Origin of the sequence: Variovorax sp. DAIF25 (genome assembly GCF_050711835.1) — a bacterium.
In the GTDB taxonomy this organism is placed as follows: Bacteria; Pseudomonadota; Gammaproteobacteria; order Burkholderiales; family Burkholderiaceae_C; genus Variovorax.
Map to the genome: position 1 here is coordinate 4,272,472 of NZ_CP136636.1, position 56,607 is coordinate 4,329,078.

The 56,607-nt window shown below is 69.2% G+C and carries 47 protein-coding genes and 4 tRNA genes (2 of these 51 cut by a window edge); 25 read left to right on the plus strand and 26 right to left on the minus strand.

Going from position 1 to position 56,607, the window contains the following annotated elements; all coding sequences use genetic code 11:
- Positions 1-486, plus strand: the final stretch of a protein-coding gene (locus R0232_RS19830; RefSeq protein WP_093342388.1) for a LysR family transcriptional regulator. Its footprint begins 486 nt before the window's first position; the window shows 486 of its 972 coding nt (coding positions 487-972); the start codon falls outside the window, past its left edge; it ends in the stop codon at positions 484-486.
- Here the strand turns inward: R0232_RS19830 and R0232_RS19835 are convergent.
- Complete coding sequence (locus R0232_RS19835; RefSeq protein WP_093342389.1) at positions 434-1,390, minus strand: LysR family transcriptional regulator; 957 nt, start codon at positions 1,388-1,390, stop codon at positions 434-436. The two genes, R0232_RS19830 and R0232_RS19835, sit on opposite strands and share 53 nt — an antisense overlap.
- Positions 1,391-1,500: 110 nt before the next feature.
- On the opposite strand from R0232_RS19835, the gene ilvD reads away from it, so the two are divergent.
- On the plus strand, positions 1,501-3,195 hold the full coding sequence (gene ilvD, locus R0232_RS19840; RefSeq protein WP_093342391.1) for a dihydroxy-acid dehydratase: 1,695 nt from the start codon (positions 1,501-1,503) through the stop codon (positions 3,193-3,195).
- A 10-nt stretch (positions 3,196-3,205) separates the two neighbouring features.
- Here ilvD and R0232_RS19845 read toward each other — a convergent pair whose 3' ends face one another.
- Together R0232_RS19845 and R0232_RS19850 are read right to left on the minus strand one after the other, a co-directional pair.
- Entirely contained in the window at positions 3,206-4,900 is a 1,695-nt protein-coding gene (locus R0232_RS19845) for an SMI1/KNR4 family protein (RefSeq protein WP_431509157.1), read from the minus strand.
- A 91-nt stretch (positions 4,901-4,991) separates the two neighbouring features.
- On the minus strand, positions 4,992-5,246 hold the full coding sequence (locus R0232_RS19850; RefSeq protein WP_093342394.1) for a TIGR04438 family Trp-rich protein: 255 nt from the start codon (positions 5,244-5,246) through the stop codon (positions 4,992-4,994).
- Positions 5,247-5,370: 124 nt separating this feature from the next.
- Here R0232_RS19850 and R0232_RS19855 point away from each other — a divergent pair, with 124 nt between their 5' ends.
- Positions 5,371-5,676 (plus strand): c-type cytochrome, encoded by a 306-nt coding sequence (locus R0232_RS19855; RefSeq protein WP_057594543.1) that lies wholly within the window; start codon positions 5,371-5,373, stop codon positions 5,674-5,676.
- Positions 5,677-5,685: 9 nt separating this feature from the next.
- Here the strand turns inward: R0232_RS19855 and R0232_RS19860 are convergent, their stop codons facing one another.
- Positions 5,686-6,189 (minus strand): LapA family protein, encoded by a 504-nt coding sequence (locus tag R0232_RS19860; RefSeq protein WP_208513145.1) that lies wholly within the window; start codon positions 6,187-6,189, stop codon positions 5,686-5,688.
- Between the two features lie 150 nt (positions 6,190-6,339).
- Entirely contained in the window at positions 6,340-8,337 is a 1,998-nt protein-coding gene (gene acs / locus R0232_RS19865; RefSeq protein WP_431509158.1) for an acetate--CoA ligase, read from the minus strand.
- Between the two features lie 174 nt (positions 8,338-8,511).
- Here acs and R0232_RS19870 point away from each other — a divergent pair, with 174 nt between their 5' ends.
- The gene (locus R0232_RS19870; RefSeq protein ID WP_093344195.1) at positions 8,512-9,138 is read left to right on the plus strand and encodes a YqhA family protein; all 627 of its coding nucleotides are present in this window, start codon (positions 8,512-8,514) and stop codon (positions 9,136-9,138) included.
- A gap of 7 nt (positions 9,139-9,145) precedes the next feature.
- Here the strand turns inward: R0232_RS19870 and R0232_RS19875 are convergent, their stop codons facing one another.
- Positions 9,146-10,063 (minus strand): LysR family transcriptional regulator, encoded by a 918-nt coding sequence (locus tag R0232_RS19875; RefSeq protein ID WP_431509159.1) that lies wholly within the window; start codon positions 10,061-10,063, stop codon positions 9,146-9,148.
- Between the two features lie 113 nt (positions 10,064-10,176).
- On the opposite strand from R0232_RS19875, the gene R0232_RS19880 reads away from it, so the two are divergent.
- Entirely contained in the window at positions 10,177-10,794 is a 618-nt protein-coding gene (locus R0232_RS19880; protein ID WP_431509160.1) for an NAD(P)-dependent oxidoreductase, read from the plus strand.
- Between the two features lie 130 nt (positions 10,795-10,924).
- Here R0232_RS19880 and fumC read toward each other — a convergent pair whose 3' ends face one another.
- Positions 10,925-12,319 carry a class II fumarate hydratase gene (fumC, locus tag R0232_RS19885; protein ID WP_208510521.1) on the minus strand — a complete coding sequence of 465 codons (1,395 nt, stop codon included), beginning with the start codon at positions 12,317-12,319 and terminating at the stop codon, positions 10,925-10,927.
- 279 nt (positions 12,320-12,598) lie between these two features.
- Between fumC and R0232_RS19890 the strand changes: the two genes are divergently transcribed.
- From R0232_RS19890 to proX, 7 genes are all read left to right on the plus strand, one after another.
- The gene (locus R0232_RS19890) at positions 12,599-14,614 is read left to right on the plus strand and encodes a type VI secretion system Vgr family protein (protein ID WP_431509161.1); all 2,016 of its coding nucleotides are present in this window, start codon (positions 12,599-12,601) and stop codon (positions 14,612-14,614) included.
- Between the two features lie 3 nt (positions 14,615-14,617).
- Positions 14,618-15,064: a DcrB-related protein gene (locus R0232_RS19895; RefSeq protein ID WP_208510519.1), complete on the plus strand. Its 447-nt coding sequence runs from the start codon at positions 14,618-14,620 to the stop codon at positions 15,062-15,064.
- Positions 15,061-19,524, plus strand: a complete 4,464-nt coding sequence (locus R0232_RS19900; RefSeq protein ID WP_431509162.1) for an RHS repeat-associated core domain-containing protein — start codon at positions 15,061-15,063, stop codon at positions 19,522-19,524. The genes R0232_RS19895 and R0232_RS19900 overlap by 4 nt, the downstream gene beginning before the upstream one ends.
- A 51-nt stretch (positions 19,525-19,575) precedes the next feature.
- Entirely contained in the window at positions 19,576-19,917 is a 342-nt protein-coding gene (locus R0232_RS19905) for an Imm8 family immunity protein (protein ID WP_431512911.1), read from the plus strand.
- A gap of 473 nt (positions 19,918-20,390) precedes the next feature.
- Positions 20,391-21,653, plus strand: a complete 1,263-nt coding sequence (gene proV, locus R0232_RS19910) for a glycine betaine/L-proline ABC transporter ATP-binding protein ProV (RefSeq protein WP_208511360.1) — start codon at positions 20,391-20,393, stop codon at positions 21,651-21,653.
- A gap of 28 nt (positions 21,654-21,681) precedes the next feature.
- A complete protein-coding gene (gene proW / locus R0232_RS19915) occupies positions 21,682-22,863 on the plus strand; it encodes a glycine betaine/L-proline ABC transporter permease ProW (RefSeq protein ID WP_431509163.1) in 1,182 nt (393 codons plus the stop codon).
- 21 nt (positions 22,864-22,884) lie between these two features.
- Positions 22,885-23,910, plus strand: coding sequence for a glycine betaine/L-proline ABC transporter substrate-binding protein ProX (gene proX, locus R0232_RS19920; RefSeq protein ID WP_431509164.1), 1,026 nt, complete (start codon positions 22,885-22,887; stop codon positions 23,908-23,910).
- A gap of 21 nt (positions 23,911-23,931) precedes the next feature.
- Here the strand turns inward: proX and R0232_RS19925 are convergent, their stop codons facing one another.
- The 4 genes from R0232_RS19925 to R0232_RS19940 are packed head-to-tail and all read right to left on the minus strand — an operon-like array spanning position 23,932 to position 27,116.
- Positions 23,932-24,867 (minus strand): 3-keto-5-aminohexanoate cleavage protein, encoded by a 936-nt coding sequence (locus R0232_RS19925; protein WP_431509165.1) that lies wholly within the window; start codon positions 24,865-24,867, stop codon positions 23,932-23,934.
- Positions 24,864-25,361: a lipocalin-like domain-containing protein gene (locus tag R0232_RS19930; RefSeq protein WP_431509166.1), complete on the minus strand. Its 498-nt coding sequence runs from the start codon at positions 25,359-25,361 to the stop codon at positions 24,864-24,866. The genes R0232_RS19925 and R0232_RS19930 overlap by 4 nt, the downstream gene beginning before the upstream one ends.
- Entirely contained in the window at positions 25,358-26,125 is a 768-nt protein-coding gene (locus tag R0232_RS19935; protein ID WP_431509167.1) for a cyclase family protein, read from the minus strand. Before R0232_RS19935 ends, R0232_RS19930 begins: the two co-directional genes overlap by 4 nt.
- Before the next feature lie 13 nt (positions 26,126-26,138).
- Positions 26,139-27,116 (minus strand): Bug family tripartite tricarboxylate transporter substrate binding protein, encoded by a 978-nt coding sequence (locus R0232_RS19940; protein ID WP_431509168.1) that lies wholly within the window; start codon positions 27,114-27,116, stop codon positions 26,139-26,141.
- 135 nt (positions 27,117-27,251) lie between these two features.
- Between R0232_RS19940 and R0232_RS19945 the strand changes: the two genes are divergently transcribed.
- From R0232_RS19945 to R0232_RS19965, 5 genes are all read left to right on the plus strand, one after another.
- Positions 27,252-27,956, plus strand: coding sequence for a TetR/AcrR family transcriptional regulator (locus R0232_RS19945; RefSeq protein WP_431509169.1), 705 nt, complete (start codon positions 27,252-27,254; stop codon positions 27,954-27,956).
- A gap of 196 nt (positions 27,957-28,152) precedes the next feature.
- A complete protein-coding gene (locus R0232_RS19950) occupies positions 28,153-29,706 on the plus strand; it encodes a fumarate hydratase (protein WP_209545105.1) in 1,554 nt (517 codons plus the stop codon).
- Positions 29,703-30,566 (plus strand): glutamate racemase, encoded by an 864-nt coding sequence (gene murI, locus R0232_RS19955; RefSeq protein ID WP_431509170.1) that lies wholly within the window; start codon positions 29,703-29,705, stop codon positions 30,564-30,566. The genes R0232_RS19950 and murI overlap by 4 nt, the downstream gene beginning before the upstream one ends.
- A gap of 16 nt (positions 30,567-30,582) precedes the next feature.
- Positions 30,583-31,362 carry a hypothetical protein gene (locus R0232_RS19960; RefSeq protein WP_431509171.1) on the plus strand — a complete coding sequence of 260 codons (780 nt, stop codon included), beginning with the start codon at positions 30,583-30,585 and terminating at the stop codon, positions 31,360-31,362.
- Between the two features lie 96 nt (positions 31,363-31,458).
- Positions 31,459-33,651 carry an Ig-like domain-containing protein gene (locus R0232_RS19965; protein WP_431509172.1) on the plus strand — a complete coding sequence of 731 codons (2,193 nt, stop codon included), beginning with the start codon at positions 31,459-31,461 and terminating at the stop codon, positions 33,649-33,651.
- Between the two features lie 3 nt (positions 33,652-33,654).
- On the opposite strand, the gene R0232_RS19970 is transcribed toward R0232_RS19965, so the two are convergent.
- The 9 genes from R0232_RS19970 to tig form a co-directional block, all read right to left on the minus strand.
- Positions 33,655-34,974, minus strand: coding sequence for an MFS transporter (locus tag R0232_RS19970; RefSeq protein WP_431509173.1), 1,320 nt, complete (start codon positions 34,972-34,974; stop codon positions 33,655-33,657).
- Between the two features lie 41 nt (positions 34,975-35,015).
- Positions 35,016-35,654 carry a DUF6806 family protein gene (locus R0232_RS19975; protein WP_093344220.1) on the minus strand — a complete coding sequence of 213 codons (639 nt, stop codon included), beginning with the start codon at positions 35,652-35,654 and terminating at the stop codon, positions 35,016-35,018.
- Between the two features lie 21 nt (positions 35,655-35,675).
- Positions 35,676-35,767, minus strand: a tRNA-Leu gene (locus tag R0232_RS19980).
- A 97-nt stretch (positions 35,768-35,864) separates the two neighbouring features.
- Positions 35,865-35,938: transfer RNA gene (locus R0232_RS19985), tRNA-Cys, on the minus strand.
- 64 nt (positions 35,939-36,002) lie between these two features.
- Positions 36,003-36,078, minus strand: a tRNA-Gly gene (locus R0232_RS19990).
- A gap of 75 nt (positions 36,079-36,153) precedes the next feature.
- Complete coding sequence (gene lon / locus R0232_RS19995; protein WP_093344222.1) at positions 36,154-38,592, minus strand: endopeptidase La; 2,439 nt, start codon at positions 38,590-38,592, stop codon at positions 36,154-36,156.
- Between the two features lie 119 nt (positions 38,593-38,711).
- Positions 38,712-39,977 carry an ATP-dependent Clp protease ATP-binding subunit ClpX gene (gene clpX, locus R0232_RS20000; protein ID WP_093344223.1) on the minus strand — a complete coding sequence of 422 codons (1,266 nt, stop codon included), beginning with the start codon at positions 39,975-39,977 and terminating at the stop codon, positions 38,712-38,714.
- Positions 39,978-40,103: 126 nt separating this feature from the next.
- On the minus strand, positions 40,104-40,712 hold the full coding sequence (gene clpP, locus R0232_RS20005) for an ATP-dependent Clp endopeptidase proteolytic subunit ClpP (RefSeq protein ID WP_093344225.1): 609 nt from the start codon (positions 40,710-40,712) through the stop codon (positions 40,104-40,106).
- Between the two features lie 116 nt (positions 40,713-40,828).
- Positions 40,829-42,148 carry a trigger factor gene (gene tig / locus R0232_RS20010; RefSeq protein WP_093344226.1) on the minus strand — a complete coding sequence of 440 codons (1,320 nt, stop codon included), beginning with the start codon at positions 42,146-42,148 and terminating at the stop codon, positions 40,829-40,831.
- Between the two features lie 268 nt (positions 42,149-42,416).
- Here tig and R0232_RS20015 point away from each other — a divergent pair, with 268 nt between their 5' ends.
- Positions 42,417-43,424, plus strand: a complete 1,008-nt coding sequence (locus R0232_RS20015) for a tetratricopeptide repeat protein (RefSeq protein WP_431509174.1) — start codon at positions 42,417-42,419, stop codon at positions 43,422-43,424.
- Between the two features lie 77 nt (positions 43,425-43,501).
- On the opposite strand, the gene R0232_RS20020 is transcribed toward R0232_RS20015, so the two are convergent.
- The 4 genes from R0232_RS20020 to R0232_RS20035 form a co-directional block, all read right to left on the minus strand.
- Positions 43,502-43,588, minus strand: a tRNA-Leu gene (locus R0232_RS20020).
- Positions 43,589-43,690: 102 nt separating this feature from the next.
- On the minus strand, positions 43,691-46,891 hold the full coding sequence (locus R0232_RS20025) for an efflux RND transporter permease subunit (RefSeq protein ID WP_208508956.1): 3,201 nt from the start codon (positions 46,889-46,891) through the stop codon (positions 43,691-43,693).
- A complete protein-coding gene (locus tag R0232_RS20030) occupies positions 46,888-48,084 on the minus strand; it encodes an efflux RND transporter periplasmic adaptor subunit (protein ID WP_093344231.1) in 1,197 nt (398 codons plus the stop codon). Before R0232_RS20030 ends, R0232_RS20025 begins: the two co-directional genes overlap by 4 nt.
- Positions 48,085-48,201: 117 nt before the next feature.
- A complete protein-coding gene (locus tag R0232_RS20035; protein ID WP_431509175.1) occupies positions 48,202-50,115 on the minus strand; it encodes a potassium transporter Kup in 1,914 nt (637 codons plus the stop codon).
- 60 nt (positions 50,116-50,175) lie between these two features.
- Between R0232_RS20035 and hpnC the strand changes: the two genes are divergently transcribed.
- Genes hpnC through R0232_RS20055 form a run of 4 tightly spaced genes read left to right on the plus strand, consistent with a single transcriptional unit; the run spans position 50,176 to position 53,490 of the window.
- On the plus strand, positions 50,176-51,102 hold the full coding sequence (gene hpnC, locus R0232_RS20040) for a squalene synthase HpnC (RefSeq protein ID WP_431509176.1): 927 nt from the start codon (positions 50,176-50,178) through the stop codon (positions 51,100-51,102).
- Complete coding sequence (gene hpnD, locus R0232_RS20045; protein ID WP_093344234.1) at positions 51,099-51,938, plus strand: presqualene diphosphate synthase HpnD; 840 nt, start codon at positions 51,099-51,101, stop codon at positions 51,936-51,938. The genes hpnC and hpnD overlap by 4 nt, the downstream gene beginning before the upstream one ends.
- Entirely contained in the window at positions 51,935-53,188 is a 1,254-nt protein-coding gene (hpnE, locus tag R0232_RS20050; protein WP_431509177.1) for a hydroxysqualene dehydroxylase HpnE, read from the plus strand. Before hpnD ends, hpnE begins: the two co-directional genes overlap by 4 nt.
- The gene (locus R0232_RS20055; RefSeq protein ID WP_431509178.1) at positions 53,185-53,490 is read left to right on the plus strand and encodes a hypothetical protein; all 306 of its coding nucleotides are present in this window, start codon (positions 53,185-53,187) and stop codon (positions 53,488-53,490) included. The genes hpnE and R0232_RS20055 overlap by 4 nt, the downstream gene beginning before the upstream one ends.
- Here the strand turns inward: R0232_RS20055 and R0232_RS20060 are convergent.
- The gene (locus tag R0232_RS20060; RefSeq protein WP_093344238.1) at positions 53,487-54,131 is read right to left on the minus strand and encodes a LysE family translocator; all 645 of its coding nucleotides are present in this window, start codon (positions 54,129-54,131) and stop codon (positions 53,487-53,489) included. The two genes, R0232_RS20055 and R0232_RS20060, sit on opposite strands and share 4 nt — an antisense overlap.
- Before the next feature lie 123 nt (positions 54,132-54,254).
- On the opposite strand from R0232_RS20060, the gene R0232_RS20065 reads away from it, so the two are divergent.
- Positions 54,255-54,560, plus strand: coding sequence for an NIPSNAP family protein (locus tag R0232_RS20065; protein ID WP_209545126.1), 306 nt, complete (start codon positions 54,255-54,257; stop codon positions 54,558-54,560).
- A 3-nt stretch (positions 54,561-54,563) separates the two neighbouring features.
- On the opposite strand, the gene R0232_RS20070 is transcribed toward R0232_RS20065, so the two are convergent.
- Positions 54,564-55,295: an HAD family hydrolase gene (locus tag R0232_RS20070; protein ID WP_093344241.1), complete on the minus strand. Its 732-nt coding sequence runs from the start codon at positions 55,293-55,295 to the stop codon at positions 54,564-54,566.
- 15 nt (positions 55,296-55,310) lie between these two features.
- Between R0232_RS20070 and hemH the strand changes: the two genes are divergently transcribed.
- Together hemH and R0232_RS20080 are read left to right on the plus strand one after the other, a co-directional pair.
- Positions 55,311-56,333, plus strand: coding sequence for a ferrochelatase (gene hemH / locus R0232_RS20075; RefSeq protein ID WP_431509179.1), 1,023 nt, complete (start codon positions 55,311-55,313; stop codon positions 56,331-56,333).
- Positions 56,330-56,607 carry the start of a class I SAM-dependent methyltransferase gene (locus R0232_RS20080; protein WP_057594299.1) on the plus strand. It continues 571 nt past the right edge of the window, so only the first 278 of its 849 coding nucleotides appear in the window; it begins with the start codon at positions 56,330-56,332; its stop codon lies beyond the right edge, outside the window. The genes hemH and R0232_RS20080 overlap by 4 nt, the downstream gene beginning before the upstream one ends.

Below are 56,607 nucleotides of genomic sequence, written 5' to 3' on the forward strand. Positions count from 1 at the left end.
CTGGTCAACTGCGCGAGCCCGGCCTACCTGGCGCGGCACGGCACGCCGCGCACGCCGGCCGAGCTGCCGCAACACCTGGCGGTGAACTACGCCTCGCCGACCAGCGGCCGCGCGGCGCCCTGGGAATGGCAGCGCGACGGCGAGACCGCCTCGCTGCGCATGCGCAGCCAGGTGACGGCCAACAACGCCGAGACCTACATCGCCTGCGCGCTCGCGGGCCTGGGGCTGATCCAGATCCCGCTGTACGACGTGCGCACGCAGCTCGCGGCCGGCGAGCTGGTCGAGCTGATGCCCGACGCACGCGCCGAGCCGCTGCCGGTGCACCTGGTGTATCCGCACCGGCGCAACCTGTCGCGGCGCATGCAGGCCTTCGCGGGCTGGCTCGAGACGCTGCTGGCCTCGGCTCTCGACGGACCGCCGCCCGCTCCCGCCGCTATTTCGCGCCGCGCGCGGCCGCCGGCTGGCGCTCCTGCACGAACGCGATGAAGCGCTCGAGCGCCGGGTTGGCGGCCTCGGCCGGCCACACCAGGCTGGTTTCGCAGCGCGGCAGCACCGGCACGGCGCGGCGCCGGCCCGCGGGCGCGAACTCGTCGGCGCCGCGGTAGACCACGCCCGCGCGGCGGAACTGCGTGACGCTCTCGGGCACCCAGGCCACGCCGATGCCGCCCGAGACCAGGTTGACGATGGTCTGCATCTGGATCGCTTCCTGCGCCAGCTGCGGCGCGCGCCCGGCCGCGTGGTAGAGCGCGAAGACCGCATCGTGCAGCGAAGGCACGATGCGGCGCGGGAAGATCACCAGCGGCTCGGCCAGCACCTCGGCCAGCGGCAGCTTCTCGGCGCTCGCGAGCGCATGCCGCTGCGGCAGCGCCAGCACCAGCGGCTCCTGCGACACCGCCAGCCGCGCCAGCCCCGGCGGCGCGGCGCCCGGCGAATGCAGCATCAGGCCGGCATCGATCTCGCCGCGCGCGAAGGCCTCGAGCTGCACGTCGCCCGTGGCCTCGACCAGCTCGAGCGCCACCTCGGGACAGAGCACGCGGAACTCGCGCACCCAGTCGGGCAACTGCTCGAAGCCCACGGTCGAGACGAAGGCGATGCGCACCCGGCCCACCTGTCCGGCCGCGGCAGCGCGGGCGCGCGCCGGCAGGGCCTGGGCCCGCGCCAGCAGCTCGCGCACGTCGGGCAGCAGCGCCTCGCCGGCCGGCGTGAGCGCCACCCGGCGCCGCGTGCGGTCGAACAGCACCACGCCCAGGGTCTTCTCGAGCTGGGCGATGGCCTGCGTGACCGGCGGCTGGGTCATGTGCAGGCGCTGCGCGGCGCGGCCGAAATGCAGTTCCTCGGCCACGGCCACGAACTGGCGCCAGGCCCGCAGGTCGATCAGGCTTTCATTCATATGCCAAGCATATCAATCGGCCTCTCAAAATGGATTGGAAGCAATCAATCAGAAGTCCGATACTTGGCGCTCCCCGGTTTTCCCTCCCCACGATCGAAGAGACACCCACCATGGACACCAAGCCAATCCAGATCAATCGCCGCAGCGCCAACATCGTCGAAGGCAAGAGCCGCGCGCCCAACCGTTCGATGTTCTACGCGATGGGCTACGAGGAAGGCGACTTCAAGAAGCCGATGGTCGGCGTCGCCAACGGCCACAGCACCATCACGCCCTGCAACTCGGGCCTGCAGAAGCTGGCCGACGCGGCCATCGCGGGCATCGAGGAAGCCGGCGGCAACGCGCAGGTGTTCGGCACCCCCACCATCTCCGACGGCATGGCCATGGGCACCGAAGGCATGAAGTACTCGCTGGTGAGCCGCGAGGTCATCTCCGACTGCATCGAGACCTGCGTCGGCGGCCAGTGGATGGACGGCGTGCTGGTGGTCGGCGGCTGCGACAAGAACATGCCCGGCGGCCTGATGGGCATGCTGCGCGCCAACGTGCCCGCCATCTACGTCTACGGCGGCACCATCCTGCCGGGCCGCTACAAGGGCCAGGACCTCAACATCGTCAGCGTGTTCGAGGCCGTGGGCCAGAACGCCGCCGGCAACATGAGCGACGAGGACCTGCACGAGATCGAGAAGCGCGCCATCCCCGGCACCGGCTCCTGCGGCGGCATGTACACGGCCAACACCATGTCGAGCGCCTTCGAGGCCCTCGGCATCTCGCTGCCCTACTCGTCGACCATGGCGAACCCGCACGACGAGAAGGCCAACTCGGCCAAGGAATCGGCCAAGGTGCTGATCGAGGCGATCAAGAAGGACCTGAAGCCGCGCGACATCGTGACCAAGAAGGCGATCGAGAACGCGGTGGCCGTGATCATGGCCACGGGCGGCTCGACCAACGCGGTGCTGCACTTCCTCGCGATCGCGCACGCGGCCGAGGTCGAATGGACCATCGACGACTTCGAGCGCATGCGCAAGAAGGTGCCGGTGATCTGCGACCTGAAGCCCTCGGGCAAGTACCTCGCGGTCGACCTGCACCAGGCCGGCGGCATTCCGCAGGTCATGAAGGTGCTGCTCAACGCCGGCCTGCTGCATGGCGACTGCGTCACCATCAGCGGCCAGACCATCGCCGAAGTGCTCAAGGACGTGCCCGACGTGCCGCGCGCCGACCAGGACGTGATCCGCCCGATCGACAAGCCGATGTACGACGAAGGCCACCTGGCCATCCTCAAGGGCAACCTGTCACCCGAAGGCGCGGTCGCCAAGATCACCGGCCTCAAGAACCCGGTCATCACCGGCCCGGCGCGCGTGTTCGACGACGAGCAGTCGGCGCTCAAGGCCATCCTCGACGGCAAGATCGTGGCCGGCGACGTGATGGTGCTGCGCTACCTCGGTCCCAAGGGCGGCCCGGGCATGCCCGAGATGCTGGCGCCCACGGGCGCGCTGATCGGCGCGGGCCTCGGCGAGAGCGTGGGCCTGATCACCGATGGCCGCTTCTCGGGCGGCACCTGGGGCATGGTGGTGGGCCACGTGGCGCCCGAAGCGGCGGCCGGCGGCACCATCGCCTTCGTGAACGAGGGCGACTCGATCACCATCGACGCGCATGCGCTCAAGCTCGAGCTCAACGTGCCCGAGGCCGAGATCGCCAAGCGCCGCGAAGGCTGGAAGGCCCCGGCCCCGCGCTACACGCGCGGCGTGCAGGCCAAGTTCGCGTTCAATGCCTCGAGCGCGAGCTCGGGCGCGGTGCTCGACAAGTTCTGAAGCCCGGCGTTCAGGCCGTGGCGGCCGGCGGCTGCCACGGTTTCGCCACGTCCTCGTAGCCGATGGACTTCGGGCGCAGGCGCGGCAACAGGTCGTCGAAGCGCTCGAAACGCAGCACTTCGCGCGGCGGACCGCGGTCCAGGTCGTCCACGACCAGCACGGCCGGGGCCTGCGCGCCGCTGTCGCGATAGTCGAGCATGACCACCCTGCCGTGGTCGGCCTCGAGCACCACGAGGCGCTGCGGCGCGTCGAAGCCTTGCTTCCACGGCGTTTCTCCCGGCGGGAACACGATGCGGTCCGACAGCTCGGCCAGCGTCGCGAGGTATTCCATCGGCATCAGGTAGCGCAGGACCTCGCTGTACGGCTGGCCTTCGCCGTCGGCGATGTCGACCCAGCGGCACGAGACGCCGCCGCCATTCTTCACGCGCCACAGCGCCACGAGCGCGCCCGGCAGCCGCAGGCCCAGCCGCGCCTCGGTCTGCGCGACCAGCGCATCGTCGGCCGTCAGTTGCGGCTCGGAACCGTCCTTGCGCTGCGCCGCGTTGAGGTAGAAGAAATGAGGCTGCGCCTCGCCCCAGAACATCGAGGCACGCCATTGCTCGGGGGCCTCGCCCAGCGGCGGGCCGAGATCGCGCGCGACCGTTCGCGCCACGCCGCGCTCCGGGCGCACGCGCCGCAGCGCCGCGAGGAAATCGTCGAAGTTCTCGAAGGCGATGTCGACCGGCTCCACGCCGGGCTGCTTGCCGAAGTCCACGATCAGCACCCGCGCCTGCGGCCCGCGCGTGTAGTCGAGCAGGGTCATGTCGCCATAGCGGGCCTGCAGCACCACCAGCCTGTCGGCGCCGGCCGGCACGTCCTCGGGCTCGTGCGTGAAGTCCTCGTAGTGCTCGGCCACGGTGCGCAGCTTCTCCACGGCCACGAGGCTCGAATAGTCGATGGAGAAAGCGCCGCGCCAGTCGTCGTAGAACGGGCCGGCATCGCGCTTCAACGGCACGTAGAGCCAGCCCACGTAGCCGCCGTTCATCCGGCCATAGAGCTCGCGCAGCGTGTCAGGCAGGCGAAAACCCAGCCGCGCCTCGGCGGCCGCGAGCATGGCTTCGCTGGCCGCGAACGGCGGCTTCTCGACCGGTGTGCCGCGCTGCGCGAGCGCTTCGCGCGCGGCGTTCTTGCGCCAGTACCCGGGGGACTCGAAGAAGGTGTCGTGATTCAGCGGCGTCGGGTCGATGTCGAGTTCGGGCTCGGCTTCCGGTGCGGGCGATGGCGTGCCGACCATCGGCTCGGGCGCCGCGGGCGATGCCTTCGACTCGAGCCCGATGATCGCCGCGCTCACAGCGACCGCCACGACGAACAGCGCCGCGGCCCATTGAACGTCCGACGTCGAGAACGCAGCGATCGGCGCGGCCGGCGCCAGCAGCATGCTCAGCCCCAGCCCGAGCAGGTAGAACACGCCCGCGAGCACCGCCTGGATCGGCAGCGTCACCAACGCCGACAGCACGATCCGCTTCGCGCCGCCGAGCCGCCAGGCCAAGGTCCAGGCCTTCCACTTGCCGAGCGCATAGAGCACGGTGAACAGCGGCGTCGCCAGCAGCACGATCCATGGCGAGCGAAGCAGCCAGCCGGCCGCGCCCATGGCCAGCACGATCAACAAGCCCATGGCGATCCGCAGCACGGGTGCGAGCCCGCTCGACGACATGCGTGTGGTCATTTCGATCCTCCCCGGTGAAGCGCCGCGATGCATGCGGCGCGTCGGAAGAGTTTCACATGCGGACCACGGCGGGCCCGTCAGCGCAGAGGAGTCAGCGGCGTGGGCGCGATCCGCTGCCGGTCTTCAGGCCCATGTTGGTCTTCTGCCGGTCGATGCGCGCCTGGCGGCGCGCGTCCTCGCGCTCGACCACCTTGCGCTTGGTGTAGCCCGAGGCATCGGCCCAGGCCCACCAGGCCATGGCGAGCGCGAAGGGAATCAGCACGATCCACCAGCTCCAGGTGGCGACCGGGCCGACTTCGAAGTATTTGAGGGCCACGCCCAGGATGCCCAGCACCAGAAACCACATCGCGAATCCCTTCGGGTCGTGTCGCGCGATGCGGTCGCACGCCGGCGGTCGGTGCTCCCTACAATCATCGCGTTGAGCCGTCGAATGTAACTCAGCCCTTACATAAACAGAGAATCCGATCCCCATGAAAAGAGCCCTGCTGTTCGCGACCCTGGCCCTCGGCCTGGCAGCCCCCGCCTTCGCCGACCTGGCGCTGGCCACCTCGAAGAACTGCATGAGCTGTCATGCGGTCGAGCGCAAGGTGCTCGGCCCCTCGTTCAAGGACGTGGCGGCCAAATACAAGGACAACGCGGGCGCGGCCGACATGCTGGCCGGCAAGATCATCAAGGGCGGCTCGGGCGTGTGGGGCCCGGTGCCGATGCCGGCCAACAACCAGGTCAGCGAAGCCGACGCGAAGAAGCTCGCGGCCTGGATCCTGTCGACGAAGTAAGGCCGGTCCTCAGACCCGCGGATCGAGTTCCACGGGCAGCGAAGGCCGGCGCTCGATGCGGTCCTCGAGCTGGCCGATGTGCGCGGCCAGCGTGTTGTCGGACTGGTCCGAACGCAGCCGCACCGCGGCCTCGAGCTGGTCGATGCGCGCCAGCAGCGCCGTCTGGCGGTCGGCGTTCTGCGCCATGTGCTGGTTCTCTTGCGCCTGCAGGAAGTTGCGCAGCTCGGTGAAGCGCGATGCCTCGGCCTTATCGGCCAGGTCGCGCTGCACCTGCATCTCCTTGGTGTGGCGCTTGGTGTCGAGCAGCACCGAGCTGTGCAGGTACAGCACGTAGACCAGGAAGAAGGCCGCCAGCACCACGGTGAGCCCCAGCATGATCAGGCCCAGCGGCGCCGAGACGGTCATGAAGCCCAGCCACACGTCGGTGGGCGTGGACAGCGTGCCCCAGTTGAGCGCGGCCAGCGCCGCGATCAGCAGCACGATGACGAACAGGAAAGCGGATCTCACGCCCATGGGGGCCTCCTTCGGAAAGATCGAACACGTTGGGAACCCGCGCGCTTCGAGGCGCGCGGTGGTGCCAGCGGTTTTACCTCAGCGAAGGGGCCTGTCCGGCCCTCGGCCCGGCACAGACGCCCCTGTCCTACAGCAGGAATGCCGCGTCGCTCAGTTCGTCTGCGACAACTGATCGAGGATGGCCGGGTTCTCGAGCGTGGAGGTGTCCTGCGTGATCGCCTCGCCCTTGGCGATGCTGCGCAGCAGCCGCCGCATGATCTTGCCGCTGCGCGTCTTGGGCAGGTTGTCGCCGAAGCGGATGTCCTTGGGCTTGGCGATCGGCCCGATCTCCTTGGCCACCCAGTTGCGCAACTCGGTGGCGATCTGTTTCGCCTCCTCGCCGGTCGGTCGCGCGCGCTTGAGCACCACGAAGGCGCAGATCGCCTCGCCCGTCAGGTCGTCCGGACGCCCCACCACCGCGGCCTCGGCCACGAGATCGGTCTTGGACACCAGCGCCGATTCGATCTCCATCGTGCCCAGCCGGTGGCCCGAGACATTGAGCACGTCGTCGATGCGGCCCGTGATGCGGAAGTAGCCGCGGTCGGCACTGCGCACCGCACCGTCACCGGCCAGATAGATCGTGCCGCCCATCTCCTCGGGGAAGTAGCTCTTCTTGAAGCGCTCGGGGTCGTTCCAGATGGTGCGGATCATCGAGGGCCAGGGCCGCTTGATCACCAGCATGCCGCCCGCGCCGTTGGGCAGGTCCTTGCCGGTCTCGTCGACGATCGCGGCCATGATCCCCGGCAGCGGCAGGGTGCACGAGCCCGGCACCAGCGGCGTGGCGCCCGGCAGCGGCGTGATCACGTGGCCGCCGGTCTCGGTCTGCCAGAAGGTGTCGACGATCGGGCAGCGCTCGCCGCCGATATTGCGGTGGTACCACATCCAGGCCTCGGGATTGATCGGCTCGCCGACCGAGCCCAGGATGCGCAGGCTCGTGAGGTCCCAGTTCTTCGGATGCACCTTCTCGTCGCCCTCGGCCGCCTTGATCAGCGAGCGGATCGCGGTCGGCGCGGTATAGAACACGCTGACCTTGTGCTTCTCGATCATCTGCCAGAAGCGCCCCGCGTGCGGGAAGGTCGGGATGCCCTCGAACACCACCTGCGTGGCGCCGGCCGCGAGCGGGCCGTAGGCGACGTAGGTGTGGCCCGTGATCCAGCCGATGTCGGCGGTGCACCAGAACACGTCCTCGGGGCGGATGTCGAAGGTCCAGTCCATCGTCATCTTGGCCCACAGCAGGTAGCCGCCGGTGGCGTGCTGCACGCCCTTGGGCTTGCCGGTGGAGCCCGAGGTGTAGAGGATGAACAGCGGGTGCTCGGCATTCACCGGCTCGGGCGCGCACTCGGTGCTCTGGCCGGCCAGCGCCTCGGCGAAGGTCTTGTCGCGGCCCTCGACGCGGTGCCAGGCCGAGGGCGTGCGCTCGAACACGAACACGGTCTTGATCGACTCGCAGCCGCCGAGCGCGATGCCGTCGTCGACGATGGCCTTGAGCGGCAGCTCCTTGCCGCCGCGCAGCTGGAAGTTGGCGGTGATGACCGCGACCGCGCCGGCGTCGATGATGCGTTCCTGCAGCGCCTTGGCCGAGAAGCCGCCGAACACCACGCTGTGGGTGGCGCCGATGCGCGCGCAGGCCTGCATCGCGATCACGCCCTCGACCGTCATCGGCATGTAGACGATGACGCGGTCGCCCTTCTGGATGCCGGAGGCCTTGAGCGCATTGGCGAACTGGCTCACGCGCGCGAGCAGTTCCTTGTAGGTGACCTGGGTGACGGTACCGTCGTCGGCTTCGAAGACGATGGCGGTCTTGTTCTCGACCGGGGTGCCGATGTGGCGGTCGAGGCAGTTGGCGCTGGCGTTGAGTTCGCCGTCGCCGAACCATTGGTAGAACGGCGCGTTCGACTCGTCGAGGATCCTGCTGAAGGGCTTCGTCCACTGCAGGTGGCTCTTGGCCTGGCGGCTCCAGAAGCCTTCGAAGTCCTGTTCCGCTTCCTTGCACAGGGCCTCGTAGGCGGCCATGCCGGAAATGCGGGCGCCTTGCGTGGCGCGGGCATCGGGCGGGAACACGCGGTTCTCGACCAGGACGGATTCAATGTTCTTCGATGCGCTGCTCATGTCTCGTGTCTCCTGGATGAATTGCGGCCGTAATGTCGGCGCGACCACTTACGGGCCACTGACGCCGAACCGGCGTGCTGCTGACGGACCCCCGATGTTAGAGCGGGGGGTTATCACGAGTGCGTCACCGGGACACCCCTAGAATCCGCGCTCCCCGTCACACACGCCTCCCCGATGTCCTCCCCCGACCCCTTCGATCCCCGGAACATGCCCGTTCACGCCCGCACCTCTCCGTTGCGCCCGCTGCCACGGCTGATCTTCGCGAGCCGCTGGCTCCAGCTGCCGCTGTACCTGGGACTGATCGTGGCGCAGGCGGTCTACGTGGTGCATTTCCTCGTCGAGCTGCTGCACCTGGTCGAGGCCGCGTTCGGCAGCCAGACCGCGCTGCAGGCGCTGATCAACAGCATCGGCTACAAGACCACCGCGCCGGTGGCCGCGCTCAACGAGACGGTGATCATGCTGGTGGTGCTGGCGCTGATCGACGTGGTGATGATCTCGAACCTGCTGATCATGGTGATCGTGGGCGGCTACGAGACCTTCGTGAGCCGCATGGACCTCGAGGGCCACCGCGACCAGCCCGAGTGGCTGAGCCACGTGAACGCCTCGGTGCTCAAGGTCAAGCTGGCCACCGCCATCATCGGCATCAGCTCGATCCACCTGCTCAAGACCTTCATCAACGCCGACAACTACACCGACAAGGTGCTGATCGCGCAGACGGTGATCCACGTTGCCTTCCTGCTCTCGGCCATGGCCATCGCCTTCACCGACCGGCTGATGGCGCATCCCCCGGCCGACCACTGAGCTTCGTTCAGGCCGCCAGCGGCAGGTCCCAGGCCGGCACTTCGGTGAAGCGCTGCGCCAGGAAGTCGAGCATGGTGCGCAAGGTCGCCGGCATGTGCTTGCGCGAGGTGTAGACCGCGTACATGCCCACCACCTGCGGCTCGAAATCGGGGAACAGCGGCACCAGCTCCCCGCCGTGCACGAGCTGCGCCGTCAGGTAGGTCGGCAGCATCGCGATGCCCGCGCCCGCGCGCGCCAGGCACATCAGGCTGGCCGCATCGTTGGCCGACACGTTGCCGTCCACGGCCACCGACACCGGCGCGCCGTCGCTCTTGCGCGTGAAGCTCCAGAGGCTGTGGCCGAAGTAGGAATGCGTGAGGCAGTTGCGCTGCGCCAGTTCGTCCACGCGCTGCGGCGTGCCGTGCTCGGCCAGGTAGGCCGGCGAGGCGCAGACCACCGAGCGGCAGTCCGTGAGCCGGCGCGCGATCAGGTTGGGATCGATCTCGGCCGCGGTGCGGATCGCGAGGTCGATGCGCTCGTCGACCAGGTTCACGGTGCGGTCGAGCAGCACCAGGTCGACCATCACGCCCGGATAGAGCCGCACGTAGTCGGCGATCGCGTCGGCCAGTTGCGCCTGCGCGAACGAGGTGCCGGTGGTGATGCGCAACTGCCCGCGCGGCGCCTCGGCCGGATGGCGCACCGCGGCCTGCATGTCGCCCGCGAGCTCCAGCACCTGGCGGCAGCGCGGCAGCAGCTCCTCGCCCGCGGCCGTGAGGCTCAGGCGCCGGGTGGTGCGGTGCAACAGCCGCGCGCCGGTCCATTGCTCGAGCTCGGCGACGTAGCGCGTGACCACGGGGCGCGACATGTCGAGCTTGTCGGCGGCGGCCGAGAGGCTGCCCGCGTCGACCACGGTCACGAAGACGCGCATTGCGGTAAGACGATCCATTCGAACGATTTTAGGAATAAAGAAGCGCGAATTTCGAGGTATTTCTTTCGAAATGAGAAACCTAAGATGAGCCTCATCGCCCTCTTCCCATCGCTCGTTCCAAGGAGTCCTCCATGAGCCACATCGCCATCATCGGCGCCACCGGTCGCGCCGGCGGCCGCCTCCTCGAAGAAGCGCTGCGCCGCGGCCACACGGTCACGGCCATCGCGCGCCATGCCGGCGCCAAGCTTTCCGACCGCGCCAACGTCAAGGCCGTCGACCTCGACGTGCTCGACGGCGCCGCGCTCGAGAAGGCCCTGGCCGGCCACGACGCCGTGTTCAGCGCCGCCCATTTCGCGACCGTGCCGCCCGCGGCCATCATCGAACCCGCGAAGCGCGCGGGCGTGAAGCGCCTGCTGGTGGTCGGCGGCGCCGGCAGCCTGTTCGCGGCACCGGGCCTCAAGGTCATCGAGACGCCGAACTTCCCCGAGGCCTACAAGGCCGAGGCCTCGGCCGGCGGCGTGTTCCTCGAGGCGCTGCGCGCCGAGAAGGAACTCGACTGGACCTTCCTCTCGCCCTCGGCCGAATTCGTCGAAGGCGAACGCACCGGCAAGTTCCGCCTCGGCCAGAACGACCTGCTGGTCAGCGCCGAGGGCCGCAGCTGGATCACATTCGAGGACTACGCGATCGCCTTCATCGACGAGCTCGAGAAGCCGGCGCACTCGCGCCAGCGCTACACGATCGGGTACTGAGCGCGGGATCGGACAGCCGAACGCAGAAGGAAGACAAAAGCTACGCAGAAGTCGCAGAAAAGAAATTTCTGGATTTCTTCTGCGACTTCTGCGCGACCTTCGCGACTTCTGCGTTCGGCTGCCCGCCTTTTCAGCGGCCCGTCATGTTCTCCGGCACCACCCACTGGTCGAACTGCTCGGCCGTGAGGTGGCCCGAGGCGATCGCGGCCTCGCGCAGGCTGGTGCCTTCCTTGTGCGCCTTCTTGGCGATGTAGGCCGACTTGTCGTAGCCGATGTGCGTGTTGAGCGCGGTCACCAGCATCAGCGAGCGCTGCACCAGCTCGGTGATGCGCTCGCGGTTCGGCTCGATGCCCACGGCGCAGTGGTCGTTGAAGCTCACCATGCCGTCGGCCAGCAGGCGCACGCTCTGCAGGAAGTTGTGGGCCACCATCGGGCGGAACACGTTGAGCTCGAAGTTGCCCGAGGCGCCGCCGATGTTGATGGCCACGTCGTTGCCGAACACCTGCGCGGCCAGCATCGTGACGGCCTCGCTCTGGGTCGGGTTGACCTTGCCCGGCATGATCGACGAGCCCGGTTCGTTCTCGGGAATGCTGAGCTCGCCGATGCCGCTGCGCGGTCCGCTCGCGAGCCAGCGCACGTCGTTGGCGATCTTGTTCATGCTGGCGGCCAGGGTCTTGAGCGCGCCGTGGGCATGCACCAGCGCATCGACGCTGGCCATCGCCTCGAACTTGCTCGGCGCGGTCACGAACGGCAGGCCGGTGAGCTTCGCGAGCTCGGCCGCCACCTGCTCGGCATAGCCCTTGGGCGCGTTGAGGCCGGTGCCCACGGCCGTGCCGCCGAGCGCCAGTTCGCTCAGGTGCGGCAGCGCGGCGCGCACGTGCGCCTCGCCATGCGCGAGTTGCGCCACGTAGCCCGAGAACTCCTGGCCCAAGGTGAGCGGCGTGGCGTCCTGCAGGTGGGTGCGGCCGATCTTCACGATGTCGGCGAAGTCCTTCGACTTCTGCTCCAGCGTGCCGCGCAGCTTGGCGATGGCGGGCAGCAGCTTGTGCGTGATGGCCTCGACGGCCGCCACGTGCATCGCGGTCGGGAACACGTCGTTGCTCGACTGACTGCGGTTCACGTCGTCGTTGGGATGCACCAGGCGCCCTTCGCCACGCTCGCCGCCCAGCAGTTCGCTCGCGCGGTTGGCCAGCACCTCGTTGACGTTCATGTTGGTCTGCGTGCCCGAGCCGGTCTGCCAGACCACCAGCGGGAACTCGCCCGGGTGCTTGCCGGCGATGACCTCGTCGGCCGCGGCGACGATGGCGTGGGTCTTCTTCTCGTCCTGCAGGCCCAGCGCGTGGTTGACCACGGCCGATGCGCGCTTGACCTGGGCCAGGGCCTTGATGATCTCGCGCGGCTGCTGCTCGCCCGAGATGTCGAAGTTCTGCAGCGAGCGCTGGGTCTGCGCCCCCCAGAGCTTGTCGGCGGGAACGGCGATGGGGCCGAAGGTGTCGCGCTCGGTACGCGTGGCGGTGCTGGTCATGCGGATTCGGTGGATGGGCTGAAAAGCCGGCAGTATCTCCCAGTTGAGAGCCACTTTCATTTGGGTGGGCATGAGGGCCGCGGCGCGGCCCCTCCGCCCGGCCGGATGCGCCATTCAGGCAACACTAAAGAAAACATCATCAAAATCTTTGAATTCCAATGAACTACACGCAAAACATCTACTAACAGTCAATCCGTGGAAACCGCCATCCCCTGTGGCAAAGTGCGCGCCGAGCAACCCATGAGTTGCCGGATTCCGTGCAAAGCCAGGGAGGACCCGATGTCTCGCAGCTTCATCGCTCACGGTGCCGTGAGCGATCGCCTCCAGTTCCGTGCCATGACCGGACAGGAGCGCATCTCGCATCTCTTCGAATACCGCGTGCGCCTGGTCGGCGACATGGCCGGCGTGCCCGCGCGCACGCTGCTCGGGCAGGACCTGAGCGTGGAGGTGAACCTCGCCACCGAGCTCGGCGGCGGCGGCAGCCGCTTCATCAGCGGCCAGATCACGCGCTTCGCCTACGTGGGCAAGGACGACGGCGACATGCACGTCTACGAGGCCGTGCTGCGCCCCTGGCTCTGGTACGCCACGCGGCGCACCGACTTCAAGATCTTCCAGTTCCGTACCGTGCCCGAGATCCTGCAGGAGGTGCTGGGCGCCTACGGCTTCGAGATCGACGCGCGGCTCGGCGGCGGCTACCGCAGCTGGGAGTACTGCGTGCAGTACGGCGAGAGCGACTTCGCCTTCGCGAGCCGCCTGATGGAGCAGGAAGGCATCTACTACTTCTTCGCGCACGCCCAGGGCGCGCACACGCTGGTGCTGTGCGACGCGATGGACGCGCATGCCACCCTGCCCTACGGTACGGCGCGTATCGCCTACCACGCGGGCGTGCTGGCGGCGCAGATCCTCGAGCAGGATTTCATCGACAGCTGGAGCCACGGCGAGGACATCGCCTCGGGCCACTTCGCCGCCGACGACTACGACTTCACCAAGCCCAACGCCGAGATCGACACGCTGCGCCACCGCCCCGCCGGCCACAGCCACGACAGCCACGAGATCTACGACTGGCCCGGCGGCTACACCGAGATGGCCGACGGCGAGAACTACGCGCGGGTGCGCGTCGAGCAGCAGCACGCGCGGCGCGACACGGCCTCGGGCAGCGGGCGGTTGCGGCACATGGCGCCGGGCTACATGTTCGAGCTCACCCGCCATCCGTTGGGCGCGGAGAACCGGCGCCACCTGATCGAGGCCGTGAGCTGCGACTTCCAGGAGAACGCGCTGCGCCCTGACGGCGCGTCCGGCGGCGCCTATGCCGAGGCCACCGGCAACACCAGCTACCACCAGAGCTTCGAGGTGCTGCCCGACAGCGCGGTGTTCCGCGCGCCGCGCAGCACGCCCAAGCCCCGCACCACCGGCCCGCAGACGGCGGTGGTGACCGGGCCGCCGGGCGAGGAGATCCACACCGACCAGTACGGCCGCATCAAGGTGCAGTTCCACTGGGACCGCTACGGCCAGCGCGACGAGAACTCCTCGTGCTGGATCCGCGTCTCGCAGTCCTGGGCCGGCAGCAACTTCGGCAGCATGCAGTTGCCGCGCATCGGCCAGGAGGTGATCGTCGACTTCCTCAACGGCGACCCCGACCACCCGATCGTCACGGGCCGCGTCTACAACGCGCTGCAGATGCCGCCGTGGGACCTGCCCGCCAACAAGACCCAGAGCGGCACGCTCACGCGCTCCTCGCAGGGCGGCACGCCCGAGATGGCCAACGCGATCCGCTTCGAGGACAAGGCCGGCGCGGAGCAGCTGTGGCTGCACGCGCAGAAGGACCAGCTCACCGAGGTCGAGAACGACGAGACCAAGTGGGTCGGCAACGACCGCACCAAGACCGTCGACGGCCACGAGACCAGCACCATCCACAAGAGCCGCACCGAGAGCGTGGACCTCGGCGAGACCATCACCATCGGCGGCAGCCGCACGCGCACCGTGCGCGGCAGCGACACGGTGCTGGTCGGCGCAAGCAAGTCGGACTCGGCCACCACCACCTACACCATGGAGGCGGGCACGCAGATCCGGCTGGTCTGCGGCGAGAGCGTGATCGAGCTCAACGCGAGCGGCCAGGTCAACCTGAGCTGCAAGGTCTTCAACATCACGGCCAGCGAGAGCGGCCAGATCAACACGCTGGCGCAGATCCTCGACCTCAACATGCCGGGCGGCGGCCCGGGCACCGCGCCCGGCGGCGAGGGCCAACAGGGCGCGATCCGCGGCAAGGTCGACGCGCAGTTTCCGCCGGAGGGCTGAGCCATGGACTACCTCACGCAGGACTTCCGCCTCGCGCTGCCCGACACCGCGCACCAGGACATGTCGGTCAACATCCTCAAGTTCCCGGCGCTCTCGGCCACGCTCGTGGTGACGCGCGGCGCGCTCGAGGGCCAGACGCTCGAGCAGAACTTCGACCAGCAGATGAAGCGGCTGTCGCAGCAGGTGAAGAACTTCCACTTCCACGACCGCCGCGCGGTGACGGTGGGCGCCGCCTCCGACATCCCCGGCCTCGAGATCCGCAACCAGTTCGTGCGCGGGCCCGAGAAGGTGTTCCAGTACCAGCTCGCCTGCCAGTTGCCCGGCGTGCCGGTGATGCTCGCACTGAGCTACGTGAAGGCCGAGCCGCTGGGCGATGCCGACCTCGCGCACTGGGAGGCGATCAAGGCCAGCCTCGCGTTCACGGCGGCGGACGGCGCCCCGGGCGGATGAGCGACGCACTCTGGGCGGCGCGCGAAGGCGACCCGCTGCTGCACACCAGCTTCTGGGCCGACCTCGTCTCGGGGGCGCTCGAGTTCACGGCCTATGCCGCGGCCGGCGCGCTGGCCTGCGCGGTCACCGGCCTGACCTGCGGCGTGGGCGCCGTGGTGCTCGGCGCGGTGGTCGGCGCGGCGCTGTCGTACGGCGCGGGCGACAAGATCACGGCCGTCTGCGACGAGATAGGCAACGCCCTCTTCCCGCCCTCCGAGCAGGCGTGGATACGCACCGGCTCGGGCGACACCCACACCAACGCCAAGCCGGCCGCGCGCGCGGCCGGCATGATCGATCCGGGCGCGAGCGTGGAGTCCTCGCCCGCGCCCGAGCCGGGCTTCCTCGACAAGGTCGGCAACTTCTTCTCGCAGATGTGGCGGCCCACGGTCGCCGCGCCCGACCCGCGCGCCGTGCCCTGCGAGGACGACAAGATCGACTGCGAGAAGCATCCGCCGATGGAAGAGCAGTACCTCGCGGAGGGCTCGAGCAAGGTCTACATCAACAGCCAGCCCGCGGTGCGCAGCAAGGACCGCAGCACCTGCGAGGCCACGGTGAGCGACAACGCGGCCGGCCGGCGCGTGTCGCACAACGTGCGCATCGGCGGGCCGCCGGTGGTGGTGCGCGAGATCCGCAGCGGCAAGACGCCGGGCATCGCGCTCGCGATCACCGCGCTGATGCTGCTGCGCGGCAACCCGCGCAACCTGCTGCGCCAGCTGCCCTGCATGGCGCTCGGCATGGGCGCCTCGGTGGTCGCGGGCCAGGCGATGAACGCGGCCTTCGGTTCGCCGCGGCCGGTGCACGCGCCCACGGGCGCGAAGGTGCTGGGCGGGGAGGACGAGCTCGACTTCGCGCTGCCCGGCTTGCTGCCCATCGAATGGCAGCGCTTCTACAACAGCCGCGATGCGCGCACCGGCGGCCTGTTCGGCGCCGGCTGGAGCGTGCCCTTCGAGGTCGAGATCGTGCGCGACGCGCATCCCGACGGCGGCGAGCAGCTCGTCTACATCGACGAGCAGGGGCGCCGCCTCGGGCTCGGCCCGGTCGCCGCGCCCGATGCCTTCTTCAGCCCCGGCGAGGGCCTGGCCTTCCGCCGCGCCGAGGACGGACGCATGGTGGTCGAGAGCGCCGACGGCATCCACCGCCTGTTCGAGGACGATCCGCACGACGCGGCGCGGCTGCGCCTGGCGCGCATCGGCGACCGCAACGACAACGTGCTCGTGCTTCGATACGACGCGCTGGGGCGCCTGGCCGGCATCGAGGAACACGATGGACCCGCGCGCATCGCGCTCGTGCACTCGGCGGCGCATCCGCGGCGCCTGGAGCGCATCGAGACCGCGCCGCGCGACGGCGGCGAGCGCACCGTGCTGGCGCGCTACGGCTACGACGCCGCGGGCGACCTGGCGCAGGTGGCCGACGCCACCGGCCAGATCGTGCGCCGCTTCGCCTACGACGAGGGCCGCCGCATGACGATGCACGAGCTGCCCACCGGCCTGCGTTCGCACTACGAGTGGACCGAGCTCGAAGGCCCGCGCGGCAAGGAATGGCGCGTGGCGCGCTACCGCAGCGAGCTCGGCGACGAATACCGCTTCGACTACGACCTCGCCGCCGGCCTCACGGTCGCCACCGACGGCCTCGGCCGCCGCGTGGAGCGCGAATGGGATGCCGGCTACCGGATCGTGCGCCACACCGACGCGCTGGGCCACACCTGGCGCTTCGAGTGGAACGACGAGGGCCAGGTGCTGGGCGCGGTCGATCCGCTCGGCGGCCGCTGGCGCTGCAGCTACGACGCCTCGGGCAACCTCGCCGGCGAGACCGATCCGCTGGGCCGCACCGAGTCGGGCACCTGGCTCGAGTTCGCGTCGCTGCCGCTGACCGAGGTGGACGCCGCCGGCCGCGCCTGGCGCTACGTCTACGACCCGCGCGGCAACTGCGTGGCCGAGGTCGATCCGCTGGGCCAGCGCACCGTGTACGCGCACGGCCCGCGCGGCGAGGTCGTGCGCGTCACCGACGCGGCCGGCCGCCACACGCACCTGCGCTGGGACGAGCGCGGCCTGCTGAGCGAGCACATCGACTGCTCGGGCCGGCGCACGCGCTTCGCCTGGGATGCGATGGGCCACCTGCTGTCGACGACCGACGCCATCGGCGAGACCATCCGGTACCGGCACGACGCGCGCGGCCGCCTGCTGGAGGTGCAGTTGCCCGACGGCCGCGTCGAGCGCTACGAGCGCGACCGCGCCGGCCTGCTGACGGCCTTCGCCGATCCCGCGGGCCATGTCACCGCCTACGCCCGCGATGCCGCCGGCGAGGTGCGCGAGCGCCGCGACCCGATGGGCCGGCGCGTGCGCTTCGACCACGACGCCTACGGCCGGCTCGCCGCGCTTCACAACGAGAACGGCCAGGCCTGTCGCTTCGACTGGGACGCGGGCGACCGGCTGCGCGCCCAGCGCGACATCGACGGCGGCGAGCGCCGCTACGGCTACGACGCGCTGGGCCAGGTCACCGAGGTCGCGTGGGTGCCCGCGCCGCACGACACGCCGCCCGGTGCGTCGCGGGAAGCGGCGGCCTCGCTCGGCGCCGCCAACGAGGCCTCGATCGACGCCGACGACGATGCGCCGATCGTCCACCGCCTCGAGCGCGATGCCGTCGGCCGCCTCCTCGCCCGGCACACCGGCGACGCCACCCTGCGCTACCAGTGGGACGCCGTGGACCAGTTGCTCGCCATCGAGCGCACCGATGCGCAAGGCGCGCGGCAGCGCCTGGGCTTCGCCTACGACGCGCTGGGCCGGCTCGTCGAGGAAAGCAATGCGGGCGGCGCGCTGCGGCATGCCTACGACGAGCTGGGCAACCTGCTGAGCACCCGCCTGCCCGACGGGCGCAGCCTCAACCGGCTCTACTACGGCTCGGGCCACCTGCACCAGATCAACATCGACGGCGAGGTGGTCAGCGACTTCGAGCGCGACGGCCTGCACCGCGAGGTGCTGCGCAGCCAGGGCCGCATCGCCACCGCCACCGGCTACGACCGCGCGGGCCGCCTCGCGCACCGGCGCCAGCGGCTGGCCGGCGATCCGTCGGGCCGCGCGCCGGCCAGCGGCCTGCTCGACAAGAGCTACGGCTACGACGTCGCCGACAACCTGGTCGCGCGCACGCGCCGGCGCCACGGCGGCCACGACGGACTGGTCGACCTGCAGGGGCGTGGCATCGGCGCCGGCGGCAGCCTGCCGCCGGAGCGCCGCCAGTCGCTGCGCTACGACGCCACCGGCCGCATCCTGCAGGCGCGCTACCAGCAGGGCGATCCCGGCGTGCCGGCCGAGACCTTCCGCTACGACCAGGCCGCCAACCTGCTCGACGACGGCGGCCCGGGCGCCGGCGCGGGCAGCACGGGCCAGGTGCGCGACAACCGGCTGCGCGTCTACCAGGACCGGCGCTACGACTGGGACCGCTTCGGCCGCCTGCGCCGCAAGCGCATCGGCCACCACACGGAGCAGCGTTTCCGCTACGACGCCGAGCACCGGCTGGTGGCCGTCGACATCCAGGACCGGCAAGGCGCGCACAGCGTTCGCTTCGACTACGACCCGATCGGCCGGCGCATCGCCAAGACCCATGTGCGCGCCGACGGCCGCATCCTCGGCGCGACCGAGTTCCTCTGGGACGGCATGCGGCTCGCGGGCGAGCGCAGCGCGAGCCAGCAGAGCCTCTATCTCTACGCCGACGAAGGCAGCCACGAGGCGCTCGCGCGCGTGGACGGCGTCGGCGCGCATCAACAGGTGCTGCATTTCCATGCCGACGCCAACGGCGCGCCCGAGGAGATGACCGACGGCGAAGGCCGGCTGCTGTGGCAGGTGCGCTACCGGGTCTGGGGCAACACGCTGCGCGAGGAATACCATCCGACCCAGCTCGCGCCGCAGAACCTGCGCTTCCAGGGGCAGTACCTGGACCGCGAGACGGGGTTGCACTACAACACCTTCCGGTTCTTCGATCCGGACATCGGAAGGTTCACGACGACCGATCCGATCGGGCTGGCCGGTGGGTTCAACCTCTACCAGTACGCGCCGAACCCGATCGAGTGGATCGACCCGTGGGGCTGGTGCGGAACGTCCAGGCTCTCGAAGGCGCTGCGCAACAAGATGAAGCGCATCCTCAATCAGACCGCGGCGGGCGGCAACCGGGGCATCACCGGAAGCGTGTCGCCGAAGGATGCGATGAAGCTGGGCAAGGCCTTCGTCGGGCCCGAGCATCGCCTGATGTCGAACGGCAAGGGCTTCGTTTCTGCCGATGGCAAGCGGACTTTCCGCTTCCCGGCGGAGAAGAGGGGTTTCGACAGGGTCAACGGCCGGCCGTGGTCGAGAACGGGAAAGCAAGTGAACTTCGAAACGAAGAACGTGGATGGAGATGTGGTTGGCAACGTCCACCTGGACGTGCACTGACGGGGAACAGACATGCGAAAAGCCAACAAGCACCGACTCGTCCTGCGAGAAATGTCGTCGACGATGACCGACCCGCTCGACCAATGGCGCCCGCGCACGCTCGAGGACACCTACACCGCGGTCGACCTCGACATCGCCATGAGCGACGGCGAAGCGGGCAGCAATCTGTTCTACGTGAAGGTCGCGACACCCGAGGCGCTGCGTCGCCGGGCCAAGGGCTTCCTGATCGCCGGGCACCGCGTGCTGGTGATCGAGAAGTTCGACCACGAACAACTCCGGCTCGCGATCGAGGACATCCTCGAGAAATGCACGCGCGACACCTGGGAGGCGTCGAGCGCGGCGCTGCAACGCTATTTCGCCTGGGAGTACGAGGACTTCGCGCACGAAGGCTGACGAGCCCTCGTCCGACACCGCGACGGGCATTCCGGCTTGACCCGCTTCATACCGAAAAGTTATAATCGACGGCTTCCGACGCTTCGCCAGTCATGATGACCGGCTGAACGCCGAGGAAGAAAAACCACCCAGCACTACTCGCGGATCTCCGAATCCCGTCGCGGTGCCGGGTTCTTCGCCGGGCCCTGCCCGGCCAACCGGCCGGATCGTTCCGGCCCCACTGCCACGTCACGCTTTTCCAGGCGGCGCCCCTCGACCAGGCCCGTCGTCCTGCGCATGAAGCGTCCGGCGGGCACTGGTTCGTCGCATGTCGTCTTCAGTGCCTGCCGGCAGCCCTCGGGTTCGCCAGGCCGATGCACGCGCACTTCGCATGCGCTCCCGCCCAGCCAGCCCGCCGGCCGATGACGCGGCTCGCCGCCCTGCGCCTTCGCACGGCGGCGCCTGTCCAACCTTCGCACAAGGAGCCCCGGCATATGGCCAAAGGAATTCTCATCGACCACGTCTTCAAGGTCTTCGGCGACGCGCCCGAGGACGCGCTGGCGCTGGTGCGCCAAGGTCTGTCGAAGAAGGAGATCCTCGCGAAGACCGGCCAGTCGATCGGCGTGTTCGACGCCACCTTCGAGATCCAGGCCGGCGAGATCTTCGTGATCATGGGCCTGTCGGGCTCGGGCAAGTCGACGCTGGTGCGGCTGCTGAACCGGCTGATCGAGCCGACCGCGGGCCGCATCGTGATCGACGGCGCCGACATCAACGAACACTCCGACGCCAGGCTGCGCGCGCTGCGCCGCAAGGACATCAGCATGGTGTTCCAGTCCTTCGCGCTGATGCCGCACATGACGGTGCGCGAGAACACGGCCTTCGGGCTCGAGCTGTCGGGCACCGGCAAGAAGGAGCGCCTGGCGCAGGCCGACCTCGCGCTCGCGCAGGTGGGGCTGGCCGGCTGGGGCGACAGCTATCCCGACGAGCTCTCGGGCGGCATGCAGCAGCGCGTGGGCCTGGCGCGCGCGCTGGCCTCCGATCCCTCGATCCTGCTGATGGACGAGGCCTTCTCGGCGCTCGACCCGATCATCCGCACCGAGATGCAGTCCGAGCTGCTGAGGCTGCAACAGCAGCAGCGCCGCACCATCGTCTTCATCTCGCACGACCTCGACGAGGCGATGCGCATCGGCGACCGCATCGCGATCATGAAGGACGGCCAGGTGATCCAGGTCGGCACGCCCGACGAGATCCTGCGCTGCCCGGCCAACGACTACGTGCGCAGCTTCGTGCGCGGCGTGGACGCGGCGGCCGTGTTCAAGGCCGCCGACATCGCGCGCAAGCCGCTGACCGTGGTCTGCGAGCACCCCGAGCGCGGCGCCCGCGCGGCGCTCAAGCTGCTCGAGGACCAGGACCGCGACTTCGCCTACGTGACCAGCCCCGACCGGCGCTACCTCGGCACGGTCTCGGCCGACACGCTGCGCGCGGCGCTCGACGGCCATTCCGGACCGCTGGGCCTGCGCCATGCGTTCCTCGCCGACCTCGGCACGATCGAGGCCGACGCGCCCGTGGCCGGACTGATCGGCCAGGTGGGCCAGGCGCCCTGCGCGGTGCCGGTGGTGGCGGCCGACGGCCGCTTCTGCGGCGCGATCAGCAAGACCACGCTGCTGAAGTTCCTCGATCGCGACACGCCGCCGATCGATCCCGCGCTGCCGCCCGCGCCCGCCGCGAGCGCCGCCCCTGCCCATGTCCTGGCCTGAACCCGATTTCGAAGGAACCGCCGAGAAGATGAACGACACCACCCTGCCCTCCGACCTCGCCACCGCCAACGATGCCGCCGCCGCGCTGGCGCAACAGCCCGCGCCGGCGCCCGTCGCGCTCGACCCGTGGGAGGCCCTGTCGGCCGCGCCCGATCCCGCGGCCACCAGCGCCTGGCTCGACGCGCCCGTGCCGCAAGACGCCGCGCACCAGCTCGCCGGCCAGGCCGATGCCGCCGGCTTCCAGTTGCACCGCCTCTGGGACGGCTCGCTGCCGGTCGAGTCCTGGATCAACCAGGGCCTGGGCTGGGTGGTCGAGCACTTCCGCCCCTTCTTCCAGACCGTGCGGCTGCCGATCGACAGCACCCTGAACTCGGTGCAGAGCCTGCTGACCGGGTTGCCGACGCTCGCGATGATCGCGCTGATCGGCCTCCTGGCCTGGCAGTTCGCGGGCCGCGCGCTGGCCATCGGCAGCACCGTCGCGCTGCTGCTGGTCGCGATGCTGGGCATCTGGCCCGAGGCCATGGTCACGCTGTCGCTGGTGCTGACCTCGCTGGTCTTCTGCATGGTCATCGGCCTGCCGCTGGGCGTGCTGCTGGCCAGCAGCGACCGGGCCCAGCGCGTGATGCGCCCGGTGCTCGACGCGATGCAGACCACGCCGGCCTTCGTCTACCTGGTGCCGGTGGTGATGCTGTTCGGCATCGGCAACGTGCCGGGCGTGATCGTGACCATCGTGTTCGCGCTGGCGCCGCTGGTGCGCCTGACCAACCTGGGGCTGCGCCAGGTGCGTCCCGACCTGATCGAGGCCGCGCGCGCCTACGGCGCCTCGCCCTGGCAGATGCTGGTGAAGGTGAAGCTGCCGCTGGCCATGCCCTCGATCATGGCCGGCATCAACCAGGCGCTGATGCTGTCGCTGTCGATGGTGGTGATCGCCTCGATGATCGCCGTGGGCGGCCTGGGCCAGATGGTGCTGCGCGGCATCGGCCGGCTCGACATGGGCCTGGCCACCGTCGGCGGCCTGGGCATCGTGCTGCTCGCGATCTCGCTCGACCGGCTGACGCAGGCCATGGGCCGGCCGCGCCGCGGCGGCCAGCGCTGGTGGCATGGCGGACCCGTGGGCCTGGCGCTGCGCACGCTGCAGCGCGCGGTGGCGCCGTCCGCATCGCGCGGCACGGAAGAAGCCGTGCCGGCCCTTTCGACCCAGACCCGCTGAAGCACCGGAGGAACACGACGCATGAAGACATCGATGCATCCATTCGCGCGCGGCCTCGGGCTGCTGGCCCTGGCCTTCGCGGCCGCGACGACCTTCACCCTGCCGGCGCACGCCGCCACCGACCTGCCCGGCCAGGGCATCGTCGTCAAGCCGCTCAAGAGTTCGCTGGCCGAAGAGGCCTTCCAGACCCTGCTCGTGATGCGCGCGCTCGAGAAGCTCGGCTACACGGTCGAGCCGATGAAGGACCTGGAGCCCGCGACCGAGCACCTGGCGATCGCCAACGGCGACGCCACCTTCATGGCCAACCACTGGAGCCTGCTGCACGCCGACTTCTACAAGAACAGCGGCGGCGACGCGAAGCTGTGGCGCCAGGGCGTGTACGCCGACGGCGCGGTGCAGGGCTACCTGATCGACCGCAAGACCGCCGAGCAGTACCACATCACCAACATCGCGCAGCTCAAGGAGCCGGCGATCGCGAAGCTGTTCGACACCGACGGCGACGGCAAGGCCGACCTCACGGGCTGCAACCCCGGCTGGGGCTGCGAGCTCGCGATCGAGAACCACCTGGGCGCCTACGGCCTGCGCGACACCGTCACGCACCGCCAGGGCAGCTATGCCGCGCTGATGGCCGACACCATCGCGCGCTTCAAGCAGGACAAGCCGATCCTCTACTACACCTGGACGCCCTACTGGGTCAGCGCCGTGCTGCGCCCGGGCGCCGACGTGGTGTGGCTGCAGGTGCCGTTCTCGGCCTCGCAGGGTGGCGAGAACGTGGACACGGGCCAGCCCAACGGCAAGAACTACGGCTTCCTCGCCAACCAGGAACGCATCGTCGCCAACCGCGAGTTCGCCGAGAAGAACCCAGCCGCGGCGAAGCTGTTCGAGGTCATGAACGTGCCGATCGGCGACATCAACGCGCAGAACCTGCGCATGAGCGAAGGCGCGAACAGCCAGCAGGACGTGGAGCGGCATGCCGACGGCTGGATTCGCGCGCACCAATCGCTGTTCGACGGCTGGATCGCGCAGGCGCGCGCCGCGGCGCAGTAGCCGTCGGCCGCGCGGCCGGGATCAGAAGGCGACCCGGTCGGCGCCCTTGAGCGCCAGCATGGCGCGCGCCTCGTCGGGCGTGGCGATCTCGTGGCCCAGTTCCTCCAGCAGGCGGCGCACCTTCGCCACCTGCTGCGCGTTCGACGTCGCCAGCTCGCCGCGCGCGATCTGCAGCGAATCCTCCAGGCCCACCCGCACATGGCCGCCCAGCGTCGCGGCGGCCACGGCCAGCTGCATCTGGCTCGCGCCCGCGCCCAGCACCGACCATTGATAGCCGGTGCCGAAGAGCTTGTCGGCGGTGCGCTTCATGAAGACCAGGTTCTCGAGGTCCGCGCCGATGCCGCCGAGGATGCCGAGCACGAACTGGATGAAGACCGGGGCCTCGAACAGGCCGCTGTCCATGCAGAACTTCAGGTTGTAGAGCTGGCCCACGTCGTAGCACTCGTGCTCGAACTTGATGCCGTGCGTTTCCAGCGCACGGGCCGCCATGCCGATGTCGCGGAAGGTGTTGCGGAAGATGTAGCCGTCGGACTCGCGCAGGTAGGACTCCTCCCAGTCGAACTTCCATTGCTTGTAGCGCTGCGCGAGCGGATGCATGGAGAAGTTCATGCTCCCCATGTTGAGCGAACACATCTCCGGCGAGAAGCGCAGCGCCGGCGCGATGCGTTCGGCCACCGTGTGGTTGAGGCTGCCGCCGGTCGACAGGTTGACCACCGCGCCGGTGGCTGCACGGATGGCGGGCAGGAAGGCCTGGAAGCGTTCCGGCTCGATCGAGACCGCGCCCGTCTCCGGATGCCGCGCATGCAGGTGCAGCACCGCGGCGCCGGCCTCGGCCGCCTCGATGGCCTGGCGGGCGATGTCCTCGGGTCGGTAGGGCAGCGCGTCCGACATGGTCGGCGTGTGGATGGCGCCGGTCACGGCGCAGGTGATGATGACTTTTCGGGAAGGCTTGGTCATGGCGTGGCCGATGGGGTGGGTGTTCGAAGGGGTTCGGGCATGGCATCCAGCCCCACGGGGGCGCGCTGCCAGACCAGCTTCAGGACGGTCTCGACACCCGCCTGCGGCTGCGGCGCGGTGCGCAGCTCGACCGTGTCGCCGGCCAGCCGCACCTCGCGGCGCAGGCGGGTCCCGACCCAGTTCGGATAGGTCGAGATATCGACGTGGTGCACGATCCAGTCGCCCTCGCGGACGTAGCGCCCGGCATAGCCGATCGACGAGCGGTACGCCGCTGCGCTCTCGGCGTCGGTGGCATCCTGCCGGTCCGAGCCCGAAAGACGCGCGCGGCCATCGTGCGTGATGAGCGCCGTCATCCGGCCATCGGCGCCGTAGTGGATGACGCCCGAGGGCCGGGCGCCATAGACGTCGAAAAGACGTTCGCCCCTCGGGTCCACGGCGTAGGCCTCGCGCAGATACCAGGTCCCGAGCAAGGCGTGGTCCGGTACGCCGCTCATGGCAGCACCGCCACGGCCCGCACCCAGCCGGCCGAGGCCTTGTGGATCTTCACGGGGAAGCAGATGACATGGAAGCCGCTGGCGGGCAGGAGGTCGAGGTTGGTCAGTTTTTCCATCTGGTAGTAGCCCGTGGTGCGGCCGGCCTTGTGCCCCTCCCAGATCAGGGAGGCGTCTCCGGTGGCGGCGTAGCGCCGGGCGGTGTGCGAGAAAGGGGCGTCCCAGGACCAGGCGTCGGTGCCCACCACGCGCACGCCCTGCTGCGTCAGCCAGAGCGTGGCCTCGCGGCCCAGGCCGCAGCCGCTGTCGAGGTAGTCGGCTTGGCCGTAGCGCGCGGCGGCGGCCGTGTTCACCAGCACGATGTCCAGCGGCTGCAGCACGTGGCCGATGCGCTGCAGTTCCGTGGCCAGGTCCTCGGCCGTGGCGACGTGGCCGTGCGGCAGGTGGCGCAGGTCCAGCTTCACGCCGGGGCGATGGCACCAGTCCAGCGGCACCTCGTCGATGGTGGCGGCGGGCCGGCCGCCGTCCATGGTCGAGGCGTAGTGCCACGGCGCGTCCATGTGGGTGCCGTTGTGGGTGGACAGGTCGATGCGCTCCACCGCCCAGGCCTCGCCATCGGGCAGGTCCTCGGGCCGCAGGCCGGCGAAGGGCCCGGCCAGGGCCGCGAAGGTCTCGCGGTGGTGCTGGTAGCGGATGCGCGGCCCGTTGCCCGGGCGGTCCACCGGCAGGTCGTTCTCGATGGCGACGGACAGGTCGATCAACTGCATGGATGCCCCCGCCTCACTGCTGCGCCAGGCCGATGGACTTCACCAGTCCGGGCCAGCGCTGCGTTTCGGTCCTCAGGTGAGCGGCGGCCGCCTGCACCGTGCCGCCCACGGGCTCGTTGGCGAACTCGCGGAACTTCGCGGCCACCTCGGGCTGCGCGAGGATCGCGTTCGCCTCGCGATTGAGGCGCGCCACCACGTCGGCGGGCGTGCCGGCCGGCGCCACCAGCATGAACCACAGGGAGAAGTCGATGCCCGGCAGGCCGGCCTCGGCGAAGGTGGGCACCTCGGGCAGCAGGCTGGTGCGGGCGCGGGTGGAGACGGCCAGCGGCCGCACCTTGCGCGACTCGATGAAGGGCCGGATGGTGCCCACGTTGTCGCACAGCGCCTGCACGCTGCCGCCCAGCAGGTCGGTGATGGCAGGGGCGGCGCCCTTGTACGGCACATGGGTCACGCTGGCGCCGGCCTCGCGGGCGAACAGCCCGGCGCAGATGTGGTGCGGCGAGCCCTCGCCGGCGTTGGCCAGGGTCAGTTGGCCCGGATGCTGGCGCGCGAAGGCGATCAGCTGGCGCAGGTCGCCCGCGGGGGCTCCCGGGCCCGCCACCAGCACCAGCGGCGCCGACGAGACCTGCACGACGGGCGCGAACGCGCGTGCCGGGTCGTAGGGCATGCGTGCGTACAGCCCCGGGTTCACGGCCAGCGGGCCCAGGCCCGCGAGCAGCAGCGTGTAGCCGTCGGGCCGCGCCTTGGCCACCGCGTCGGCGCCGATGTTGCCGTTGGCGCCGCCCCGGTTGTCGACCACGAAGGGCTGGCCCAGACGCTGCGAGAGCTTGTCCGCGAGCAGACGGGCGATGTTGTCGGTGCCCCCGCCCGCGGGGTAAGGCACGACCAGGCGAACGCTGCGCTCGGGGTACTGGGACCAGGCCGGCGCGGCGGCGAGCACGGCCAGGGACACGGCGGCGGCGGCGCCGCGCAAGAGGGTGAACAGGGTCATCGGGTCTCCACCGGCGGCTCATCCGCCAGTCTTATTAGTTAGTCGATCGACTAATAATAACTGCGGAATCGAGCCCTCGGCAAGGCCAGTTACCATCGATCCCCTTCCCCGCAGCCCGCGCGATCGCGATCCCCGATGCCCGCCACTCCCAAAGCCTCCACGGCCGAAGCGCCCGCGCCCAAGGCCCCGTCGACGCCGCGCGCGCCGCGCAAGACCGATGGCCGCGAAGCCATCCTGCGCGCGGCCGAGCGGCTGTTCGCGGAGCACGGATTCGAGGGCTGCTCGCTGCGCGCGGTGGCCGACCTGGCCAAGGTCAACCAGGGGATGATTCATTACTTCTTCAAGTCGAAGGACGCCCTCTTCCTCGAGACCTACATGCGCGGCGGCCAGCCGCTGGTGGACGAGCGCATGCGGCTGCTCGATGCCGAAGAGGCGCTGCAGGACGGCGGTCCCATCGGGCTCGAGCGCCTGATCGAGATCTTCCTGACGCCGGCCGTGGCGCTCGCGCTCAGCGGTGCGCGGGGACGCAACTTCCTGCGCATGCAGGCCCATCTGCAGCTCGACGGCACGCGCTTCGGCAGCAAGCTGCGCAGCTCGCTCTACGACGACTCCTCGCGGCGCTTCGTGCGCGCCTTCGCGCGCAGCCTGCCCGGGCTCTCGCAGGAGCAGGTCGCCTGGCGCTTCATCTTCGTGCTGGGCACCTACCAGTACGTGCTGGCCGACACCGGCCGGCTCGAAGTGATCTCCGACGGCGCGAGCAACGGCCGCGAATTCGACAAGGCGCTGCGCGAGATGATCCCGTTCCTGGCGGCGGGCATGCGCGCGGCGGGGCCGGCCTGACAAGGTGTGAATAAACCTACTGCGCGCCCCGATCTCGCACCTGCGGTCCTCACCGTACAAAGTACGGCTCCGGTCCTCGGCGCGACCTCGGAGCGCTCGCTACGGTTTCTTCACACCTTGTGAGCGCCCCAGCCGGCGAAACCCGGCGCTGAGATAATCGGGGGGCGTTTCCACACCCTAAGAAAAGCCCCCCACCATGACGACCACGATCCAGCAGGCCGACCTGATCGAATCGATCAGCGCCGCGCTGCAGTACATCAGCTACTACCACCCCGCCGACTACATCGCCCACCTGGCCAAGGCCTACGAGCGCGAGCAGAGTCCCGCCGCCAAGGACGCGATGGCGCAGATCCTCACCAACAGCAAGATGAGCGCGACCGGCCAGCGCCCGATCTGCCAGGACACCGGCATCGTCAACGTGTTCCTCAAGGTGGGCATGGACGTGCGCTGGGGCGGTTTCACCGGCAGCCTCGACGACGCCATCAACGAAGGCGTGCGCCGCGGCTACAACCACCCCGACAACACGCTGCGCGCCTCGGTCGTGGCCGATCCGCAGTTCGATCGCAAGAACACCAAGGACAACACGCCCGCGGTGATCTTCACCGAGATCGTGCCCGGCGACAAAGTCGAGGTGACGGTGGCCGCCAAGGGCGGCGGCAGCGAGAACAAGAGCAAGCTGGTGATGCTGAACCCCGGCGACAGCGTGGTCGACTGGGTGCTCAAGACCGTGCCGACCATGGGCGCCGGCTGGTGCCCGCCGGGCATGCTGGGCATCGGCATCGGCGGCACGGCCGAGAAGGCCGCGCTGCTGGCCAAGGAAAGCCTGATGGACGACCTCGACATGCACGAGCTGCAGGCCAAGGCCGCGCGAAAAGAAGAGCTGACCAAGGTCGAAGCCCTGCGCCTCGAGCTGTTCGAGAAGGTCAACGCCCTGGGCATCGGCGCGCAGGGCCTGGGCGGCCTCGCGACCGTGCTCGACGTCAAGATCAAGATGTACCCGACCCACGCGGCCAGCAAGCCGGTGGCGATGATCCCGAACTGCGCGGCCACGCGCCATGCGCACTTCGTGATGGACGGCAGCGGCCCGGTCTACCTCGAGGCGCCCTCGCTCGACCTGTGGCCCAAGATCGACTGGGCACCCGACGAGAAGAAGAGCAAGCGCGTCGACCTCGACAAGCTCACGCCCGCCGAAGTGGCGAGCTGGAAACCCGGCGACACGCTGCTGCTCAACGGCAAGATGCTCACCGGCCGCGACGCCGCGCACAAGCGCATCCAGGACATGCTGGCCAAGGGCGAGAAGCTGCCGGTGGACTTCACCAACCGCGTCATCTACTACGTGGGCCCGGTCGATCCGGTGAAGGGCGAGGCCGTGGGCCCGGCCGGCCCGACCACCGCCACGCGCATGGACGGCTTCACCGAGATGATGCTGGCCCAGACCGGCCTGATCGCGATGATCGGCAAGGCCGAGCGCGGCCCGGTCGCGATCGAGGCGATCAAGAAGCACAAGAGCGCCTACCTCATGGCCGTGGGCGGCGCCGCCTACCTCGTGAGCAAGGCGATCAAGACCGCCAAGGTGGTGGGCTTCGAGGACCTGGGCATGGAAGCCATCTACGAGTTCGACGTGGTCGACATGCCGGTGACGGTGGCGGTCGACGCCGGCGGCACCAGCGCGCACATCACCGGCCCGGCCGAGTGGCAGAAACGCATCGCCAGCGGCGAGTTCAAGACCATCACGCTGGAACCCGCTTGAGCCTCGCCGCGCGTCCGCAGCCGTCCGCTTCCGCTTCGCCCGTCGGCGTGTTCGACAGCGGCGTGGGCGGGCTGAGCGTGCTGGGCGCGCTGCGCGCGGAGCTGCCGCGCGAGCGCTTCGTCTACTTCGCCGACACCGCGCATGCGCCCTACGGCGAGCGCGGCGACGCCTACGTGACCGAGCATTCGCGGCGCGTGGTCCAGACGCTGGTGCGCGAGCACGGCATCAAGGCGCTGGTGGTGGCCTGCAACACCGCCACCACGGCCGCGATCCACGTGCTGCGCGCCGAGAACCCCGAGCTGCCGATCGTCGGCCTCGAGCCCGCGATCAAGCCCGCGGTGGCGGGCAGCGCCACCGGCCACGTCTCGGTGCTGGCCACGCGCGGCACGCTGGCGAGCGCCAAGTACGCGGCGCTGCGCCATACCTTTGTCCATCCCGAGCGCATCCGCTCGGTGCCCTGCGACGGGCTGGTGGCGGCGATCGAGCGGCTCGACGAGCTCGCCATCGACCAGCTCTGCGCCCACTACATGGCGCTGGCCGGCCCCTTCGGCGGCGACGCCGGCGAGACCGACACCGTGGTGCTCGGCTGCACCCACTATCCGCTGCTGCAGGACCGCCTGCGGCGGCTGGCACCCTCCGCCGTGCGCTTCCTCGATTCCGGCGTGCCGGTGGCGCTGCAGACGCGGCGGCTGCTCGGTGCGGCGGGGCTGCTGCGCGAAGATGCCGCGGCCCACGACGAAGGCTGGGTGGCGCTGCGCAGCAGCGGCGATGCCGCGGTGCTCCAGGCCGCGGCCGCGCGCTGGCTGGGACTGCGGCCTGCCGACCTGCTCCCCGACCGCCCGCAGGCGACCACCGCCTGAACGGCCGCCCCGTTCCATGCGCCCGCTGCGCCACCTCGCCCTCCTGCTCGCCGGCCTGCTCGCGGCCGGCGCGGGCCATGCGGCCTGCGAGAGCGGCCTGGCCGAGCGCATGCACGCCAAGCTGCATCCGCACCGTCCGCTCGACGAACGGCTGGCCGCCTGCAAGCCCTGGCCCGCCTATCCGGGCCGCAGCATCGTCGTGCTGCCGATGCCGCGCGAGACCAGCGACAACGGCGCCAAGGTCTACGACCTCGAGGTGCTGCTGATCCAGCGCCCCGACAACGGCAACACCGAGCGCGACACCGTCATCGGCCGGCTCTTCCAGGCCGAGGCGCTCGACGAGGACCGCCACAACCTGATCCAGGACGTGCGCATCGACACCTCGCGCTACGTGCTCGCGAGCGACACCCGCGCCTTCGGCCTGCGCGTGCGCTACCGCGACGTCGGCGCCGCCAGCGCCGCGAGCGAGACGCTGCGCCTCTACGTGCAGCAGGGCTCGAAGCTGCGCCAGGTGCTGCAGGAGATCGAGCTCGACCGCGAGAGCGGCGAATGGGATGCCTCGGCCTGCGCCGGGCATTTCGAGAAGCTGCGCACCATGCTGTCGGTGGGCAAGGCCGCGAGCAACGGCTATGCCGACCTGATGCTGTCGCGCACCGTCGTGCAGAGCCGCGCGCAGGCATCCGAGGACCAGGGCTGCATCGAGAAGGCGCTGCCCGCGCGTTTCAATTCGGTGACGCTGCGCTACGACGGCGAACGCTACAAGGTACCGAAGTCGCTGCGGCAGTCTTCGTTCTGACACACCGTCTTTACCGTCGAGCACCGCGGTGTTTCACGGAAATGTCATTCCAAAGTACCAGCATGCGCGGTTTGTTCAGAACAACCAACGCGCACCATGACAACGCCCACACCGCTTCGCTCGACCCGCATTCCCTTCAAGCCCATGCTGCTCGCCAGCGCCCTCTCGCTGATGCTGGCCGCCTGCGGTGGCGGCGGTAGCGACGGCGGTTTCATCGGCTTCCTGCCGCCCCCGCCGCCCGCCACGGCGCCGCCGCCGCCTGCACCCCCGCCGGCGCCGCAGCTCGTGTCGAGCGCGACCTTCACGGCCTACCCTGGCGCCACCGAAGGTTCGTCGGACGCCTCCACCGCCTTCGCGCTGCCCGACGGCTTCATGATCGTGGCCGACGACGAGGCCAACGTGCTGCGCGTGTATCCGCGCGCCGGCGGCGCCGCGGTCAAGGAATGGAGCTACGAGACCGATGGACCGAAGCTCGGCAAGGAACTCGACCTCGAAGCCGGCGTGCGGATCGGCGACACGCTCTATCTCACGGGCTCCAACAGCAACAAGAAGGACGGCGGCGATGCGCCGGACCGCTCGCACCTGTTCGCGGTGAAGGTCTCGGGCACGGGCGCCGCCACCACCTTCACCTATGTCAACCAGTTCTCGGCCCTCGAAGCCCAGCTCGTCGCCTGGGACGTCTCCAACGGCCACGGCCTCGGTGCCAACCACTTCGGCTTCGCCGTCTCGGCGGGTGCCGGCGTCGTGCCCGAGCGGGTCGACGGCTTCTCGGTTGAAGGCATGACCAGCGCACCGAACGACAGCGCGCTGTGGCTGGGCTTCCGCGCGCCGCAGACCGGCGGCTCGACGCGCGCCAAGGCGCTGATCGTGCCGGTGCAGAACTACGCCGCGCTGGTCGGAGGGACGGCCACGCAAGCCACCTTCGGCGCACCGATCGAACTCGAACTGGGCGGCCGCGGCATCCGCTCGATCGACAAGGGCACCGACGGCAACTACCTGATCGTGGCCGGCCCCGCGGGCGCCGCCAGTCCCGACGTGGACCGCAACTTCGCGCTGTTCGCATGGAACGGCAATCCGTCGAGCGCGCCGGTCGAGCTCTCGAACGACCTCGAGGCATTGCGCAAGGCCACCGGCGGCAGCTTCGAATCGACGGTCGAAGTACCGGGGCCGGTGAAGGCGGGCACGCAGGTCCAGCTGCTGCTGGACAACGGCGACACCGTGTGGCCCGGCCAGACCAAAGCCTCGAAGGACCTCGACCCGGCCGACCAGAAGTTCGACGGCTTCGTCGTGCGCCTCGGCGAACCCTGGGTCGACACCACCGGACCTCAACTCAAGGTCGCCGCACCGGCCGCCGGCCGTGTCGGCGTGAACCTCGACACCTCGATCTCGCTCTCGTTCAACGAAGCCATCCGCCTCGGCGCCGGCAACATCGTGCTGCACAAGGCCGACGGAAGCGTGGTCGAGACCTTCAACGCCAAGAGTGCCGCCGCGCGCGTGCAACTGGCGTTCAACGTGCTGACGCTGGTGCCGAGCGCCAAGCTCGCCGGCGACAGCGGCTACTACCTGACGGTGGATGCCAACGCGATCACCGATCCGGTCGGCAATGCCTACGCGGGCATCAGCAGCGCGACCGAACTGAGCTTCGTCACGGCCGGCGCGCCGACGCAGCTGGTGGCCGGCGACCTGCTGTTCATGGCGGGCAATGCAGAAGCACCCGATGCCTACGCCTTCGTGCTGCTCAAGGCCGTGAACGGCGGCACCCAGGTGACCTTCACCGACCGCGACCGCAAGGCCGGCGCGCTCGAATTCACCGACATCACGAACGAGACGGCCTTCGTCTGGACCGCCGACCGCAACCTGCCCGCAGGCACGATCGTGACCATCCAGACCGACGTGACGGGCAACCCGATCGCCGACAAGGGCACCACGCTCGGCTCGCCCGGCGGCATCGGCAAGTCCGAGACGGTCTATGCCTTCCAGGGCGGCACCATCGATGGACTGGGCGTGGGCACCGCGGGCAAGATCACCGCGGTCGGCAACTACCTCGCGAGCCTGACGCTCGGCGGCGCGGCCGGCACCATCCCCGACGCGCTCACGACGGCGGGCACCGCCTTCTCGTTCACGGTCAGCCCGGCGAACCAGACCAACGCGATCTACACCGGATCGCTCGACCGCTCGGACCTGCCCGCCTTCGCAGCGCGCGTGAAGAACCCGGCGAACTGGACCATCCGCTACGCGCCGGCCGTGGGTTGGCCGATCACCAACAACAGCCTGTTCAACGGCTCCTGAGAATTACCCCTGCCCTCGCAGCGCGGCCTCGCGGCCGCGCCGCACGTCGATCGGCCACAGCAGCAACAGGCCGGCGACGAACAGTACCGCGGTCGACAGGATCGCGATGCGCTGGTTGCCGGCCGTGAGCCAGGTGACCGCGCCGTAGGCCAGCGGGCCGACGATGCTCGCGAGCCGCGTGGCGAAGGACCAGAGGCCGAAGAACTCGGCCATCTGGGCCGGCGGCGCGAAGTAGCCGGTCATCGCGCGGCCGGCCGACTGGCTCGAACCCATCGCGAGGCCCGCGATGGCCGCGGCCCACCAGAAGCCGCCCTTGGTCGTGACCACCGCAGCGATCACGCAGACCGCGATCCAGGCCACCAGCGTGACGGCCAGCGAGGTCTTGTGGCCGATGCGGTCCTGCACGTAGCCGAAGCCGAAGGCACCGAGCGCCGCCGCGATGTTGAGCACGAAGATCAGCACCATGGTCTCGCTCGCGACGAAGCCGATCACCTGCTCGGCATAGATCGCGGCCAGCGTGATGGCCACCGCCACGCCACCCTGGTAGCAGACGGTGCAGGCCAGCAGGGTCATGAAGTCGCGGTAGGCGCGCGCCTGGCGGAAGGTCGAACGCAGCTGCTGCCAGGCACCCGGCGCCTTGGCGTCGCCAAGGGCCCGCGCGCTCGGCTTGGCGCGCTCGGGCAGCAGCGCGAAGGTGGCACAGGCGGCCGTGCCGTAGATCGCGGCGGTGATCAGCATCGTCACCGGCACGAAGTGCGAGGCCGGCAGGCCGCGGGCCTGCGACCACAGCACGTAGGCCAGGCACAGGCCCAGCGCCAGCATGCCGCCGACATAGCCGAAAGCCCAGCCCCAGCCGCTGACCTTGCCCATGCCCTCGGGCGTCGCGAGCTCGGGCAGGAAGGCGCCGGTCAGCGACTCGCCGTAGGAGTAGAAGGTGTTCGACACCACGATCAGCAGCATCGCGACCGCCACGCCCGTGGCGCCCGAAAAGCGCGGCGAGAGCGCCAGCGCCGCGGTGCCGATCACGCAACCCACGGTGGTGATCGCCAGCAGCCGCTTCTTGGCCGCGCGCAGGTCGGCCCAGGCGCCGATGGCCGGCATCGTGAACATCACGATCGCGTAGGAGATGCTGAGCGCCACGGTCCAGGCGAACGGGCCCCAGGCCGCGCCCTTGGCGATGCCGCCCACGAAATAGGCGGCGAACACGGCCGTGATGACCACGGTCGTGTAGCCCGAGTTGGCGAAGTCGTACATGGCCCAGCCGAACACCTCGCGCTTGCGCACGCCGGCGTTGAGGGCGGAAGAAGGAAAGAGCGCTGCCATGCGGCGGATGGTGGTGGCGCCGCGTGGCAGGCGTGTGGCGCTCAGTGCAGGTGGCGCGGGCGGCGTCCGCCGCCATGGCCGCTGCTGCCGCCGCCACCGGTACCGCCGGTGCCGCGCGGGCGCTTGCCGATCTCGAGCGAATTCACCAGGGCATCGAAGCGGTCGCTGAACAGGCGGTCGATCTCGGCCACCACGCCGCCGAGTTCGGAGCCGTCGAAGTGGCGCTCCATCAGGTTCACCACGTCCTCGACCAGCAGGTCGCGCTGCACCTGCATGATCGCGGCCGGATTCGGGCCCACGAACAGCATCACGAAGTCGTCGCGCGACTCCTCGTCGGGGTCGCCCTCTTCCTCGTCGAAGTCGGTGTCGTAGAAGGTGACCTCGATCGCCGCGCCGCGCTCGGACAGTTCGTTCAGAGCCATGCACATCTCGTCGAGCGCCTGGCGGAAGTCCTCGTCGCCGGCCACGGTCCAGCACATCTGGAGCATGTGGTCCTTGGGCTCGAAGCGGATGCCGGGTTCTTCCTCGTAGGAGCTCGCGGCGCCGTCGGCGAGCGACTTGGCGCCCGCGTATTTCCACAATGGCTTCAGCGCTTCCTGGATCTGGTCGAAACCGACGTCCGAACGCAGGGCCACGTCGCCATGCACATGAATTTCGAATGGAGCGTTGTAGCGAGGCATTGAATGCTCCCTTGTTAGATGTGGTGCCCGGAACGGGGGTCGAACCCGTATGCCCCGATTAAGGAAGCGGCGGATTTTAAGTCCGATGTGTCTACCAATTTCACCATCCGGGCCCCGGGTTGAATGACGACGATACCCCAAATGAAAACAGCCCCGTCAACGTCGGTTGGCGGGGCCTGGGATCATCGAAGCTGTTCAACGGGAGAAGTGTGGAGGCGCGATCCGGAGTCGAACCGGACTAGACGGATTTGCAATCCGTTGCATAACCGCTTTGCTATCGCGCCACGCAGAAAAAACGAAATCGAACTAGCGAAAAAAAGGGAAGCTGTTGCTTCCCTTTTTCAAAACTGGAGCGGGAAAAGAGTCTCGAACTCTCGACCTCAACCTTGGCAAGGTTGCGCTCTACCAACTGAGCTATTCCCGCGTTTCGAGCCTTGAATTATAGACCAGATTTTCGGGGTTTCGCAAGGCGAGCCCCCGAATTTCATGATCGTGTCGTTCAGTGCTTGACCGAGCCTTCCGAAGCCTGCGACTCGCGCTGCTTCGCGATCTCGGCCACGGCCGCCGCCGAGGCCGCGACCTCTTCGTCGGACAGCGGCGTGGGTAGCTTCTCGAGCGCGATCTCGAGCACCTTGTCGATCCACTTGACCGGCACGATCTCGAGGCCGTTCTTCACGTTCTCGGGAATGTCCTGCAGGTCCTTGGCGTTCTCCTCGGGGATCAGCACCGTCTTGATGCCGCCGCGCAGGGCGGCCAGCAGCTTTTCCTTCAGGCCGCCGATCGCCGTGACCTCGCCGCGCAGCGTGATCTCGCCGGTCATCGCCACATCGGCGCGCACCGGGATGCCCGTGAGCGCCGACACGAAGGCCGTGGTCATCGCCGCGCCCGCGCTCGGGCCGTCCTTGGGCGTGGCGCCGTCGGGCACGTGGATGTGGATGTCGCGCTTCTCGAACACCTCGTCCTTGATGCCCAGGCGGCGCGAGCGGCTGCGCACCACCGTGCGCGCGGCCTCGACCGATTCCTTCATCACGTCGCCCAGCGAACCGGTGCGGCTGATCACGCCCTTGCCGGGCATGGTCACGGCCTCGATCGTCAGCAGGTCGCCGCCGACCTCGGTCCAGGCGAGGCCGACCACCTGGCCGACCTGGTTCTGCTTCTCGGCCAGGCCGAAGGTGAACTTGCGCACGCCGAGGAAGTCGTTGAGGTTCTCGCCGGTGACCGTGACCTTGGGCGTCATCTGCTTGAGCAGCAGGCCCTTGACCACCTTGCGGCAGATCTTCGAGAGCTCGCGCTCGAGCGAACGCACGCCGGCTTCACGCGTGTAGTAACGCACGATGTCGCGCACGGCCTCCTCGGTGACGAGCAGTTCCTCTTCCTTCACGCCGTTGTTCTTCAGCTGCTTGGGCAGCAGGTACTTGATCGCGATGTTGGTCTTCTCGTCCTCGGTGTAGCCCGAGAGGCGGATGACTTCCATGCGGTCCAGCAGCGCCGGCGGAATGTTCATCGAGTTCGAGGTGGCGACGAACATGACGTCGCTCAGGTCGAAGTCGACTTCCACGTAGTGGTCGCCGAAGGTGTGGTTCTGCTCGGGATCGAGCACCTCGAGCAGCGCGCTCGACGGGTCGCCGCGGAAGTCGGTGCCCAGCTTGTCGATCTCGTCGAGCAGGAACAGCGGGTTGCGCGTGCCGATCTTGCTGAGCCCCTGCAGCACCTTGCCCGGCAGCGCGCCGATGTAGGTGCGGCGGTGGCCGCGGATCTCGGCTTCGTCGCGCATGCCGCCGAGCGCCATGCGGGTGTACTTGCGGCCGGTCGCCTTGGCGATCGACTGCCCGAGCGAGGTCTTGCCCACGCCCGGCGGGCCCACGAGGCACAGGATCGGCGCCTTGACCTTGTCGACACGCTGCTGCACCGCGAGGTACTCGAGGATGCGGTCCTTGACCTTCTCGAGGCCGTAGTGGTCGGCGTTGAGCACCGCCTCGGCATTCGCGAGGTCGTGCTTGATCTTGGTCCGCTTGGCCCAGGGCAGACCCACCAGCACGTCGATGTAGTTGCGCACCACGGTGGCTTCGGCCGACATCGGCGACATCAACTTGAGCTTCTTGAGCTCGCCCTCGGCCTTCTTGAGCGCGTCCTTGGGCATCTTGGCGAGCTTGATCTTCTTCTCGATCTCCTCGATGTCCGCGCCCTCCTCGCCTTCGCCGAGCTCCTTCTGGATCGCCTTGACCTGCTCGTTGAGGTAGAAGTCGCGCTGGTTCTTCTCCATCTGGCGCTTCACGCGGCCACGGATCTTCTTGTCGACGTTGAGGATGTCGACCTCGCGCTCGAGCTGGCCGAACAGGTTCTCCAGCCGTGCCTTGGTGTCGTCGAGGTCGAGCACCGCCTGCTTGTTGTCGAGCTTGAGCGGCAGGTGCGCGGCGATCGTGTCGGCCAGGCGGCCCGGATCGTCGATGCTCGAGATCGAGGTCAGGATCTCGGGCGGAATCTTCTTGTTGAGCTTCACGTACTGGTCGAACTGCTGCATCACCGCGCGGCGCAGCGCCTCGACCTCGGTGCCCTTCTCGCCGCCCTCGGGCGCCGCCACCGGCGTCACGTTGGCCGAGAAGTGGGTCTCGCCGTCATCGATGCGGTTCACGCGGGCGCGCTGCTGGCCTTCGACCAGCACCTTCACCGTGCCGTCCGGCAGCTTGAGCATCTGCAGGATGGTCGAGACGCAGCCGACCTCGAACATGTCCTCGACCGAGGGCTCGTCCTTGGCGGCGGCCTTCTGGGCCACCAGCATGATGCGGCGCTCGGCCTCCATGGCCAGCTCGAGCGCCTTGATGCTCTTGGGGCGCCCCACGAACAGCGGGATCACCATATGGGGGAACACGACGACATCGCGCAGCGGCAGCAGCGGCAGATCGATGGCGTCGGCGGGCAGAGGGGTATGACCGGACATGGATATCCTTTGATTGATCAAGCAAAGATGGTCGGCGACACGGGCATTTCAAGCCCGCAGCCGCAGTCTTTGTCGAAGACGCCGGGCATCTCGGGGGGAAGAGCCGGCGGGGGAGTCACTCAGGCCTTCTTGGCTGCCTCGCGGTACACGAGCAGCGGGGGCTTGTTCTCGTCGATTGTCGATTCCTCGACCACGACCTTGTCGACGTTGGTGGCATTGGGCAGCTCGAACATCGTGTCGATCAGCGACTGCTCGAGGATCGAGCGCAGGCCGCGCGCGCCGGTCTTGCGGGCCAGGGCCTTGCGCGCGATCGCCTTGAGGGCGGCGGGGCGGATCTCGAGGTCCACGCCCTCCATCTGCAGCAGCTTGGTGAACTGCTTGACCACGGCGTTCTTGGGCTCGGTGAGGATGCGCACCAGCGCGTCCTCGCTGAGCTCGGCCAGCGAGGCCACCACGGGCATGCGGCCCACGAGTTCGGGGATCAGGCCGAACTTGATCAGATCCTCGGGCTCGACCTCGCGGAACACCTCGGTGAGGCTGCGCTGGGCCTTGCTCTTGACGCTGGCGCCGAAACCGATGCCCGAGGCCTCGGTGCGGTTCTCGATCACCTTCTCGAGGCCCGCGAAGGCACCGCCGCAGATGAACAGGATGTTGGTCGTGTCGATCTGCAGGAAGTCCTGGTTCGGGTGCTTGCGCCCGCCCTGGGGCGGCACGCTGGCCATGGTGCCTTCGATCAGCTTGAGCAGCGCCTGCTGCACGCCCTCGCCCGACACGTCGCGCGTGATCGAGGGGTTGTCGGACTTGCGCGAGATCTTGTCGATCTCGTCGATGTAGACGATGCCGCGCTGCGCGCGCTCGACCTCGTAGTTGCAACTCTGCAGCAGCTTCTGGATGATGTTCTCGACGTCCTCGCCGACGTAGCCGGCCTCGGTCAGCGTGGTGGCGTCGGCCATCACGAAGGGCACGTCGAGCTGGCGCGCCAGCGTCTGCGCCAGGAGCGTCTTGCCCGAGCCCGTGGGGCCGATCAGCAGGATGTTGCTCTTGCTGAGCTCCACGTCCTCGCCCTTGGCCTTTTCCTTGTGGCGCAGGCGCTTGTAGTGGTTGTAGACGGCCACCGACAGCATGCGCTTGGCCGGCTCCTGGCCGATCACGTAGTTGTCGAGGTTGGTCTTGATCTCGAGCGGCGTCGGCAGGTCGTTGCGCGCCTCGCGCGCTTCCTCGCCGGCCGGCAGTTCGTCGCGGATGATCTCGTTGCAGAGGTCGATGCACTCGTCGCAGATGAAGACCGAAGGACCCGCGATCAGCTTCTTCACCTCGTGCTGGCTTTTGCCGCAGAACGAGCAGTAGAGCGTTTTTTCGCTGGAAGTGCCTTTTTTCTCGGCCATGGACAGGTGCCTCGTAACGGGTTTGGACAATGATAACGAAACAAAAACGGCGTTTCCCGTGTGGAAAACGCCGTTGTTGCCTTTTTGGCGCCTCCGGCATCGCGACGCCGGCGCGCCGAACCCCGCTCAGGGGCGCTTGGCGATGACCTGGTCGACCAGGCCGTAGTCCTTGGCCTCGTCGGCCGTCAGGAAGTAATCGCGCTCGGTATCGGACTTGACCTTGTCCAGCGGCTGGCCGGTGCGCTCGGCCAGGATGCGGTTCATCTGGTCCTTGGTGCGCAGGATGTCGCGCGCATGGATCTCGATGTCGGTGGCCTGGCCGCGGGCGCCGCCGAGCACCTGGTGGATCATGATCTTCGAGTTGGGCAGCGAGAAGCGCTTGCCCTTGGCACCGGCCGCGAGCAGGAACGCGCCCATGCTGGCCGCGAAGCCCACGCACAGGGTCGAGACCTCGGGCTTGATGAACTGCATGGTGTCGTAGATCGCCATGCCGGCCGTGACGCTGCCGCCCGGGGAGTTGATGTAGAACGAGATGTCCTTGTCGGGGTTCTCGCTCTCGAGGAACAGCAGCTGGGCCACCACGAGGTTGGCGGTCTGGTCGTTGACCTCGCCCACCAGGAAGATGATGCGTTCCTTGAGGAGCCGCGAGTAGATGTCGTAGGACCGTTCGCCACGGCCCGATTGCTCGATGACCATCGGGACCATGCCGAGGCCTTGGATTTCCTGTGCGCTCATGAATTTGCTCCGGAGAAGGGTTCGTTCGCTGTCGTCAATCTGAACTGTACGCCTGAGTGAAATGGGGCTCGTGCCGCAAAGCACAAGCCCCATGGCGTCCCGGGCCGAGGCGGCGATCAGGCCTGTTGCTGCTGCGCCATCAGTTCGTCGAACGACACCGACTTCTCGGCGACCTTGGCCTTGCCGAGCACGAAATCGGTCACGTTGTTCTCGATCACCACGGCCTCGACTTCGGCCAGGCGGTTGTTGTCGCTGAAGTACCAGCGCACCACGTCGGCCGGCTTCTCGTAGCTCGAGGCGAGCTCGTCGATGTGGGCCTTGATCTGCTCGGGCTTGGCCTGCAGGTTGTTGGCGCGCACCAGCTCGGCGACCACCAGGCCCAGGCGCACGCGGCGCTCGGCCTGGGGACGGAACACTTCCTCGGGGATCGGGGCCTTGTCGGCGTCCTTGATGCCGCGCTGCTTGAGCTCGGCGCGCGCGCCTTCGATCATGCGGTTGACTTCGGACTGCACGCTGGCGTTGGGCAGGTCGAGCTCGGCGTTGGCCACCAGCGCGTCCATCACGGCGTTCTTGTTGCGCGCCAGCAGGCGGAACTTGACCTCGCGCTCGAGGTTCTTCTTGATGTCGGCGCGCAGACCGTCGACCGTGGCGTCGGCGATGCCGAGCGACTTGGCGAGCTGCTCGTTGACTTCGGGCAGGTGCGAGGCTTCGATCTTCTTCAGCGTGACGAGGAAGTCGGCCTGCTTGCCGGCCACGTCCTGGCCGTGATAGTCGGCCGGGAACGACAGCGGGAAGGTGCGGCTGTCGCCGGCCTTCATGCCGCGCACGGCGTCTTCGAATTCCTTGAGCATCTGGCCTTCGCCGACCACGAACTGGAAGTCCTCGGCCTTGCCGCCCTGGAAGGGCTCGCCGTCGATCTTGCCTTCGAAGTCGACGGTCACGCGGTCGTCGTCCTGGGCCACGGCGTCCTGCGCGCGCTGCGCGAAGGTGCGGCGCTGCTTGCGCAGGATGTCCAGCGTCTTGTCGATCGCGTCGTCGCCCACTTCGGCCGACAGTTTCTCGACTTCGGCGCCCGACAGGTCGTTGATCTTGACTTCGGGGAACACCTCGAACACGGCGTCGAAGGACAGCTCGCCTTCGGGCGCGCCTTCCTTCTCGGTGATGCGGGGCTGGCCGGCCACGCGCAGCTTGGCTTCGTTGGCGGCCTGCGAGAAGGCCTCGCCGACCTTGTCGTTCATGACCTCGAACTGCACCGAGTAGCCATAGCGCTGGGCCACGACGTTCATCGGCACCTTGCCGGGACGGAAGCCGTCCATCTTGACGGTGCGCGCGAGCTTCTTGAGGCGCGAATCGACTTCGGACTGGATGATGCCGACCGGCAGGGTCAGCGTGATCTTGCGTTCGAGCTTCTCGAGGGTTTCAACGGTCACGGTCATGATGTCTTCCTTGTGAGGGGGCTGCCACGCGGGGCCTGCATCGTTTTTATCAATACAGATCAAGGACTTACACGCGCTGGCGGGATTGATGCGGAGGCACGCGCATGCAGCGCGTAAAACCGGGCAACCCAAGATTCTAATCGGCCGGAACAGGCTCCCTTGGGCATGCCCCGAAGTCGATGCGCGGAGGCCGCGGACGGCAGGCCGGATGGCCCCCGGTTTCGCGCTTACAGTGGCGGCCGGTTCGCCATTGCCCACAGGAAACCCGATGCTCCAGCGATTGCTCGCCGCCTTCAGCCTGGCCCTTGCCGCCGCCCTCGTGTTCGCCCTTCCGCTGGCGGCCCAGGCGAAGACCGGCGACGCGCAGGCGGCGAAGGTGCCAACCATCCAGCAGATCTACGAAGCGGCGAGCAAGGGCCGGATGGACGCCGCCAACACCATGATCGAGAAGGTGCTGAAGAGCCATCCCCGCAGTGCGAAGGCCCATTTCGTCCACTCGGAGCTGCTGGCGATGCAGGACCGGCTCGACGACGCACGGGAGGCGCTGGCGCGGGCCAGGAAGCTGTCGCCAGGCCTCGAGTTCGCGAAGGCCGAATCGGTCGCCAAGCTCGAACGCAAGCTGGAGACGCCGGTCGAGATCCAGCCCGAGCCCGAGCCCGTGCCCGTGCCCGCCACATTGCCCGCCGCGCCGGCGATGCCCTCGAGCCTGCCCTCGCCGAACGACTACTTCCCGCCGGACAGCAAGATCGCCTGGGGACCGATTGCCCTGGCGGCGACCGGCATCCTCGCGCTGGCCCTCGTCGCGCAGGTCTTCTTCCGGCGGCGTACGCGCACCGTCGACCTTCTCGAGCCCACGGAGCCCTCCGCGCCCCGCTCGCGCCGGTTCTCGCGGCCCCTCAGCGATTCGTCGATGGGCTACGGCACGCCCGCGACGGACGGCGATCGGGAGTTCCCGCCCGCGCCGGTGCCGAGCCAGGGCCCGAACCTCACGGAAGCGCTCGCGGTCGGCGCGGTGGTCGGTACCGTGGTCGTGGGCGAAGTGCTGCGCCGGGTCATCCAGGATCACGCGGACGAGCAGCGCGGCACCACGGTGAACATCTTCAACCACCACCATCACCGCAGCAGCCGCAGCCCGTGGTCGTCGTCCGATCCCGACCCGGAACCCTCGTACGACCGCAGCTTCGTGGACAAGGACTTCGGCATCAAGGACACGAGCTCGTGGGACAGCGCGAGCGACAGCAGCGACAGCTCGAGCAGCAACAGCAACGACTGGTAGCCCACGAAAAAAGCCTCCGGTCCCTGCGGAACGGAGGCTTTCTCGCTGCTCGATAGAACGGTCTACATAGCAGAGGCTGGTGCGCGGGGCCGGACTCGAACCGGCACGTTCTTGCGAACGTCAGGACCTAAACCTGGTGCGTCTACCAATTTCGCCACCCGCGCGATGCCAATCTTTCAGGTGAATGCAAAAGCGGACGGCCTTCCGGCACCTCGGTCATCCCTGGTGCCAAAGACCATCCGCTTGAAATCGGTCAGCTTCGGATTTTAAACATGAATGGGGGCCGCCTCCGGCCCGCTCGGTGCCGCGGGCTGCGCCTCCTCGCGCTTGACCCGGAACGCCGCGGCATACATCGCCGGCAGCGCCAGCAAGGTCAGCACCGTCGCCACGATCAACCCGCCCATGATGGCGACCGCCATCGGGCCCCAGAACACGCTGCGCGAGAGCGGGATCATCGCCAGCACGGCGGCCGCGGCGGTCAGCACGATCGGGCGCAGGCGGCGCACGGCCGACTCGACGATGGCGTCCCAGGCCGGCACGCCGGCCGCGCGGTCGTGCTCGATCTGGTCGATCAGGATCACGGCGTTGCGCTGGATCATCCCCATCAGCGCGATCACGCCGAGCAGCGCGACGAAGCCGAAGGGCCGGTTCAGCACCAGCAGCGCACCGGCCACGCCGGCGATGCCCATGGGGCCGGTGATGAACACCAGCAGCGAGCGGCTGAAGCTGTGCAGCTGCAGCATCAGCAGCGTGAACACCAGGAACAGCATGATCGGCACGCCGGCCACGATGGAGGCCGAGCCCTTGCTGCTCTCCTCCACCGCACCCGCCACCTCGATGCGATAGGCGCCCTGCCCGGCCGCGTGCCAGCCGGCCTCGAGCTCGCGCAGCTTCGGCAGCAGCTGGTCGGTCACGGTCGCGCCCTGCAGGCCCTCGGTCACGTCGCCCTGCACGGTGATCGCGTAGTCGCGGTTCTCGCGCCACATCACGCCCGGCTCCCAGGTGAACACCGGCCGGGCGATCTGCGTCAGCGGGATCGAGCGGCCCGAGGCCGTCGGCAGGTAGGCGTTGCCGATGTCCGAGATGGCTTCGCGCTCGTCGGCCGACTGGCGCAGCACGATGTCGATCAGCAGGTCGTTCTCGCGGTACTGGCCCACGGTGGTGCCGCTGAACATGGTGCGCGAGGCCTGCGCGATGGCCTGGCTGGTCACGCCGAGCGCGCGCGCCTTGGCCTGGTCGACCTCGAGGCGGATCACCTTCACCGACTCGTTCCAGTTGTCGTTCACGCCGCGCATGTTGGCGTTCTCGCGCAGCACGGCCTTGACCTCGTCGGCGTGCGCGCGCAGCTGCGTCGGGTCGGTGCCGATCACGCGGAACTGCACCGGGTACGGCACCGGCGGCCCGTTGGGCAGCAGCTTCACGCGGCCGCGCACTTCGGGGAATTCCTGCGCCAGCAGGCCGGGCAGCGACAGCCGCAGCGTCTCGCGCACCTTGAGGTCGCTCGCCAGCACGATCAGCTGCGAGACGTTGGACTGCGGGAACACCTGGTCCAGCGGCAGGTAGAAGCGCGGCACGCCCGAGCCGATCCAGGTGCTGACGGTCTTCACGCCCGCTTCCTTGAGGATGCGCTGCTCGACCCGCTTCGCCACCTCCTCGTTGGCCTGGAACGAGGTGCCCTCGGGGAACCAGATGTCGACCAGGATCTCGGGCCGGCTCGAGTCGGGGAAGAACTGCTGCTGCACCTTGCCCATGCCGACGATGCCGAGCGCGAAGATCAGCACGGTGGCGCCGATGGTCAGCCAGCGGTGCTGCACGCACCAGTTCACCGCGCGGCGGAAGGCGTTGTAGAACGGCGTGTCGAACAGCTCGTGCGGCGGTGCATCGGGGTCGTGCGGCTTGACCTTGAGCAGCAAGGTGCCCAGGTACGGCACGAAGTACACCGAGACGATCCACGACAGCACCAGCGCGATCACCGTCACCGCGAAGATCGCGAAGGTGTATTCGCCGGTCACCGACTTGGCGATGCCGATCGGCAGGAAGCCCGCGGCGGTGATCAGCGTGCCGGTGAGCATGGGCTTGGCCGTCACGTCGTAGGCGAAGGTGGCGGCGCGGACCTTGTCGTAGCCCTCCTCCATCTTCCGCACCATCATCTCGACCGCGATGATCGCGTCGTCCACCAGCAGGCCCAGCGCGATGATCAGCGAGCCCAGCGAGATCTTGTGCAGCCCGATGCCGAAGTAGTTCATCGCCAGGAAGGTCACGGCCAGCACCAGCGGGATGGTGATCGCCACCACCAGGCCCGGGCGCATGTCGATGTACCAGCCGAAGCGCCCGCCCTTGTGCAGGCCCAGCGAGATGATGCTGACCGCGAGCACGATGGCCACGGCCTCGATCAGCACGCGCACGAACTCGTTGACCGAGCTCGCCACGGCGACCGGCTGGTCCTGCACCTGCGCGAGCTTCACGCCCAGCGGCAGCTGCTTGTCGATGCTCGCGGTGGCCGCGCGCAGCGCCTTGCCCAGCGCGATGATGTCGCCGCCCTTGGTCATCGACACGCCGAGCGCGATCACTTCCTTGCCCTGGTGGTGCACCTTGACCGAGGGCGGATCGATGTAGCCGCGGCGGATCTCGGCGATGTCGCCGAGCTTGAGCTGGTTGCCCGAGCTGCCGCGGATCGGCATCTCGCGCAGTTGGTCGACGTTGGTGAACTGGCCGCCCACGCGCACCTGCACCACGTCGAGCGGCGACTGGATCGTGCCGGCGCTCTCGACCGCGTTCTGCGAGCCGAGCTGCTGCAGCACGGCGTTGAAGTCGAGGCCCAACTGCGCCAGGCGCTTCTGCGAGATCTCGATGAAGACCTTCTCGTCCTGCACACCGAACTGGTCGACCTTGGCCACGTCCTTCACGCGCAGCAGCTGCTGGCGCACGTCGTCGGCCAGGGTCTTGAGCTCGGCATAGCTGAAGCCCTCGCTCTCGAGCGCGTAGATCACGCCGTAGACGTCGCCGAAGTCGTCGTTGAAGAACGGCCCCTGCACGCCCGCGGGCAGGGTGCCGCGCATGTCGCCGATCTTCTTGCGCACCGTGTACCAGACGTTGGCGACCTCGCTCGCCTTCGAGGAGTCCTTGATCTGGAAGATGATCTGCGACTCGCCGGGCTTGGAGTAGCTGCGGATCTTGTCGGCGTACGGCGCCTCCTGCAGCGTGCGCTCGAGCTTGTCGGTGACCTGCTCGGCCACCTGCTGCGCGGTGGCGCCGGGCCAGTAGGTGCGCACCACCATCGCGCGGAAGGTGAAGGGCGGATCCTCGTCCTGCCCGAGCTGGAAGTAGGCGAAGGCGCCCAGCACCATCAGCACCAGCATCAGGTAGCGCGTGAGCGGCGCGTGGTCGAGCGCCCATTTCGAGAGATTGAAGCCGCCCGCGCGGGCGTCCGGCTCGGCGCCGTGGTTCGCCTTGTCAGCGCCGCTCATTTGCCGGCACCCGCTGCGATCTCCTTCTTGTTGGCGGCCACGGGCGCGACGCCCTGCGTGGCACTGCCCGCGTCCGCACCGCCCGCCGCCACTTCACGCGGCTGGTAGATCGTGACCTTCTGGCCCGGCGACAGCACGTGCACCCCCGCCACCACCACCTGCATGCCGGGCGTGACGCCGGCGCCGATCACGGCCTCGTTGCCGTCGGCGGTCGCCACCTGCACCGGCTGCGAGCGCACGGTCATGGTCGACTTGTCGAGCACCCACACGGCCGTGCCCTTGCCTTCCTGGCGCAGCGCGCTGGTCGGCAGCTTGACGACGGCCGGGCCGCTGCGCGCGAGCGCCTGCGGCCGCGCATAGACCGTGGCGCCGAGCGCGGGCGCGCTGGCGGCATCGATCGCCACCTTCACGGTGAAGGTGCGCGTCACGGCGTCGGCACTGGCCGCCACCTCGCGCACCTGGCCCTGCAGTTCCTCGCCGCCCGACCAGCCGCGCACCGCGACCGCCGAGCCGGGCTTGACCAGGCCCGCGCGGTCCTCGGGCACCGCGAACACCACGTCGCGCGCGCCGTCCTGCGCGATCCGCACCACCGGCGTGCCGGCCTGCACCACCTGGCCCGGCTCGGCCTCGATGGCGGTGATGACGCCGGCCACGTCGGCCACCAGCGTCGTGTAGTTGGCCTGGTTGCCCTGCGACGAGAGCTGGGCCTGCGCCTGCTCGAGCTGGGCCTGCGCCGCCTTCCAGGTCGATTCGCGGCGCTCGAGCTCGGCGCCGCTGATGAAGTTCTGCTCGCGCAGCTCGCGGTAGCGCTTGAGGTCGGCCGCGGCCAGGTCACGGTTGGTCAGCGCCGCGGCCTGCTGGGCGCGGGCCGCTTCGGCGGCCAGCCGGTAGTCCTGCGGATCGAGCTGGGCCAGCACCTGGCCGGCCTGCACGCGCTGGCCGAGCTCGGCCTGGCGGCGCGTGATCTTGCCCGCCACGCGGAAGCCCAGGCGCGACTCGACGCGCGCCCGCACCTCGGCCGAGAACTCGGGCTGGGCATCGAATTCGCTGGTGCCCACGGTCACCAGCTTGACCGCGCGGACCGGTTCCTCCGCAGGTTTGGACGGCGAGCAGGCGGCCAGGGCCACGAGGGCGGGAACCAGCAGCCAGGCGGCCGCGCGGTCGAGCGAGAAGATGGATTGGGAGGCGGTCATGAGACACCCTGGAAGGAACGAACCGGGTCTTTAATGACCCACCGGTTAGTAATCTAGGGTAAACGTGAACCGCTGTCAATTACCCGCCGGTCAGTAGCGCCGGCGCCCGCCCCGTGCTCAGGTCCGCTGGCCCATTTCCACCAGCCGGTTGTCGGGCAGTTCGAAGTAGTCCGAGGCGCGCCCGGCGTTGCGCTGCAGCCAGCCGAACAGCGCGCGCCGGATCGGGTTGAGGCCCGGCAGGTTCTCCTCACCCACCGAGGCGCGCGAGACGAAATACGAAGTCTTCATCGAGTCGATGGCCAGCGTCTTCTGGTAGGCCAGGATGCGGATGAACTCGGGCACGTCGGGCCGCTCCATGAAGCCGTGGCGCGCGGTCACGACCCAGATGCCGGTCATCAGCGACTCGGCCTCGATGCGCAGGCGCGCGTCGACGCGCGGCGTGTCGCAGGGCAGCACGCGCAGCACGATCACCTGCTCGTGCAGCACCTGGTTGTGCTTGAGGTTGTGCAGCAGCGCATGCGGCACCGACGTGACGTTGACGTTGAGGAACACCGCCGTGCCCTGCACCCGGTGCGGCATGTGGTGGGCCAGCGAGTCGAAGAAGGGCCGCAGCGGCAGGCTCTCGGCCGCGGCCGCCTCCAGCCCCAGGCGCCGCCCCTTGGCCCAGGTGGTGAACAGCAGCATCACGCCCGCCGCCACCGCCAGCGTGAGCCAGCCGCCCTCGGCCACCTTGAGGCTGTTGGCGACCACGAAGGTCAGGTCGACCGCCGCGAAGGCCGCCACGCCCAGCGCCACCGCCGGCTTGTTCCAGCGCCACAGCCCCCAGGCCACGATGCCGGCCAGCAGGGTGGTCGTGACCATGGTGATCGACACCGCGATGCCGTAGGCGGCCGACAGCGCGCTCGAGCTGCGGAAGCCCAGCACCAGCAGCAGCACGCCCACCATCAGCAGCCAGTTGACGGTCGGCACGTAGATCTGGCCGATGGCCGTGCCCGAGGTCTGGATCACGCGCATGCGCGGCAGGTAGCCCATGCGCATCGCATGCGCCGTGAGCGAGAAGGCGCCCGAGATCACCGCCTGCGAGGCGATCACCGTCGCCATCGCGGCCAGCAGCACCATCGGCAGCACGCCCCAGGCCGGAAAGAGCCGGAAGAAGGGGTTGTCGATGGCTGCCGGATTGGCCAGCACCAGCGCGCCCTGGCCGAAGTAGTTGAGCACCAGCCCCGGCAGCGCGATGAAGAGCCAGGCGAGCCGGATCGGCCGCGCGCCGAAGTGGCCCATGTCGGCGTACAGCGCCTCGCCGCCGGTGAAGGCCAGGAACACCGCGCCCAGCACCGCCAGCGACTGCAGCCGGTGCTCGACCAGGAACAGCACGGCGCGCCGCGGATCGAGCGCCGCCAGCACCTGCGGCTGGGCTAGCACCTGCAGCAGCCCGGCCACGCCGATCACCACGAACCACAGCAGCATCACCGGCCCGAACACCTTGCCGACCGCGCCGGTGCCCTTCTTCTGCACCGCGAACAGCGCGATCAGGATCACCACCGTGATCGGCAGCACCGCGCGCTCGAGCATCGGCGCGCGCACCTCCAGCCCCTCGACCGCCGACAGCACCGAGATCGCCGGCGTGATCAGGCTGTCGCCGTAGAACATGGCCGCGCCCACCAGGCCCAGCAGCCCGATCAGGTGGCCGAGCCAGGGCCTGGCGCCGATGCGCGAGGCGGCATTGCGCGCCAGCGCCTGCAGCGCCAGGATGCCGCCCTCGCCGTCGTGGTCGGCGCGCAGCACGAACACCACGTACTTGAGCGTCACCACGAACAGCAGGCCCCAGAAGATCAGCGACAGCAGCCCGAGCACCGCGTCGGGCGAGAACGGCACGCCGTGCTCCGGGTTGAGCGTTTCCTTGAAGGCGTACAGCGGCGAGGTGCCGATGTCGCCGAACACGACGCCGAGCGCCGCGATCACGACCAGGCCCTTGCCGGCCGGGTGCGCCGCGTCGCCTTGCGCGGTGGAGGTCCTGGCCGGTGCATTCATGGGGCAAGAATCGAGAGTGGGGACGCCGGGAGCATAGCCGTGCTGGTTGACAATCGCAGCGTGTCCCAGACGCCCCCTCCCCCCCTCGCCGCCGCCGCCCCGACGCACTACGAGAATTTTCCCGTGGCCTCGTGGCTGTGCCCGCCACGGCTGCGCGCGCCGATCGCGGCCATCTACCACTTCGCGCGCACGGCCGACGATATCGCCGACGAGGGCCAGGCCACGCCCGCACAGCGCCTGGCCGAGCTGCACGCCTACCGTGCCGCGCTGGCCGATGCGGCCCAGGGCCGGGTCGACCCGGCCGGGCCCTGGGCCGGGGTGTTCGGCCCGCTCGCCCACAGCATCGAAACCTTCGGCCTGCCCGAGACGCTGCTGGCCGACCTGCTCGACGCCTTCATGCAGGACATCGTGAAGACCCGCGACGGCAGCGACTACGCCGACCGCGAGGAACTGCTCGACTACTGCCGCCGCTCGGCCAACCCCGTGGGCCGGCTGCTGCTGCACCTGTACGGCGTGCACGACGCGCCCTCGCTCGCGCAGAGCGACGCCATCTGCAGCGCGCTGCAACTCATCAATTTCTGGCAGGACCCGAGCGTGGACCTGCCGCGCGGGCGCTTCTACTTCCCGCTGACCGACTGCGCCCGGCGCGGCTTCACGCGCCAGCACTTCAAGGTGTTCGCGCCGCTCTCGCCCGCCTACCCGCCGCCGCAGGAGGCGATCAACCTGATCTCGGTGGTGTCGTTCTGGGCCCGCGAGCTGATGCAGCAGGGCGCGCCGCTGGTGCACCGCCTGCCGGGGCGCGCCGGCTGGGAGCTGCGCCTGGTCGTGCAGGGCGGCCTGCGCATCCTCGACAAGATCGAGGACCTGGGCTTCGACAGCTTCACGCAGCGGCCCACGATCGGCAAGGCCGATGCCCCCGTGCTGCTCTGGAAGGCGCTGCGGATGCGGAGACAATCACGGCCCATGAACGCAGCGCCCTCCCGATGAATCCCGAGCAATACGTGCAAGACAAGGCCGCCGCCTCGGGCAGCAGTTTCTATTACGCCTTCCTGTTCCTTCCCAAGCCGCGGCGCGCGGCCATCACCGCCTTCTACGCCTTCTGCCGCGAGGTCGACGACGTGGTCGACGAGGTCAGCGACCCCGGCGTGGCCGCCACCAAGCTCGCCTGGTGGCGCACCGAGGTGGCCCAGGCCTTCGCGGGCACGCCGCGCCATCCGGTGATGCAGGCGCTGATGCCGCACGTGGCGGCCTACGGCATCGAGGCGCGCCAACTCGACCAGGTCATCGAGGGCTGCCAGATGGACCTCGAGCAGACCCGCTACCTCGACTTCCCCGGCCTCGCGCGCTACTGCCACCTGGTGGCGGGCGTGGTGGGCGAGGTGGCGGCGCGCATCTTCGGCCAGACCGAGGCGCAGACCACCGCCTACGCGCACAAGCTCGGCCTCGCGCTGCAGCTCACCAACATCATTCGCGACGTGGGCGAGGACGCCCTGCGCGGACGCATCTACCTGCCGGTCAACGACCTGCAGAAGCACGAGGTCAAGGCGCACGAGATCCTCAACCGCGTGCATTCCGAGCGCTTCGTCGCGCTGATGAAGTTCCAGGCCCAGCGCGCCCATGCCGCCTACGACGAGGCGCTGGCGCTGCTGCCCGCGGCCGACCGCCGCGCGCAAAAGCCGGGCCTGATGATGGCCAGCATCTACCGCACCCTGCTGCGCGAGATCGAGCGCGACGACTTCCAGGTGCTGAACCAGCGCGTGAGCCTCACGCCCGTGCGCAAGCTGTGGCTGGCCTGGAAGGTGCAGGCGCTGGGCCGGCTGTGAGGCTGGCGGTCGTCGGGGCCGGCTGGGCCGGCCTGGCCTGCGCGGTCGAGGCCGTGCGCCAGGGCCACGCGGTCACCGTGTTCGAGGCCGCGCCCAGCGCTGGCGGCCGCGCGCGCCGCGTCGACGACATGCACGGCATGGCGCTCGACAACGGCCAGCACATCCTGATCGGCGCCTACGCCGCCACGCTGCAGCTGATGCGCGATGTCGGCGTCGATCCCGAGCGCGTGCTGCTGCGCCTGCCGCTGTCGCTGCGCTTCGCCGATGGCGGCGGCCTGCAGCTGCCGCGCCTGCCCGCACCGCTCGACCTGCTGGCGGGCATCTTCCGGGCGCGCGGCTGGACCTGGCGCGACAAGTCCGCGCTGCTGCGCACCGCGATCGGCTGGCGCTTGAAGGGCTTTCGCTGCGACGCATCCACCACCGTGGCCGAGCTCTGCGCGGGGCTCACGCCGCGCGTGATGCAGGAGCTGATCGAGCCGCTGTGCGTCTCGGCGCTCAACACGCCGGTCGCGCAATCGAGCGGCCAGGTCTTCCTGCGCGTGCTCCACGACGCGCTGTTCAGCGGCAGCGGCGGTGCCGACCTGCTGCTGCCGCGCGCCGACCTCGGCGCGCTGCTGCCCGATGCGGCCCTCGCCTGGCTGCGCGCGCATGCTGCAAGCCTGCGCATCGGCCAGCGCGTGCGCGCGATCGCGCCCGAGGCGAAAGCGTGGCGCGTCGACGGCGAAGTCTTCGACCGCGTGGTGCTGGCCTGCGCGCCCTGGGATGCCGCCCGGCTCGTGCGCGCCAGCGGCCTGCCGGCCGAGGCCTGGTGCGCATGCACCGAGGCGCTGCGCTTCGAGGCCATCGCCACGATCTACCTGCGCGGTGCCACGCCGCTGGCCGAACCGATGCTCGCGCTGCGCAGCGACCCCGCCACGGCACCGGCCCAGTTCGTGTTCGACAAGGAACGGCTCTGCGGCCTGCCGGGCGTGCTCGCGATGGTCGTGAGCGCCAACGAGACGCCGCGCGAGCTGCTCGAGACGCAGGCGCTCGCGCAGGCCGCCGCGCAACTGGGCCAGGCCGGCCTGCAGGTCGTGCAGACCGTGGTCGAGAAGCGGGCGACCTTCGCCTGCACGCCTGGGCTGGCGCGGCCACCGGCCACCATCGAGCCCGGTTTGCTGGCCTGCGGCGACTATGTTGCGGGCCCCTACCCCGCCACGCTCGAGGGCGCGGTGCTCAGCGGCCTGGCCGCTGCGAGGACGGCCGCATGAGCACCGAGCTGCGCTACCTCGACTTCGACTACAGCGAGGACGCCGACGGCCATGGCAGCTTCGATGCGATGGCCTCGGTCGCGCCCGAGCGCCTGGGCGAGGTGCAAGCCGAGATCGATCGGGTGCTGGCCTGGGCCGAGGCCGCCTTTCCCTATGCGCGCGGCGCGCTCGACGAAGGAGCGGTGTGGGACTATGACCTGCAGCACACGCGCGACGATGCGCGTTTCGAGACCCTGGCCTTCTCGCTGAGCGGCACGGCCGATTTCTGCGCCGCGCTGCGCGAGCGCTTCGGCCTCGATTAAGCGGCCGTCTTGTTGCGCAGCCGCAGCAGGCTCAGCCCCAGCAGCACGAACGCACCGCCCGAGACCTTGTTGAACAGCCGCGTGCGGCGCGGGTCCGACAGCTGCTTGCGCAGCAGGCGCGCCAGCAGCACGTAGAAGGCATGCGACAGCACCGAGGCGGCCGCGAAGGTGGTGGTCAGCACCGCGAACTGGGTGGCGATCGGCGCGTCCTGCGTGAGGAACTGCGGGAACAGCGCCGAGAAGAACAGGATGCTCTTCGGGTTGGTCAGCGCCACCGTCAGGCCATGGCCGAACAGGCGCCAGCTCGAACGCGGCGAGCCCGCCGCCGAGGCACCCTGCAGGTCGGCGAAAACGCTGCCCTGGCTGCGCCACTGCTTGATGCCGAGGTAGATCAGGTAGGCCGCGCCCGCCAGCTTCAGCACCATGAAGGCATGGGCCGAGGTCGAGAGCACCACGCCCAGCCCGGCCATCGCGGCGGCCGACACCATGAAGAGCCCGGTCGCATTGCCCAGCGAGCTGATCATCGCGCGGCGCGGACCCACGGACATCGAGTTCGACACCGCCAGCAGCACCGCGGGGCCGGGCGTGAAGGCGACGAGCAGGGTCACGCCGCAGAAGAGGAGCCAGTTGGACAGATGCATGGGGAGCTTTCGCGCGGCGCGCTCGCGCCGCAGGCCGGGGAAGCAAAACTATAGTCGGGCCACCCGTTCGCCGCAGCCGCGGCGGAAATTGCCCTCATGGCCCACCCTCCCCCGTCACGCACCATGGTCACCTGCTACCTGCGCTACATCGTCGACCCCTACAAGCTCGAGGAGTTCGAGCACTACGGCAAGCTCTGGATCCCGCTGGTCGAGAAGTTCGGCGGCAAGCACCACGGCTACTTCCTGCCCTCGGAGGGCGTCAGCAACGTGGCGCTCGCGATGTTCAGCTTTCCCAGCCTCGCGGCCTACGAGCAGTACCGCGCCGACTCGATGCAGGACGCCGACTGCCAGGCCGCCTTCCGCTATGCCGAGGAAACGCGCTGCTTCCTCAGTTACGAGCGCAGCTTCTTCCGTCCGGTCTTCGCCTGAGGATCAGGCGCCGAGCGCCACGCACAGCGCGTGCAGGTTCGGCACGATCAGCTGCGGCCGTGCGCCATGCACCCAGGGCCGCTCGTCGCGCACCAGCCAGGCCGCCTGCATGCCGGCGTTGAGCGCGCCCACCACGTCGAGCTCGGCATCGTCGCCCACGTGCAGCACGTCCTTGGGCAGCAGGCCGACCGAGGCCGCGGCGGCGCGGAAGATCGGCGCATGCGGCTTGCCGCTGCCGAAGGCGCGTGCATTGAAGGCGGTGCGGAACCAGCGCGCCACGCCGGTCTTGTGGATGTCGGCATTGCCGTTCGACACCGCCACCAGCGGATAGCGTTCGCTGAGCCACTTGAGCGCGGGCAGCGCATCGTCGTAGAGCGTCACGCGCTGGCGTTCGGCGAAGAAGGCATCGAAGGCCGGATCGGCCAGCGCCGGGTCCTCGCCCGCACGGCGCAGCGCGGTGCGTATCGATTCGCGGCGCAGCGCGCTGAGGTCGTGCGCGAGGTCGGAGCGTTCCTTGGCGGTGGCTTCGCGCAGCTCGCGCAGCACGCCCGGCGTGACCAGCAAGGCGGCCGTCTTCGGCGCCTCGCGCAGCAGCCAGGCATGCAGCACGGCCTCCGCGCGTTCGATGGTCGGCCAGATCGGCCAGAGGGTGTCGTCGAGGTCGAGGGTGATGGCGCTGATGCGCTTGAGATCGAGCGGCGCGTTGCTCGCGGGGACCGTGGGGTCGGAAGTCATGCCCGAGAATATCGCATGCCTCCAAGTCCCTCGCTCACCCCCGGCAACGCCCCCCGCAGCACCGCCGTCCTCTGGTGCAACCTGGGTTCGCCCGATGCCCCCACTGCCAGCGCCGTGCGCAGCTATCTCGCGGACTTCCTCGGCGATCCGCGCGTGGTCGAGATCCCGCGCCTGCTCTGGCTGCCGATCCTGCACGGCATCATCCTGCGCGTGCGGCCCGCGAAGTCGGCCGCCAAGTACGCGAGCATCTGGCTGCCCGAGGGGTCGCCGCTCAAGGTCTGGAGCGAACGGCAGGCGCAGCGCCTGGGCGACACGCTGGGCCGGCGCGGCCACCGCGTGGCGGTGCGCGATGCGATGCGCTATGCCAACCCGTCGATCGGCGCGCGGCTCGATGCGCTGCAGGCCGAAGGCGTCGAGCGCGTGCTCGTGCTGCAGGGCTATCCGCAGTACTCGGCCACCACCACCGCGAGCGTGATCGATGCCGTCAACGACTGGAGCCGCGCGCAGCGCAGCGTGCCCGAGTTCCGCTTCGTCAACCAGTTCCACGACGACCCCGGCTACATCGAGGCGCTCGCACGGCGCATCGAGGCGCACTGGCAGGACCAGGGCCGCGGCGAGGTGCTGCTGCTGAGCTTCCACGGCATTCCCGCGCGCAACATCGAGCTCGGCGACCCCTACCAGTCGCAGTGCCTCGAAACCGCGCGCCTGCTCGCCGCGCGCCTGGGCCTCACGCCCGCGCAATACCGCGTGACCTTCCAGTCGCGCTTCGGCAAGGCCAAATGGCTCGAGCCCTACACCGAACCCACGCTGCGCGAACTCGGCGCCGCGGGCGTGAAGCGCGTCGACGTGGCCTGCCCGGGCTTCCCGGCCGACTGCCTCGAAACGCTCGAGGAGATCGCGATGGAAGGCCGCGAGGCCTTCCTGCATGCGGGCGGCCAGCAGTTCAGCTACATCCCCTGCCTCAATGACGGCCCGGCCTGGATCGACGCCCTCGCCGACATCGCCGAGCGCCATCTCGCGGGCTGGAGCACGCGATGAAGCCCGAGCTGCACGAGGCCAACCGCCTCTCGTGGAACGCCGCCACGCTCGCGCACAACAGCCACAAGGGCGACCAGGCGGCCTTCTTCCGCGACGGCGGCTCCACCCTGTTCCCCGAGGAAGCCGGCCTGCTCGGCGAGGTGAAGGGCCTGTCGGTGCTGCACCTGCAATGCAATGCCGGACAGGACAGCCTGAGCATCGCGCGCCTCGGCGCCGAGGTGACGGGCGTCGACATCTCCGACGAGGCCATCGACTTCGCTACCCGGCTCTCGCA

Coding starts and splice junctions, on each gene's coding strand:
- R0232_RS19835 (WP_093342389.1), bottom strand. CDS start 1,390: ATGAATGAAAGCCTGATCGACCTGCGGGCCTGGCGCCAGTTCGTGGCC.
- ilvD (WP_093342391.1), top strand. CDS start 1,501: ATGGACACCAAGCCAATCCAGATCAATCGCCGCAGCGCCAACATCGTC.
- R0232_RS19845 (WP_431509157.1), bottom strand. CDS start 4,900: ATGACCACACGCATGTCGTCGAGCGGGCTCGCACCCGTGCTGCGGATC.
- R0232_RS19850 (WP_093342394.1), bottom strand. CDS start 5,246: ATGTGGTTTCTGGTGCTGGGCATCCTGGGCGTGGCCCTCAAATACTTC.
- R0232_RS19855 (WP_057594543.1), top strand. CDS start 5,371: ATGAAAAGAGCCCTGCTGTTCGCGACCCTGGCCCTCGGCCTGGCAGCC.
- R0232_RS19860 (WP_208513145.1), bottom strand. CDS start 6,189: ATGGGCGTGAGATCCGCTTTCCTGTTCGTCATCGTGCTGCTGATCGCG.
- acs (WP_431509158.1), bottom strand. CDS start 8,337: ATGAGCAGCGCATCGAAGAACATTGAATCCGTCCTGGTCGAGAACCGC.
- R0232_RS19870 (WP_093344195.1), top strand. CDS start 8,512: ATGTCCTCCCCCGACCCCTTCGATCCCCGGAACATGCCCGTTCACGCC.
- R0232_RS19875 (WP_431509159.1), bottom strand. CDS start 10,063: ATGGATCGTCTTACCGCAATGCGCGTCTTCGTGACCGTGGTCGACGCG.
- R0232_RS19880 (WP_431509160.1), top strand. CDS start 10,177: ATGAGCCACATCGCCATCATCGGCGCCACCGGTCGCGCCGGCGGCCGC.
- fumC (WP_208510521.1), bottom strand. CDS start 12,319: ATGACCAGCACCGCCACGCGTACCGAGCGCGACACCTTCGGCCCCATC.
- R0232_RS19890 (WP_431509161.1), top strand. CDS start 12,599: ATGTCTCGCAGCTTCATCGCTCACGGTGCCGTGAGCGATCGCCTCCAG.
- R0232_RS19895 (WP_208510519.1), top strand. CDS start 14,618: ATGGACTACCTCACGCAGGACTTCCGCCTCGCGCTGCCCGACACCGCG.
- R0232_RS19900 (WP_431509162.1), top strand. CDS start 15,061: ATGAGCGACGCACTCTGGGCGGCGCGCGAAGGCGACCCGCTGCTGCAC.
- R0232_RS19905 (WP_431512911.1), top strand. CDS start 19,576: ATGTCGTCGACGATGACCGACCCGCTCGACCAATGGCGCCCGCGCACG.
- proV (WP_208511360.1), top strand. CDS start 20,391: ATGGCCAAAGGAATTCTCATCGACCACGTCTTCAAGGTCTTCGGCGAC.
- proW (WP_431509163.1), top strand. CDS start 21,682: ATGAACGACACCACCCTGCCCTCCGACCTCGCCACCGCCAACGATGCC.
- proX (WP_431509164.1), top strand. CDS start 22,885: ATGAAGACATCGATGCATCCATTCGCGCGCGGCCTCGGGCTGCTGGCC.
- R0232_RS19925 (WP_431509165.1), bottom strand. CDS start 24,867: ATGACCAAGCCTTCCCGAAAAGTCATCATCACCTGCGCCGTGACCGGC.
- R0232_RS19930 (WP_431509166.1), bottom strand. CDS start 25,361: ATGAGCGGCGTACCGGACCACGCCTTGCTCGGGACCTGGTATCTGCGC.
- R0232_RS19935 (WP_431509167.1), bottom strand. CDS start 26,125: ATGCAGTTGATCGACCTGTCCGTCGCCATCGAGAACGACCTGCCGGTG.
- R0232_RS19940 (WP_431509168.1), bottom strand. CDS start 27,116: ATGACCCTGTTCACCCTCTTGCGCGGCGCCGCCGCCGCCGTGTCCCTG.
- R0232_RS19945 (WP_431509169.1), top strand. CDS start 27,252: ATGCCCGCCACTCCCAAAGCCTCCACGGCCGAAGCGCCCGCGCCCAAG.
- R0232_RS19950 (WP_209545105.1), top strand. CDS start 28,153: ATGACGACCACGATCCAGCAGGCCGACCTGATCGAATCGATCAGCGCC.
- R0232_RS19960 (WP_431509171.1), top strand. CDS start 30,583: ATGCGCCCGCTGCGCCACCTCGCCCTCCTGCTCGCCGGCCTGCTCGCG.
- R0232_RS19965 (WP_431509172.1), top strand. CDS start 31,459: ATGACAACGCCCACACCGCTTCGCTCGACCCGCATTCCCTTCAAGCCC.
- R0232_RS19970 (WP_431509173.1), bottom strand. CDS start 34,974: ATGGCAGCGCTCTTTCCTTCTTCCGCCCTCAACGCCGGCGTGCGCAAG.
- R0232_RS19975 (WP_093344220.1), bottom strand. CDS start 35,654: ATGCCTCGCTACAACGCTCCATTCGAAATTCATGTGCATGGCGACGTG.
- lon (WP_093344222.1), bottom strand. CDS start 38,592: ATGTCCGGTCATACCCCTCTGCCCGCCGACGCCATCGATCTGCCGCTG.
- clpX (WP_093344223.1), bottom strand. CDS start 39,977: ATGGCCGAGAAAAAAGGCACTTCCAGCGAAAAAACGCTCTACTGCTCG.
- clpP (WP_093344225.1), bottom strand. CDS start 40,712: ATGAGCGCACAGGAAATCCAAGGCCTCGGCATGGTCCCGATGGTCATC.
- tig (WP_093344226.1), bottom strand. CDS start 42,148: ATGACCGTGACCGTTGAAACCCTCGAGAAGCTCGAACGCAAGATCACG.
- R0232_RS20015 (WP_431509174.1), top strand. CDS start 42,417: ATGCTCCAGCGATTGCTCGCCGCCTTCAGCCTGGCCCTTGCCGCCGCC.
- R0232_RS20025 (WP_208508956.1), bottom strand. CDS start 46,891: ATGAGCGGCGCTGACAAGGCGAACCACGGCGCCGAGCCGGACGCCCGC.
- R0232_RS20030 (WP_093344231.1), bottom strand. CDS start 48,084: ATGACCGCCTCCCAATCCATCTTCTCGCTCGACCGCGCGGCCGCCTGG.
- R0232_RS20035 (WP_431509175.1), bottom strand. CDS start 50,115: ATGAATGCACCGGCCAGGACCTCCACCGCGCAAGGCGACGCGGCGCAC.
- hpnD (WP_093344234.1), top strand. CDS start 51,099: ATGAATCCCGAGCAATACGTGCAAGACAAGGCCGCCGCCTCGGGCAGC.
- R0232_RS20055 (WP_431509178.1), top strand. CDS start 53,185: ATGAGCACCGAGCTGCGCTACCTCGACTTCGACTACAGCGAGGACGCC.
- R0232_RS20060 (WP_093344238.1), bottom strand. CDS start 54,131: ATGCATCTGTCCAACTGGCTCCTCTTCTGCGGCGTGACCCTGCTCGTC.
- R0232_RS20065 (WP_209545126.1), top strand. CDS start 54,255: ATGGTCACCTGCTACCTGCGCTACATCGTCGACCCCTACAAGCTCGAG.
- R0232_RS20070 (WP_093344241.1), bottom strand. CDS start 55,295: ATGACTTCCGACCCCACGGTCCCCGCGAGCAACGCGCCGCTCGATCTC.
- hemH (WP_431509179.1), top strand. CDS start 55,311: ATGCCTCCAAGTCCCTCGCTCACCCCCGGCAACGCCCCCCGCAGCACC.